Annotated in this window: 58 protein-coding genes and 2 tRNA genes; 39 read left to right on the forward strand and 21 right to left on the reverse strand. The window is 50.0% G+C overall.

All coding sequences use genetic code 11. The features are described from left to right. The coding region (locus H511_RS0109370) for a transposase (protein ID WP_162144609.1) at positions 1–241 on the forward strand (241 nt) is incomplete at its 5' end. Between the two features lie 17 nt (positions 242–258). On the opposite strand, the gene H511_RS23055 is transcribed toward H511_RS0109370, so the two are convergent. The 4 genes from H511_RS23055 to H511_RS0109390 all read right to left on the reverse strand — a co-directional run bounded on the left by H511_RS23055 (position 259) and on the right by H511_RS0109390 (position 5264). Then, positions 259–1173: an iron chelate uptake ABC transporter family permease subunit gene (locus tag H511_RS23055; protein ID WP_051288031.1), complete on the reverse strand. Its 915-nt coding sequence runs from the start codon at positions 1171–1173 to the stop codon at positions 259–261. Beyond that, on the reverse strand, positions 1170–2171 hold the full coding sequence (locus tag H511_RS0109380) for an iron chelate uptake ABC transporter family permease subunit (protein ID WP_027252055.1): 1002 nt from the start codon (positions 2169–2171) through the stop codon (positions 1170–1172). Before H511_RS0109380 ends, H511_RS23055 begins: the two co-directional genes overlap by 4 nt. A 47-nt stretch (positions 2172–2218) precedes the next feature. Next, positions 2219–3070, reverse strand: coding sequence for a Fe(3+) dicitrate ABC transporter substrate-binding protein (locus H511_RS23060; RefSeq protein WP_051288033.1), 852 nt, complete (start codon positions 3068–3070; stop codon positions 2219–2221). A gap of 88 nt (positions 3071–3158) precedes the next feature. Continuing rightward, a complete protein-coding gene (locus H511_RS0109390) occupies positions 3159–5264 on the reverse strand; it encodes a TonB-dependent siderophore receptor (protein ID WP_027252056.1) in 2106 nt (701 codons plus the stop codon). Positions 5265–5566: 302 nt separating this feature from the next. On the opposite strand from H511_RS0109390, the gene H511_RS0109395 reads away from it, so the two are divergent. The 7 genes from H511_RS0109395 to H511_RS23065 all read left to right on the forward strand — a co-directional run bounded on the left by H511_RS0109395 (position 5567) and on the right by H511_RS23065 (position 9988). Beyond that, positions 5567–6634 (forward strand): endonuclease/exonuclease/phosphatase family protein, encoded by a 1068-nt coding sequence (locus H511_RS0109395; protein WP_027252057.1) that lies wholly within the window; start codon positions 5567–5569, stop codon positions 6632–6634. A gap of 95 nt (positions 6635–6729) precedes the next feature. Next, complete coding sequence (locus H511_RS0109400) at positions 6730–7329, forward strand: DJ-1/PfpI family protein (protein ID WP_027252058.1); 600 nt, start codon at positions 6730–6732, stop codon at positions 7327–7329. A gap of 3 nt (positions 7330–7332) precedes the next feature. After that, on the forward strand, positions 7333–8082 hold the full coding sequence (locus H511_RS0109405) for a PhzF family phenazine biosynthesis protein (RefSeq protein ID WP_027252059.1): 750 nt from the start codon (positions 7333–7335) through the stop codon (positions 8080–8082). A gap of 36 nt (positions 8083–8118) precedes the next feature. Continuing rightward, a complete protein-coding gene (locus H511_RS0109410; protein ID WP_027252060.1) occupies positions 8119–8622 on the forward strand; it encodes a P-loop nucleotide/nucleoside kinase family protein in 504 nt (167 codons plus the stop codon). Beyond that, positions 8619–9047 carry a VOC family protein gene (locus tag H511_RS0109415; RefSeq protein ID WP_027252061.1) on the forward strand — a complete coding sequence of 143 codons (429 nt, stop codon included), beginning with the start codon at positions 8619–8621 and terminating at the stop codon, positions 9045–9047. Before H511_RS0109410 ends, H511_RS0109415 begins: the two co-directional genes overlap by 4 nt. Continuing rightward, positions 9047–9463, forward strand: a complete 417-nt coding sequence (locus H511_RS0109420; protein WP_036759415.1) for an NUDIX hydrolase — start codon at positions 9047–9049, stop codon at positions 9461–9463. The genes H511_RS0109415 and H511_RS0109420 overlap by 1 nt, the downstream gene beginning before the upstream one ends. A 36-nt stretch (positions 9464–9499) precedes the next feature. Next, positions 9500–9988, forward strand: coding sequence for a GNAT family N-acetyltransferase (locus H511_RS23065; protein WP_051288035.1), 489 nt, complete (start codon positions 9500–9502; stop codon positions 9986–9988). Here H511_RS23065 and H511_RS0109430 read toward each other — a convergent pair. Further along, positions 9951–10856, reverse strand: coding sequence for a LysR family transcriptional regulator (locus tag H511_RS0109430; protein WP_338091527.1), 906 nt, complete (start codon positions 10854–10856; stop codon positions 9951–9953). The genes H511_RS23065 and H511_RS0109430 overlap by 38 nt on opposite strands. 116 nt (positions 10857–10972) lie before the next feature. Between H511_RS0109430 and kynA the strand changes: the two genes are divergently transcribed. From kynA to H511_RS0109450, 4 genes are all read left to right on the forward strand, one after another. Further along, positions 10973–11851 carry a tryptophan 2,3-dioxygenase gene (kynA, locus tag H511_RS0109435; RefSeq protein ID WP_027252064.1) on the forward strand — a complete coding sequence of 293 codons (879 nt, stop codon included), beginning with the start codon at positions 10973–10975 and terminating at the stop codon, positions 11849–11851. Further along, positions 11844–12473, forward strand: coding sequence for an arylformamidase (gene kynB / locus H511_RS0109440; protein WP_027252065.1), 630 nt, complete (start codon positions 11844–11846; stop codon positions 12471–12473). Before kynA ends, kynB begins: the two co-directional genes overlap by 8 nt. 28 nt (positions 12474–12501) lie before the next feature. Next, positions 12502–13743, forward strand: coding sequence for a kynureninase (gene kynU / locus H511_RS0109445; RefSeq protein WP_027252066.1), 1242 nt, complete (start codon positions 12502–12504; stop codon positions 13741–13743). Between the two features lie 276 nt (positions 13744–14019). Then, a complete protein-coding gene (locus H511_RS0109450) occupies positions 14020–14634 on the forward strand; it encodes an MliC family protein (protein ID WP_027252067.1) in 615 nt (204 codons plus the stop codon). A 74-nt stretch (positions 14635–14708) separates the two neighbouring features. Here the strand turns inward: H511_RS0109450 and H511_RS0109455 are convergent, their stop codons facing one another. Beyond that, a complete protein-coding gene (locus H511_RS0109455; RefSeq protein WP_027252068.1) occupies positions 14709–15080 on the reverse strand; it encodes a hypothetical protein in 372 nt (123 codons plus the stop codon). A gap of 67 nt (positions 15081–15147) precedes the next feature. Next, positions 15148–16845 carry a BCCT family transporter gene (locus tag H511_RS0109460; protein WP_027252069.1) on the reverse strand — a complete coding sequence of 566 codons (1698 nt, stop codon included), beginning with the start codon at positions 16843–16845 and terminating at the stop codon, positions 15148–15150. A gap of 704 nt (positions 16846–17549) precedes the next feature. Between H511_RS0109460 and mglB the strand changes: the two genes are divergently transcribed. The 7 genes from mglB (at position 17550) to galM (ending at position 27958) form a co-directional block, all read left to right on the forward strand. After that, positions 17550–18527: a galactose/glucose ABC transporter substrate-binding protein MglB gene (gene mglB, locus H511_RS0109470; protein WP_027252070.1), complete on the forward strand. Its 978-nt coding sequence runs from the start codon at positions 17550–17552 to the stop codon at positions 18525–18527. Between the two features lie 78 nt (positions 18528–18605). Further along, entirely contained in the window at positions 18606–20114 is a 1509-nt protein-coding gene (gene mglA / locus H511_RS0109475; RefSeq protein WP_027252071.1) for a galactose/methyl galactoside ABC transporter ATP-binding protein MglA, read from the forward strand. Positions 20115–20125: 11 nt separating this feature from the next. Next, positions 20126–21136: a galactose/methyl galactoside ABC transporter permease MglC gene (gene mglC / locus H511_RS0109480; RefSeq protein ID WP_027252072.1), complete on the forward strand. Its 1011-nt coding sequence runs from the start codon at positions 20126–20128 to the stop codon at positions 21134–21136. Positions 21137–21229: 93 nt separating this feature from the next. After that, positions 21230–24376: a beta-galactosidase gene (locus tag H511_RS0109485; protein WP_027252073.1), complete on the forward strand. Its 3147-nt coding sequence runs from the start codon at positions 21230–21232 to the stop codon at positions 24374–24376. Between the two features lie 213 nt (positions 24377–24589). Continuing rightward, entirely contained in the window at positions 24590–25693 is a 1104-nt protein-coding gene (locus H511_RS0109490; RefSeq protein WP_027252074.1) for a UDP-glucose--hexose-1-phosphate uridylyltransferase, read from the forward strand. Further along, positions 25690–26898, forward strand: coding sequence for a galactokinase (gene galK / locus H511_RS0109495; protein ID WP_027252075.1), 1209 nt, complete (start codon positions 25690–25692; stop codon positions 26896–26898). Before H511_RS0109490 ends, galK begins: the two co-directional genes overlap by 4 nt. Then, entirely contained in the window at positions 26888–27958 is a 1071-nt protein-coding gene (gene galM / locus H511_RS0109500; RefSeq protein ID WP_036759418.1) for a galactose-1-epimerase, read from the forward strand. Before galK ends, galM begins: the two co-directional genes overlap by 11 nt. Positions 27959–28109: 151 nt before the next feature. On the opposite strand, the gene H511_RS0109505 is transcribed toward galM, so the two are convergent. The 3 genes from H511_RS0109505 to H511_RS23070 all read right to left on the reverse strand — a co-directional run bounded on the left by H511_RS0109505 (position 28110) and on the right by H511_RS23070 (position 31179). After that, a complete protein-coding gene (locus tag H511_RS0109505) occupies positions 28110–29114 on the reverse strand; it encodes a substrate-binding domain-containing protein (RefSeq protein ID WP_027252077.1) in 1005 nt (334 codons plus the stop codon). A 220-nt stretch (positions 29115–29334) separates the two neighbouring features. Further along, entirely contained in the window at positions 29335–30003 is a 669-nt protein-coding gene (locus H511_RS0109510) for an SDR family NAD(P)-dependent oxidoreductase (RefSeq protein WP_027252078.1), read from the reverse strand. 18 nt (positions 30004–30021) lie between these two features. After that, on the reverse strand, positions 30022–31179 hold the full coding sequence (locus H511_RS23070) for a glycosyltransferase (RefSeq protein ID WP_051288037.1): 1158 nt from the start codon (positions 31177–31179) through the stop codon (positions 30022–30024). Positions 31180–31571: 392 nt separating this feature from the next. On the opposite strand from H511_RS23070, the gene H511_RS0109520 reads away from it, so the two are divergent. From H511_RS0109520 to H511_RS0109540, 4 genes are all read left to right on the forward strand, one after another. Further along, positions 31572–32531, forward strand: coding sequence for a glycoside hydrolase family protein (locus tag H511_RS0109520; protein ID WP_027252079.1), 960 nt, complete (start codon positions 31572–31574; stop codon positions 32529–32531). Between the two features lie 451 nt (positions 32532–32982). After that, positions 32983–33870 (forward strand): putative phage abortive infection protein, encoded by an 888-nt coding sequence (locus H511_RS0109525; RefSeq protein WP_081669237.1) that lies wholly within the window; start codon positions 32983–32985, stop codon positions 33868–33870. 169 nt (positions 33871–34039) lie between these two features. Continuing rightward, positions 34040–34729: a hypothetical protein gene (locus H511_RS0109535; RefSeq protein ID WP_027252081.1), complete on the forward strand. Its 690-nt coding sequence runs from the start codon at positions 34040–34042 to the stop codon at positions 34727–34729. A gap of 120 nt (positions 34730–34849) precedes the next feature. Further along, positions 34850–35296: a hypothetical protein gene (locus H511_RS0109540; RefSeq protein ID WP_027252082.1), complete on the forward strand. Its 447-nt coding sequence runs from the start codon at positions 34850–34852 to the stop codon at positions 35294–35296. A gap of 326 nt (positions 35297–35622) precedes the next feature. On the opposite strand, the gene H511_RS0109545 is transcribed toward H511_RS0109540, so the two are convergent. Further along, positions 35623–36183, reverse strand: coding sequence for a glycoside hydrolase family 108 protein (locus tag H511_RS0109545; RefSeq protein ID WP_027252083.1), 561 nt, complete (start codon positions 36181–36183; stop codon positions 35623–35625). A 626-nt stretch (positions 36184–36809) separates the two neighbouring features. Here H511_RS0109545 and H511_RS0109555 point away from each other — a divergent pair. The 14 genes from H511_RS0109555 to H511_RS0109615 all read left to right on the forward strand — a co-directional run bounded on the left by H511_RS0109555 (position 36810) and on the right by H511_RS0109615 (position 47824). Further along, the gene (locus H511_RS0109555) at positions 36810–37856 is read left to right on the forward strand and encodes a tyrosine-type recombinase/integrase (RefSeq protein ID WP_027252085.1); all 1047 of its coding nucleotides are present in this window, start codon (positions 36810–36812) and stop codon (positions 37854–37856) included. Continuing rightward, the gene (locus tag H511_RS0109560) at positions 37853–38107 is read left to right on the forward strand and encodes a hypothetical protein (protein ID WP_027252086.1); all 255 of its coding nucleotides are present in this window, start codon (positions 37853–37855) and stop codon (positions 38105–38107) included. Before H511_RS0109555 ends, H511_RS0109560 begins: the two co-directional genes overlap by 4 nt. 555 nt (positions 38108–38662) lie before the next feature. Then, positions 38663–39337: a hypothetical protein gene (locus H511_RS0109565; protein ID WP_027252087.1), complete on the forward strand. Its 675-nt coding sequence runs from the start codon at positions 38663–38665 to the stop codon at positions 39335–39337. Between the two features lie 9 nt (positions 39338–39346). Further along, on the forward strand, positions 39347–40324 hold the full coding sequence (locus tag H511_RS25015) for a hypothetical protein (RefSeq protein WP_036759421.1): 978 nt from the start codon (positions 39347–39349) through the stop codon (positions 40322–40324). Continuing rightward, positions 40317–41915 (forward strand): hypothetical protein, encoded by a 1599-nt coding sequence (locus H511_RS0109575; RefSeq protein ID WP_027252089.1) that lies wholly within the window; start codon positions 40317–40319, stop codon positions 41913–41915. The genes H511_RS25015 and H511_RS0109575 overlap by 8 nt, the downstream gene beginning before the upstream one ends. Further along, positions 41912–43279: a hypothetical protein gene (locus tag H511_RS0109580; protein WP_027252090.1), complete on the forward strand. Its 1368-nt coding sequence runs from the start codon at positions 41912–41914 to the stop codon at positions 43277–43279. Before H511_RS0109575 ends, H511_RS0109580 begins: the two co-directional genes overlap by 4 nt. A 5-nt stretch (positions 43280–43284) precedes the next feature. Then, on the forward strand, positions 43285–44373 hold the full coding sequence (locus tag H511_RS0109585; RefSeq protein ID WP_027252091.1) for a hypothetical protein: 1089 nt from the start codon (positions 43285–43287) through the stop codon (positions 44371–44373). 102 nt (positions 44374–44475) lie between these two features. After that, positions 44476–44673, forward strand: coding sequence for a hypothetical protein (locus H511_RS0109590; protein ID WP_027252092.1), 198 nt, complete (start codon positions 44476–44478; stop codon positions 44671–44673). Between the two features lie 368 nt (positions 44674–45041). Then, positions 45042–45272, forward strand: coding sequence for a TA system antitoxin ParD family protein (locus H511_RS24395; RefSeq protein WP_081669238.1), 231 nt, complete (start codon positions 45042–45044; stop codon positions 45270–45272). After that, complete coding sequence (locus H511_RS0109595; RefSeq protein WP_027252093.1) at positions 45247–45570, forward strand: type II toxin-antitoxin system RelE/ParE family toxin; 324 nt, start codon at positions 45247–45249, stop codon at positions 45568–45570. The genes H511_RS24395 and H511_RS0109595 overlap by 26 nt, the downstream gene beginning before the upstream one ends. A 126-nt stretch (positions 45571–45696) precedes the next feature. After that, positions 45697–46290: a hypothetical protein gene (locus H511_RS24110; protein ID WP_051288039.1), complete on the forward strand. Its 594-nt coding sequence runs from the start codon at positions 45697–45699 to the stop codon at positions 46288–46290. Positions 46291–46648: 358 nt separating this feature from the next. Continuing rightward, positions 46649–46861: a hypothetical protein gene (locus H511_RS0109605; RefSeq protein WP_027252094.1), complete on the forward strand. Its 213-nt coding sequence runs from the start codon at positions 46649–46651 to the stop codon at positions 46859–46861. Further along, positions 46858–47088 (forward strand): hypothetical protein, encoded by a 231-nt coding sequence (locus tag H511_RS0109610; RefSeq protein WP_248616584.1) that lies wholly within the window; start codon positions 46858–46860, stop codon positions 47086–47088. The genes H511_RS0109605 and H511_RS0109610 overlap by 4 nt, the downstream gene beginning before the upstream one ends. Before the next feature lie 22 nt (positions 47089–47110). After that, entirely contained in the window at positions 47111–47824 is a 714-nt protein-coding gene (locus H511_RS0109615; protein WP_027252096.1) for a hypothetical protein, read from the forward strand. A gap of 134 nt (positions 47825–47958) precedes the next feature. Here the strand turns inward: H511_RS0109615 and H511_RS0109620 are convergent, their stop codons facing one another. Next, on the reverse strand, positions 47959–48519 hold the full coding sequence (locus H511_RS0109620) for a hypothetical protein (RefSeq protein WP_027252097.1): 561 nt from the start codon (positions 48517–48519) through the stop codon (positions 47959–47961). After that, positions 48519–49523 carry a hypothetical protein gene (locus H511_RS0109625; protein ID WP_027252098.1) on the reverse strand — a complete coding sequence of 335 codons (1005 nt, stop codon included), beginning with the start codon at positions 49521–49523 and terminating at the stop codon, positions 48519–48521. The genes H511_RS0109620 and H511_RS0109625 overlap by 1 nt, the downstream gene beginning before the upstream one ends. Positions 49524–49735: 212 nt before the next feature. Here H511_RS0109625 and H511_RS24400 point away from each other — a divergent pair, with 212 nt between their 5' ends. After that, entirely contained in the window at positions 49736–50338 is a 603-nt protein-coding gene (locus H511_RS24400) for a hypothetical protein (RefSeq protein ID WP_027252099.1), read from the forward strand. Here the strand turns inward: H511_RS24400 and H511_RS0109635 are convergent. The 5 genes from H511_RS0109635 to H511_RS0109655 form a co-directional block, all read right to left on the reverse strand. After that, positions 50327–50403: transfer RNA gene (locus H511_RS0109635), tRNA-Val, on the reverse strand. The genes H511_RS24400 and H511_RS0109635 overlap by 12 nt on opposite strands. A gap of 49 nt (positions 50404–50452) precedes the next feature. Further along, positions 50453–50529 (reverse strand) — tRNA-Val (locus H511_RS0109640). Positions 50530–50691: 162 nt separating this feature from the next. Next, positions 50692–50952: a DUF5062 family protein gene (locus H511_RS0109645; RefSeq protein WP_027252100.1), complete on the reverse strand. Its 261-nt coding sequence runs from the start codon at positions 50950–50952 to the stop codon at positions 50692–50694. Positions 50953–51091: 139 nt separating this feature from the next. Next, positions 51092–52162: a DUF3080 domain-containing protein gene (locus tag H511_RS0109650; protein ID WP_051288041.1), complete on the reverse strand. Its 1071-nt coding sequence runs from the start codon at positions 52160–52162 to the stop codon at positions 51092–51094. Positions 52163–52262: 100 nt separating this feature from the next. Further along, positions 52263–53633, reverse strand: a complete 1371-nt coding sequence (locus H511_RS0109655; RefSeq protein WP_027252102.1) for an MATE family efflux transporter — start codon at positions 53631–53633, stop codon at positions 52263–52265. 299 nt (positions 53634–53932) lie between these two features. Between H511_RS0109655 and H511_RS0109660 the strand changes: the two genes are divergently transcribed. Beyond that, the gene (locus H511_RS0109660) at positions 53933–54541 is read left to right on the forward strand and encodes a riboflavin synthase (RefSeq protein ID WP_027252103.1); all 609 of its coding nucleotides are present in this window, start codon (positions 53933–53935) and stop codon (positions 54539–54541) included. Positions 54542–54604: 63 nt separating this feature from the next. On the opposite strand, the gene H511_RS0109665 is transcribed toward H511_RS0109660, so the two are convergent. The 3 genes from H511_RS0109665 to H511_RS0109685 form a co-directional block, all read right to left on the reverse strand. After that, the gene (locus H511_RS0109665) at positions 54605–54808 is read right to left on the reverse strand and encodes a CPXCG motif-containing cysteine-rich protein (RefSeq protein ID WP_027252104.1); all 204 of its coding nucleotides are present in this window, start codon (positions 54806–54808) and stop codon (positions 54605–54607) included. A gap of 441 nt (positions 54809–55249) precedes the next feature. Continuing rightward, positions 55250–55903, reverse strand: a complete 654-nt coding sequence (gene hxpB, locus H511_RS0109680; protein ID WP_027252105.1) for a hexitol phosphatase HxpB — start codon at positions 55901–55903, stop codon at positions 55250–55252. A gap of 88 nt (positions 55904–55991) precedes the next feature. Then, positions 55992–56864: a fructosamine kinase family protein gene (locus H511_RS0109685; protein ID WP_027252106.1), complete on the reverse strand. Its 873-nt coding sequence runs from the start codon at positions 56862–56864 to the stop codon at positions 55992–55994. Positions 56865–57082: the final 218 nt, after the last annotated feature.

A 57082-nucleotide genomic window follows, 5' to 3' on the forward strand; every position in this document is an offset into this window, starting at 1 on the left:
CGAGCAGATCCGGCGGGCCATCTACACCACCAATGCGGTTGAGGCGGTGCACCGTCAGTTCCGCAAGCTGACCAAAACCAAGGGCGGCTTCGCTAACGAAACCAGCTTGCTGAAGCTGCTCTATGCGGGGATGTTGAAGGCTTCCGAGAAGTGGACGCATCCGGTACAGAACTGGAATCTGACGTTATCCCAATTGAGCCTCCACTTCCCGAACAGGGTCGATCAATATGTGGATCTGTGACTTATGCTGACACAGAACTATGAACACCCTCCGGCGGGAAGCTCCAGCGGTGGATCAATGGTACGTGCCAGTAAATCAGCCACCAGCAGCAGTAATGCTCCCACCAGCATGGCTGTCGGCAGCAGGATCTGATGGCGGCCGCCAACGAGCTGGCGTGCCAGATGCGGTGCCACTAATCCCAGAAAGCTCAGGGGGCCGCATACCGCAACTGCTGCGGAAGTCCAGGCCACCGCCACCAGCAATGCGCCGACCCTGACCCAGAACACCGAAATACCCAGGCTGGTTGCCCGCTCATCACCCAGCGTCAGCAGATTCAGCGCATGGCTCAGCCACAATACAAGCGGTAATAAACACCACCATGGCCAGAGCATCGTCAGTTGTGACCAGCCTCTTCCCCACAAACTGCCGGTCAACCAGAGCAAGGCATTATTGATTTCAAGAGGTTGCGTAAGCATCAGGAAATCAATGGCGCTGCCGTACAATGCTGCCAGTGCTACACCCGTAATAGCTAAGCGTACCGGTGCCATCTTCCTTCCGCACACCAAAGCTAAAATCACGACGGAAAGCAACCCTCCGGCCAGTGCGGCGCCCGGCAGCCAGTATACCGACAGGGTGGGAAACAGTGTCATCAGTGCTACGGCTGCCAGCCCGGCACCATGGCTTACACCAAGAATATCCGGTGATGCAAGGGGATTACGTATCACTCCCTGAATCAGTACACCGGCACTGGCCAGCATTGCACCCACCAGCAATGCAATAAGAATGCGTGGAAAGCGGTATTCGAACACAGTGAAATAGTGCTCGCTGGATGCCACAAAGCCGTGGCTGACCTGAACAAAAGTCAGATTTACGGCGCCCCAAAGTAAGCTGCCCAGTGCTGAAAACATCAGGAGCACTAAAAGAAATGCAATGGGTCGGAGAGGGTGGCTCATGGTTGTTTCCTCACTAAATACAAAAAGTAAGGCGCTCCAATCAGGGCCAGTACCGCACCTGCCGGTGTCTCGGTCGGGAATACGACAGCCCGGCTGAGAATATCGGCGGTCAGTGTCAGGGTTGCGCCCAGAAGCATGGCAACAGGCAACATGATGCGATGATCGTAACCCACCATCAGCCGTGCCATGTGCGGTACTACCAGCCCGACAAATGCAATCGCGCCGACATTGGAAACACTGATACCCACCAGTACCAGCACCGCCAGGCCGATCAGCGCACGCAGCACGGTCAGATTCACGCCGAGGCTCTTCACGCGCTCATCGCCCATTGCCAGCAGATTGATTTTCGGTGCCAGCAGCACACTCAGACTCAAGGCACTGATCAGCCACGGCCAGCTCCACTGCAAGGTTTCCCAGCGGACATTGGCAAATGACCCGGCAAGCCAGGTCATTACGCTGGCTGCCTGATCTTCTACCAGAATGACGCTGGCTTTGGTCAGCGCCCCGCACAGAGCTGAAATTGCGATCCCCGCCAGAACCAGTTGGCCACGTTCAGCGCCCATTTTCCAGGCACCGCCGAGTATCATCACCAGCACCCAGGCACTCAGGCCGCCGAGCATAGCAGCGACCGGGCCGGTTACCGGAGAAGAAACGGCAAACACGGTTGTCACCAGTGCCATGCCTAACGCGGCACCGGCGTTCACACCAAACAAACTGGGTGAGGCCAGCGGGTTTCGGGTGAGTCCCTGCATTAACGCACCGGCGCAGGCCAGGCTGGCCCCGACCAATCCAGCTTCCAGCATCCGTGGTAAACGAATATCCTGCACTATGATATGGGCCACTTTTTGCCAATCCGGCTGGTACAAAGCTTCAATCGCATCACGTCCGGAAACCGGAACCGGGGAAAAGGTAAATAACGACAACCAGGCTACGGTTGCAAAAAGCAACAACAGAGTGAGCATGACACTCGCGAATTGCCGGTGACGCGATCCCTTCATGGCAACTGAACCAGATTTACCAGATCGGCCGCCATGTATTCGGCTGCTCAAATGCCCCGGCAACGTGCCCACATATTGCCATCGACACTGACCACATGCTGGCTACGTACCGCATTCAGCACTTGCCAGAGTGGCTGCTTTTTCCATTGGTCAACTAGGGTATTGGCAGTGTAATCCCCGACAATCAGGTAGTCCGGGTTTAGCGCCAGCAATTGCTCCAGGCTGATTTGGCGAGACGCATTTTCATGTTTCAGCATGGCGGGTGATGCCAGTCCCAGTGCGGCGATTACTCCACCGGCATACGAGTCGGAAGCGTGCGCATAAAAACCATTTTCGCGAGCTACGCCAAATTGCACACTTTGCCCGCGCAGTGAAGTGAGTTGTTGCGCGTAGTGCTGCATCAACTGGTCATGTTGCTTCAAACGTGTTGCCATCTGCTGAGCTTTACCGATTACCTTACCGATAATGGCAGCCGACCTGAGGTTATCCTGATAGGTTTCCCGACGTGAGGGTAATAATAAGGTTGGCGCAATTTTAGTGAGGTCCCGATAGACGGCCGAATGGCGATCCACATCCGCAATAATTAAGTCCGGCTTGAGTGATGCAATCACTTCCAGGCTTGGCTGAGATCGGGTCCCGACAGATTGCCAGGCTGCCAGCTTTTTACGCACGGCCGGCAGTATCCGGCTGGGGTCATTATCGTCTGCAATGCCGACCGGACTGACATCCACCGCCGCCAGGGCGTCAACAAAAGAAAACTCCAGTGCGACAATCCGGCTGGGCACAGTCTCCAGGGTAAATTCCCCCTGACTGTCTGTGACCGTCACCGCCGAAGCAAAAAAACTTATCGTCCCGCCGATCAGCGCTGTGATCCATGCAGCCAAAGAAAACCATTTCATTGTCGATACCTGTAATTATCACTATTCAAGATCAGAAAAACCGCTGCCTAAAACAGCGAAGGTCTGGCATATCGCCAGACCTGTCGTATTAAAAATCGTAACTTGCGGTGAGGTAAAGCCGGCGCGACTCGCCAGGAAAATGCCCGGTCCGGTCAATAAAGCCACTGACGGCGTATTCCTTATCAAACAGATTCTTCACATTGAGCTGGAACTGCCAGTCCTGCCAGTGAGTCTGCCACGAAGCATCGAACACTGTGTATGGCTTTACGATTTGACCACTTTGGTTATATTGCTTGCTGACATAGTCGGCGCCAAAACCAATGGCAGAGTTAAGTACGACAATATCGTAGCGCGTCCAGAGGCCAAGCTGCTGATGTGGCGCATTGGCAAAACGGCCGTCTTCGCCATCTGCCACACCGTCATAGGCTTGTTTCACTGCCACATCGTTGTAGGCGTAGCTGAGGTTTGCAGTCCAGTTTTCGGTCAGATCTGCCAGCACATCTATTTCTGCACCCTGGCTGCGCACTTTGCCGTAAGCCACTGAGCGATCAGTATCTGCCGGATCGGTCTGCAGAATGTTTTCTTTGATGATGCGGTAGAATGCCAGGTTGACGTTGACGGCATTATCAAGCCAGTAACTGCGCAGTCCCGTTTCATACATCAGGCTCTCTTCCGGGTCGAAAGGTCCACCGTTTGAGGCGGCCTGACTGGCGGCATTCTGCGGCACAAAACCGGTCGCGACGACCGCATAAGGGTGCAGCTGTTCACTGATTTGGTAGGTCGATCCCAAACGGTAAGACCAGCCCGTTCCTTTGTATTCGCTGACCGTGTTTTTCACCTGATCAGTGACCTGATCCTTGAAGCCATCCAGACGAAGGCCCGCCAGGACATTCCAGCGCCCGGTGATGTCCCACTGGTCCTGGACGTACACACCGTAGCGTTCCGACTCAGAAGCGGTTTGTTTTGCCAGCGACAGTTGATAGCTGGCCGGATCATTGCCATAGGCTGGATCGTTCAGGCTCAGCCCGGTGACGCCATTTTTTTCTCTGGCCCGGTAGTAAAGATAATCTTCATCAATGCGATAGTAATCACCACCCAGTAACAGCGTGTGATCACCCAGCTCTGCAATCAGGTTAGCTGTGAGCGACCCCGCTTTGTTCTGACGAATCTGATCACGGTATTCACGTTTGCTCCAGTCCGGGATACCGTCACTGTCGGTATCGACCAGACCGGCCGGTTCATGGTATTTCTGCGTTTCGTTATTTTTGTAATAACGCAGGGTCACATTGCCGCTCAGCCAGTCGTTCAAATACTGATCGACACGCACCTGATACACTTGCGCGTCTAAGTCCTGATAATCGGAGGCTTCGTTGGCATTCCAGTCAATGTCGGCCAGGAAGTTACCCTGATCATCTGCCGGCACCCCACGTAAACGGGCTCCGCCATAGTGCTGCTGGATATCAGTCAGCTGTGCCGTTACTGTGGTTTGGTTTGTGATATCCCAGGCATAGCCCAAGTCGATGATTCGGTTACGGACATCGGTATTTTGGCGAGACGGGTTTTCATGATCCTGATAAATACCGACACGGTAACGCTGAGATTGCTCTGCGTTCACTGAACCTGACAGTTCAACGCTGCCGCTGACAAAATCCTGATTTCCCCCCGTGACCGAGACACGTCGCTGCGTGTGGTAGGTCGGTTTTTTGGTGACATAGTTCACCACACCACCGGGTTCACCACTGCCTGTTACTGCTGCTGCAGGCCCTTTGAGAACTTCTACCTGCTCGATATTAAACAACTGGGGGATCGCAAATCCATTAAACGGATCTCCGCGAACCCCATCGTACAAAATCTCGTCCTGACGGAAGCCACGGAACGTCACACCGGAATAAGAGTACTGGCTCACACCACTGATAGAGCGGTACAGGTCAGTCACCTGGCGCGCACCCTGATCCTCAATCAGCTGTTGCGGCAGCACCTGAACGGATTGCGGTGTATCGTCGATTGCTGTTGGGGTTTTGGTGGCAAAGCTGGTTTCCTGCGCCCGGTACATGGACAGTGCCCGACCATATACGGTAATCGTTTCGGTATCTTCCGGCGTCGTGGATTGTGTTGTATCTGCCGCAAAAACCGGCACGGTATAACTGGCTATTGCAGCCAAAAGCAGTGATTGGTATCTGGCATTCGCCTTCATTGTGTTTGCTTATTATAAGTTGTCATTGAAGGTTCGGGAATCTAACTGAGTTTAATTCTCATTACAATATATTTATTGACAAAAGGCATAAATAGAATTCGATTTTGCCATTGGCTGAATGATTGCGGCAACAGAGTGCCTGATAGGGCTATTAACCGGTCAGAGAAAAGTGAACCTGGCGCTCAAGTTGATGCTGAAATATCCCCAGTGTGAAAACACCTTCTAAACTCAATACTTAGGGCAGGAAGCAATACCTTTCTGCATGGGCCGAATGGTGAATGTTGGGTTTCAGAGCAAATGTTATGGTTGATGCGCTAACGATTCTGACGTTGTTACTTGTTATTGTCACGCTGCTGCCCTTATGGCGGCATCCGCACTGGCTGGTGCGCGGCTGGGATTTTCCTCGTCTGCAACTGGCGGTGTTTGCCTTGTTTCTGCTGATTGCTAATGCTTTTGCTCAATCACACTGGCTGGTGATTGTGGTGTGCTTTGTGTGTCTGGGCTGGCAGCTGTGGTGGATTCTGCCTTATACGCGGCTCTGGCGTCAGGAGGTGAAGACGGCGAACGGTGAAAACAGCCATAGGCGGCTGCGAATCATCACAGCCAATGTGCTGACACCGAACCGTCAGGCGAATAAGTTAATCACATTGGTGCATCAGTATCAGGCCGATGTGCTGGTGACGCTGGAATCGGATGACTGGTGGCAGTCTCAGTTGGATACACTTGAAACTCAGCTGCCTTATACCATGAAGTGCCCCCTGGATAATCTCTACGGCATGCATGTTTATGCCCGGTTTCCTTTAGAGGATACCAGTGTTGAATTTTTGATCGAAGACGATGTGCCTTCCATGCATGCGTTGATGATGCTTCCCTGCGGCGAAAAAATCAGAATGCATTTTCTGCATCCAGCCCCGCCAAGCCCGACTGAAAATCCGGCCTCGGCCGAACGAGATGCCGAGCTGATACTGGTGGCACGCAGTGTATCTGACAGCGCACAGCCGATTATTGTGACCGGTGATCTGAACGATGTTGCCTGGTCGTCGACCACGCGGTTATTTCGAAAGATCAGCGGATTACTGGACCCGCGTGTGGGGCGGGGCATGTTTAATACCTTCCATGCCGACTATCCGTTTCTGCGCTGGCCTTTGGATCACATCTTCCACAGCCACCATTTCAGACTTCGCCAGATTCAGCGTCTGCCGTCTATCGGATCGGATCATTTCGCATTATTTACTGAGCTGTATCTTGAACCGTCTGCCGCACAAAAGGAAAACGGCCTGCAAGCTGAGGCGGAAGATGAGGAGTGGGCGGAAGAGATTATTCAGGAGCAGAATGTCAGCGATGAAAATGTGCCGCGTCCGGGACAATGAACCGGGTGAATTCGGGCTGGCAACTGGCTGTTAAATCAGGGTAATCTGTCTTTCGTTAATCTAGCGTATCACTCCGCTTTGCAAAGGATGCTGCAATGAAAATAGCCATACTGACTTTCGAAGGATTCAATGAACTGGATTCGCTGGTTGCTTACTCAATACTGAATCGGGTCAAAAGCGAGAACTGGCAGGTGCAGATCACCAGTCCCACACCGACAGTAACCTCAATGAACGGACTGACCATCTCCGCCCACCAACCTCTGGCCTACGCCAATCAGGCCGATGCAGTCATCATCGGCAGCGGGTCGCTGACCCGACAGATCGTTGCCGACCAATCACTAATGAGCACATTAACGCTGAACCCGCAAAAACAGCTGATTGCCACTCAGTGTTCTGGTGTGCTGCTGTTACCGGCACTGGGCATTTTGGATAACGCATCTGTCTGTACCGACCTGACCACTCAGCCCTGGGCGATGGACGCCGGATTAGTGGTGCTTGAGCAACCTTTTCATGCATCCCAGTCGGTCGCAACAGCAGGAGGCTGTCTGGCATCTCAGTATCTTGCAACCTGGCTCATCGCGAAATTAGCGAGTGTGGAGGCTGCTAAAAACGCAATCCACTATGTGGCTCCGGTCGGAGAGAAAGAAGACACGGTAAATCGTTGTTTGTCTGTTGTTGAACCCTATCTGGACTGAAAGATGCATATTTATAACGTATTTGGTAAGCGCAAGGATGTGGGCGGTAATCTGATGGCGATCTCTGAAGTACCGGAAAACCCGAGGGATTCTGGTATTCCTGTCACTGTTGTGATTTCGTCCAGCGAGCATGCTGATGTCCGGTTTCGTTTCTTTTACCCGGACTCAAAAGAAGCGCCGATTTGCGGTCACGCACTACTGGGTGCGGCAAGCCATATTGCCCAGGCTGCGTTTCGTGTCGAAACCGGGGCGGGCATCAGCGACGTACGAAAATCCGGAGATGTGGTCAGCGTTAGTATGGCCTTGCCGACCGCTGTATCCCCCGATTTTACCGGTCAACCTCAACCTGGCTGGTTTGGCCTGGATGCCAGCCAGATCCTCAAAGCCGGGCTCTACAGTGCCGGTAAACCCAAATGGTGTATCGAACTGAAAGACCTCTCAGCCTTAAATGCCGTCCGTTTTGATCTGGATGCACTGGCGGCATGGAATCAGGGGAAAAACTTCAGTGGCTATGTGTTGTATGTGTCCACGGGCGACGGCTGGCATGCCAGAGCCTCTAACCCCTTATATAACATTCCGGAGGATCCGGCTTGCGCGGTATGTTGTGCGGCGCTGCCTTTGCCTTTGGAACAACCGGCTTTCGTTCACATGGGCTATCCGGAATACCCTAATCTGATCCACCTGGAGGCAACCGAAGGGCAACTATGGGTTGGCGGTAAGGTGTATCGGTTTGAACCGAGCGGAGCAGTCTGAATGCCTGAAGAGCAGGCTAACCACAGGGAGAAGCGAATGACTGCGATTCCTACACTGCATTTTATGTGCGGTAAAATGGCTGCGGGAAAATCCACCTTAGCGGCACAGATTGCCAAAACGCATCAGGCCGTGTTGCTGGTAGAAGATGAGTGGCTCAGCACCTTATACCCGCAAGAGGTTCACAGTCTGGCTGATTACATCCGGTATTCAGAGCGGCTAAAGAAAACCTTACAGCCGCATGTTCAGGATTTGCTCGCTAAAGGGATATCTGTTGTGCTGGATTTCCCGGCCAATACGGTATCGCAGCGTCAGTGGTTTACCGGCTTGATTGCCGCGACAGGTGTTGATCACCGCCTGCATTATGTCGACAAACCGGACGAGGTATGCAAAGCGCAGCTGAAAATTCGCAGTCAGGATTTGCCTGCGGGCAGCCCGTTTACCACGGATGAAGCGTTTGATGCGATTACCCGTTTTTTTGAGCCGCCGCAAAGCAGCGAAGGCTTTATTATTCAGCAGTATAAACAGGATACCTCCATATGAAACAGGCCATAGTGCATATTGCCCTGGTCGTCGATGACTACGATGAAGCGATCGACTTTTACGTCAATAAGCTTAAATTTGACGTGATCGAAGACAGCTATCAACCCGAACAGGATAAGCGCTGGGTGGTGGTGTCGCCACCGGGTTCCAACGGTGTCACTGTGCTGCTGGCGAGAGCGTCAAAACCTGAACAGCGCGATTTTATCGGCAATCAGGCCGGAGGCCGGGTATTTCTGTTTCTGAGCACAGACGATTTCTGGCGCGATTATGAGCGTATGGTGTCTGACGGCATCCGGTTTGTGCGTCCGCCTCAGGAGCAGGACTACGGCACAGTCGCGGTGTTTGAAGACTTGTACGGTAACTTGTGGGATTTGCTGCAATTGCACCCGGAGCATCCCATGGCGAGAAGAGGAAGAGCAGAATAATGCAAAGAGAAGTACATGATTGCGTGTCATTTTTGCTGATACGCGGTGAAGAGGTATTGCTTGAAAAGCGCAAGCTGAGCAAAGTAGTTGATCCTGGCCTGATGGCCATTCCCGGTGGGCATGTCGAAGCAGGAGAAAGCCTGGAGCAGGCGCTGCACCGTGAAGTTGCCGAAGAGCTGACGGTGACGCCGATGGCCTATTTTCCGCTGTGTACGCTGTATCATCCCACCACAGAGTTACAACGGCTGCATTATTATGTAGTGACTGACTGGACGGGTGAGCTGTCGGCACAGGAAGCGGAAGCGGTGATCTGGACATCACTCCATGAACCAGACGCTGCCACCGTAGCGGCGGATAACATTGCGCTGGCGGAGTACAGACGTGTGATTTTACCTATGTTGAAAGAGCGGCAGTAAGCATATTGATTGGATTTTGGCAGCAAGGGGAAGCGCATGGCAATCAGAGTGATGACGGCAGACGATGCTGAAGAGGTCGAGGCATTAGTGAAAAGTGCGTTTCTGGCAAGTGCGGCAAAGCAACTCGCCCCGGCCGGTATCCATACTTTCTTTAAAGTGGCCTCAAAAGAAGCACTGTTGCTTCGCCTGCAGGAAGACAACCTGATGCTGGTGTATGAGCAACAGGGCAAAATTCTTGGTATGGCAGAACTCAAACAAGGGGCGCATCTGGCGATGTTATTTGTGCTGCCGGATTGGCAGGGAAACGGCATTGCGACTCAGTTGCTGCAGGTTTTACTTCAACAGGTGCGTCATGCTGAGCTCACCGTGCGTGCTTCACTGAATTCAGTCTCTTTTTATCAGGCGCAGGGATTTCAGAAAACGGGTGCGGCGGCAGAGCTTGCCGGCCTGCGATACCAGCCCATGTCACTGACAATGGCCTCCACAGTTACAGCGCCGGCAGATCCGTCCGCTTCAGTGCTTTAGCAAACGTCACTATGGGCGAATCTGAGCGTTCATCCTTCCGAATCAGGGCTTGCCAGTTCAGGTAGAGCCCTTGCTCTGTGACTCGGGCTGTCCGCAGCTCGCCGCTTTTCAGGTACGGCTTTATCACCCAGCCTGGCATGATCGTAATCCCCATACCTGCTCTGACAAATTCCACGACCGCTTCGGTCACACCAGCCCTGATGACTTTCGGCGGCAACAGGTGATTAGGGCTGAACAGTTGTTCGTATTCGCGCCCGGGACCGGGTGTGGTGTGATAAGTAATGTAAGTATCGGCGGCGATTTCCTGTGGCGTCAGCCAGGCTTTGCCGGCATTCGGATGGTCTTTATGCATCACAGCGATCATTTCATCCCGAAACAGTTTCAGCACCCGGAAGCCAGTCTGGGTCACCGTGCCGGAGACAATAGAAATGTCTATCGTACCGTTGCGTAAAGCCGTAAACGGATCGAGAGAGACATCGGGAATGATTTCGACCGAATAGCTGGGAAAGTCCTGATTAAACAGCTTAATAAAGGGCGGCAGCCAATGGTAACCGCCGTAGGCTTCATTACCCACCCGAATCACGTGCTCTATCCCCACCGACAGCTTGTCGATGTCATTTTCAGCCCGTTCCAGCTCACTGAGGACCACAGTGGCAGATAACAGCAGCCGTTTCCCTGCGCTGGTCGGAATGAGCTTCTTATGCTGGCGGTAAAACAGCTCGGTATTTAACAAGCGTTCTGCTTCACGAATGCGGTGGCTGAGCGCAGATTGCGTCAGGCCAATCTGACTGGCTGCTTCAGACACACTGCCTGCCTTTGCCACAGCCATTATCATTTGCAAGTGTCTTGTACTGATTTTTGTAGCCATGATGTATGAAAAAAGTTAATGAGTTTTGAATATTTTATGAAATTTACAGTTAAAAAGGCGTCTCGTAAACTAATAAATGAATGGTCAATAGCCTCTGACAGGCAAGGAAATAGTTGATGAACAAAATGGATAAAAATCAGACTGCGCCCACGCTGAAAGTGGACCTGGACAATGAAAAAGTGCATTGGGATCAGGACATGAGCTACGGGCAGTATCTCGCCCTGGGACCATTACTCTCCTGCCAGCACCCGGTTACTCAACAACACGACGAAATGTTATTTGTGGTCATTCATCAGGTGTCTGAATTATGGATGAAGCTTTGTCTGCACGAAGCCTATGGGGCGGTGGAGAATATTCGCCAGGACAAGCTGCGCCCGGCCTTTAAAATGATGAGCCGCATGGCACGCATTCAGTCTCAGATGCTGAATGCCTGGGAAGTGCTGGCCACCATGACGCCGGCCGATTATGCCAGCTTCCGCGATGAACTGGGTCAGAGCTCTGGCTTTCAGTCTTATCAGTACCGCGAACTGGAATTTCTGCTCGGTAACAAAAATGAGGCCATGATTCAGGCCCACCGCGCGCACCCGAAATATTACGATCACCTGAAATCTGTGCTTCATGCGCCCAGCATTTATGACATCACGCTGCAGTTGCTCAAAGCCCGCGGATTCGATGTGCCTGAGTCTCACCTCGACCGCGACTTCTCCCAGCCGTATCAGGCAAGCGAAGCCATTGAACGCATCTGGGCGGAAATCTACAACAACAGCAACGAATACTGGGATCTCTATGAGCTGGCCGAAAAGCTGGTCGACATGGAGTTCAATTTCCAGAAATGGCGTTTCAGCCACATGAAAACGGTTGAGCGCATCATTGGCTATCGTCGCGGCACGGGCGGCACCTCGGGGGTGAAATACCTCAACAAAGCATTGGAACTGCAATTTTTCCCGGAATTGTGGTCGGTGCGTACCTCTATTGAAGGACCGAAGCATGGCTAAAATCTGGGATATTTCGCAAACGCTGCGACAGGGTTTACCGGTCTGGCCGGGCGATACGGCATTTTCTTCGCATTTCCACTGGGAAATGAGCGAGGAGTGCCCGGTCAACGTCGGTCAGTTTTCTCTGTCGTGTCACTCAGGCACCCATGCCGATGCGCCTGCGCATTACGATGCACAGGGTAAAACCATGGAAGCGGTCAGCCTGGATTATTACATCGGCCCGTGTGTGGTGATTGATGCCACCCGGTCAGTCGGCTGGGTAAAACCGCAGGACATCATTGATCAGCTGCCGGATCAGGTCGAGCGGGTGATTTTCAAAACCTACCTGCAGTTTCCTCACCATGAGTGGCGGTCTGATTTTACGGCGGTAGCCTCAGAGACAATCGATCTACTCGCAGAGCGCGGTGCCTGTCTGATAGGTATCGACAGTCCGTCGTTGGATCCCCAAACCTCGAAAACCATGAGTGCCCACAATGCGGTGAAGCGCCATCGCATGGCGATATTGGAAGGTCTGGTATTGGATGACGTGCCTGCCGGAGAGTATGAGCTGATAGCACCGCCGTTAAAACTGGATTCGCTGGATGCTTCCCCCGTACGGGCACTGTTGCGCAGTGTTGTCTAGCCATCGGATAAATCAGGAGTCATTGAACATGCAAACACTGGACAGAGCCTATTTTGAAGAGCTGGATCGCGTCGATCCCCTTGCCGATTATCGGGATCAGTTTGATGTGCCCGCCGGGCACATCTATCTCAACGGTAATTCCCTGGGAATGTTACCAAAGGCGGCAAAAGAAAAAGCCCGGCAAGTGGTGGAAGAGCAGTGGGGTCAGGGCTTGATCCGCAGCTGGAACACCCACGACTGGATCCGCATACCACACCGGGTGGGAGATAAAATAGCCGGTCTGATTGGGGCAGACGACGGCGAAGTGATCGTGGCGGACTCCACCTCTGTCAACCTGTTCAAGATGGCGGCAGCGGCGGTGAAGCTGAACGCAGGGCGCCGTAAAATACTGTCTGAACCGGGCAACTTCCCGACGGATCTTTATATCTTGCAAGGACTGGAACAGTTTCTGGACGGCAAAGTGAACCTGGTGACTGCGCATCGCGATAACATTCTGGATGCCATCGATGAAGACACGGCTGTCGTGGTGCTGACCCATGTGCATTACAAGAGTGGTGCCATGTTTGATATGGCGGCCATTACAGCCCGTGCGCACGAAAAAGGCGCCCTGGTGATCTGGGATCTCAGCCACAGCACAGGCGCTGTGCCTGTGCAGTTAAATCAGGTGGGCGCCGACTTTGCCATTGGTTGCGGCTACAAATATCTCAATGGTGGTCCGGGCGCACCGGGTTTCCTGTTTGTTGCCAAGCGCCATCAGGCACAGTTGCAACAACCACTGAGCGGCTGGTTTGGTCACGCCAATCCCTTTGCGATGCGGGATGACTATGAAGCGGCACCGGGTATTGCGCGCACTTTGTGTGGTACCACGCCTGTTGTTGGTGCCAGCCTGCTGGAAGTGGGGGTGGATATCATGGCCTCGGCTGACATGCACCAGATCCGTGAAAAGTCCCTTCGCATGGGCCAGTTGTTTATTGAGCTGATTGAACAGCGCTGCAGTCAGTACGGCTTCGGGCTGGCATCGTCAAAAGATCCGGCGGTGCGGGGCAGTCAGGTTTCCCTGACACACGAGCAGGGCTTCGCCATCATGCAGGCCTTGATTGCACGCAATATCATCGGCGATTTCCGTGCACCGGATATCCTTCGTTTCGGCTTCACGCCGCTGTATGTTCGCTATGTCGATCTCTGGGATTGTGTGGATGCGCTGGTTGATATCATGGCGAACGATTGCTGGGATCAGGCGGCATTCAAAAAGCTCACCGCAGTGACCTGATGTTCAGATCTGTGCGAGGTGCAGAATGATAATTATCAAAGTAAAAGGGCGAACTGAGATGCAAAGAATGCGACCGCATCAATCAATACAGCGGCTAACGCAGGTGGCCTGCCTGCGGCAGGCCGACTGAACGGGTCAACCCGAATTCTGTCACGTGGCGATAAAGCCGGGCGCAGCATATGTCCCGGCTTTTTTGCTTCTGGTCGTTATACCTGACGGACAGCCTCTGATTGCCTATAGTTGATGGGGAGCAGGCTGATCCGTTCAGGAGTCCGGATGAAAATCAGAAAATTCAGAGTTGGCTGGGTGGTTTTCAGTCTCAGTGCTGCAGCTGTTCTGGTATATCATCAGGTTAAAGCAGCACAGCCATCGTTTGACTGCACCGGTGTGGCAGATGGCAGTATTGAGGCGATGATTTGTCAGGACCAAGAATTAGCGGCGTTAGATACCAAGCTGTCTGAGGTCTATAAGCAGGCTGCTGACAAAGCCACTAATGAGCATCCCCCCACCTTGAAAGCAGAGCAGAGAGGCTGGGTGAAAGGCCGCAATGAATGCTGGAAAGCCGATGATAAAAAGTCATGTGCTAAGTCTGAATATCAGCGGCGTATTGCTGAGTTGCAGGCCAGGTATGGCTTAATTGAGGTAACAGCAAGCGTCACCTATCTGTGTACGGATCAACCGGGCAGTGAAGTGACTGCGACTTACTATCCGACGGATCCGCCAACCCTGATTGCCGAACGGGGTGACAGTGTCTCACTGATGTATCAGCAGCAAAGCGCCAGCGGCACTAAATATGTCGGACGCAATGAAAGCCTGTGGGAGCATCAGGGCGAAGCAACCGTCATCTGGGGATACGGTGCGCCAGAGCTCAACTGCAAAGTGAAGCCCTAGCACGATGATGCATGAGCGCGATGAAGCCGTAGCTTGATAAAACATGCTTCCTGCAGTCAATATCGGGTTCACGTTTACAAAATGATATACACCATAAAAGCACCGAACAGTGCTGCAAATATGCCTGCCAGTCGTCCCTGAATGTCGTTAAGATCAACGGCCCAGCTGATGAGTTTTTTAAAGTTCCCTCTGCCAAGAATTAACAGAAAAATCGCCGCAATAATGGATATCCAGCCGATAGCGGCGACCACCAAGGGCATATCGGTACTATCAGCATACTCAATTAACAGATAGCCAATCAGCAGTCGCACGGCAACCGCCACAAAATGCAGCCAGAGCTGTTTTTTGTGTCTGTCGATAAAGTCCAGAATCAGTCTGGGCTCTGCGGCAATAACCAAACCTGAAAACGCGACGGCTACGCCTATCAGGCCAATCAGCAATCTCATATCCGCTCTCCTGTCATGGGAGAAAAGTCAACAGGGGTCTGTACCTGGCCGGTACAGAGAATAGGTCTTACAACCTTGACGGATGGCTGTCCGGATCCCCCTCAATATGAGGTTTGTCATCATGTGATACACCGTGCTCTTCCGGCCCTTCCTGATCCCAGGAACCCTCTTCGGTCCATGGGTCGTCATCCGGCAATTCTTCGATATAGATTTCTTTGTCCTCATAATCGGGTTGATAGCGAAGATCAAAGTGCGCTGCGCGAATAATGGAAATGCACAACAGCAAAGCAACAATAAGCAATGGTACGCCCCCGATCACACTGGCTGTCTGCAGGGTATCCAGCCCCCCGATGAACATCAGGGTAATGGGCATGACAGACAGAGCAAATGCCCAGAACAGACGGTTCCAGCGCGCCGGCTCTTCATCTATCTCTTTTTGCACCACAGCAGCCAGAATATAGGAAATAGAATCAAAGGTGGTGGCGGTGAAGATCACCGCCAGTATGGTAAAGGCGAGAACCACCAGTTTACTGAGGGCCAGGGTGTGCAGCATGGCGAAAATCGCGGCAGTGGCGCCCTGATTGTTCAGTATGGAAATAACATCTAACTGCCCGGAAAGTTGCAGATAAATACCGTAATTACCCATGATCATGAAAAACAGGAAACAGCCCAGGGTGCCGAAAAAAATCGAGCCGACAACCATGGCTTTTATGGTTCGTCCCTTGGATATACGGGCGATAAACAGCCCCACGCTGGGTGCGAAAACCAGCCACCAGGCCCAGTAGAAAATGGTCCAGTCCTGCGGGAAATGGGTGTCCGGGAACTGCTGAAACTGGGCAAATGGCTCTGTCCAGGTCGCCATTTCGAACAGGTTGCCGATCATTCGGCCCAGTGAATCCAGCCCGGTGTTCAGCATGAAGAGAGTGGGTCCGGTAATAAATATGAACAGCAAGATGCCGACGGCCAGCCACATGTTGATATTAGACAGTAACTGGATGCCTTTTTTCAGACCGGCATAAGCGCTGTAACCGAAAATGGCAGTACAGACAATTAACACGCCAATGCGTGTATAGAGATTGTTCGGTACACCGAGAAGTTCATGGGCGCCCTGATTAATTAGCGGAGCGGCAAGGCCGAGGGTGGTTGCACCGCCTCCCAGCATACCGAAGATAAAAAACACATCGATGAGCTTACCCAGCCATCCGCGTGCCCGCTCTTCACCCAGTACCGGCATTAAGGCTTCACTGATTTTCAGGACGCTGTGGTTACGGACATAATAGAAATAGGCAATCGGCAGCGCAGGGATCAGATAAATAGACCAGGCCAGCGGCCCCCAGTGGAAAATGCCGTAGGTGACTGCCCATTTGGCGGCTTCGTGCGTACCGCCGGGAATGTCGAAAGGCGGGGTCTGATAATAGTAAGCCCACTCAATCATCGACCAGTAAAGAATCGACGCGCCAATACCAGAGCAAAACAGCATTGCAGCCCAGGAGAAGGTCGAAAACTCCGGGTTTTCCTCTGGCGTACCCAGTTTGATCTGGCCGATATCACTGAAGGTGATATACACCATAAAGAGAAACGCACCCAGGCCGAGAATCAGATAGAGCACGCCAAGCTTATCGGTCACAAAATCCTTGGCGCTCAGCACCCAGGCCGCACCAGCCTCAGGAAAGAAAACTAAAGGCAAGGTCACGGCCAATAACAGAAAGAGGGAACCGAAAAAAGTAGGTTTATCTATGATGTCATTGAATTTGGTGGACGACATCGCGGCCTCCGCACAAAAATGGGTGTGTGATTCGTCCGTGAGCTGGGTTGTATATGAGTCGTATTGTTAATTCACAGAGCATAACGTCCGGAAAACCAATGCCGATCCATAGTGCCGATTACGAGCTTAGTATAGCCGAGCTGTCAAACCGCGTTGATTCAAAGCCGATTCTCGCCGGCTGTGTTTGACCGTGATTGGCCGGATATAGTGATAGCAATATTTTGGTATCGTTTACACATTCAGTTTGAATTCCCGCGCATTTCTTTTATCCGCTCGATCAGTCCTCGCTGGGCTAACCTTAGGCTGTCATGATGTTTCTGCACATTTTGTGAGGCTCATCTGGGTGGTTTTTGTTACAAAAATGGAGTGGAAAGGGCTGCAGTGGTCCGTTTCAACCCTTTGTAATTCTCTGTATTCGATGCTTAATTTGTTTAAATTGCTGATTTTAAATACTTTGTTTTTATTGCTGTCCATGTGTCCTGCCAATCATTCCATTATGCTGTTTTGATACCTGCCAGAGAGGTTTGTTACATAACGGAGGTTTTATCTGTGCTGGGGAAACGTTTACATTTTTGCTGCTGATCACTTTTTATTAACCTTTGTCAGGTTAGACTCGCCGCTGTTAGGTCGGATAAGCGAAGTGAATCGCATGGCCTCAACCCTACACCCAGTCGTATACCAATAATGAATACAGGACGAGTTTGATGAAAAAATTAACCTTGCTAGCAACCCTTTGCGCGGGCGTTACACTCGCTTCATCAGCTACAGCAGGCACCACAGTCGGCGTGACTGTGTATAAATATGACGACAACTTTATGTCGGTTGTGCGCCAGGCGATTGAAAAAGAAGCCAATCAGGACGGTGATACCCGCGTCATGATGAATGACTCACAAAACAGTCAGTCAATGCAGAACGATCAGATCGACATCATGCTGGCAAGGGGCGTTCAGGCGCTGGCGATTAATCTGGTTGACCCGGCGGCAGCACCGGTTGTGATCAGTAAAGCGAAAATGGATGATGTGCCGGTTGTGTTCTACAACAAAGAACCGAGTGCCGCCGTTCTGGCAAGCTATGACAAAGCGTATTATGTAGGTACAGATTCAAAAGAGTCGGGTGTCATTCAGGGCAACCTGATTGCTAAGCAATGGAAAGCGCATCCGGAATGGGACCTGAACAAAGACGGCAAGCTGCAGTTTGTGATGCTGAAAGGCGAACCGGGCCATCCTGATGCAGAAGCCCGTACCACTTATTCGGTGAAGACCATCAACGACAACGGTATCGAAACCCAGCAACTGCACATGGATACAGGTATGTGGGATACCGCGATGGCCAAAGATAAAATGGACGCCTGGATCTCGGGTCCGAACGGCAACAAGATCGAAGTTGTGATTGCAAATAATGACGGTATGGCGATGGGCGCTGTGGAATCTCTTAAAGCCGTAGGTAAAAGCCAGCTCCCTGTATTTGGTGTCGACGCACTGGATGAAGCACTGAGTATGATCAAAAAAGGTGAACTGGCCGGTACGGTACTCAATGATGCCCAGAATCAGGCCAAAGCGACGTTTGAGCTGGCACGTAACCTTGCCAACGGCCGTTCGGCAACGGAAGGCACCCACTGGAAAGTGGTGAACAAAGTGGTTCGCGTTCCTTACGTCGGTGTTGATGCCAGCACCTTGAAATAACCACGCCTTGTTCCATCCGGGCCTGGAGGGGCATGCTACCGCCTCTCCGGGCTTCCAGCCGCACATTGGTAAGACTGTATGACAATACAAAATGATGAATTCCTGCTGGAGATGTCAGGGATCAGCAAGGAATTTCCCGGCGTAAAAGCCCTGGATAATGTCAATCTCAACGTCCGTCCTCATTCTATTCATGCCTTAATGGGGGAGAACGGGGCCGGGAAATCGACCTTATTGAAGTGCCTGTTTGGTATTTACGAGAAAGATGAAGGTGAGATTGTCTTTCTGGGTAAACCGGTCAATTTCCAGTCATCGAAAGAAGCGCTGGAATCTGGCGTTTCTATGGTTCATCAGGAATTAAACCAGGTCCTGCAACGCACAGTGATGGATAATATATGGTTAGGCAGGTACCCCAAAAAAGGACTGTTTGTTGACCAGAATAAAATGTATGAAGAAACCAAGCGTGTTTTTGAAGAATTAGATATTGATATCGATCCGAAAGTAAAAGTCTCGACACTTTCCGTCTCTCAAATGCAAATGGTCGAGATTGCCAAAGCGTTTTCATATAATGCCAAAATCGTGATTATGGATGAACCGACTTCTTCTCTGACTGAAAAAGAAGTAAACCATCTGTTTACGATTATTAATAAGCTGAAAGACAAAGGCTGCGGCATTATTTATATTTCGCACAAAATGGAAGAGATCTTTTCGATTTGTGACGAAATTACGATATTGCGAGACGGTCAATGGATTGCTACCCGACCGCTGGAAGGCCTGAACATGGATGACATTATCAGCATGATGGTCGGCCGTGAACTGACGCAGCGCTTTCCTGAAAAAGATAACACACCGAAAGAACCCATTCTGGCAGTGAAGAACCTGACCGCACTGAATCAGCCTTCGATCAAAGATGTCAGTTTTGAGTTACGCAAAGGCGAAGTGCTTGGCATAGCTGGTCTTGTGGGGTCCAAGCGGACAGATGTGGTTGAAACCTTGTTTGGTATTCGTGAGCGCAGTGACGGCGAAATCCTGCTGCACGGCAGGTCTGTGGCTAACCGTGACGCGCATGAAGCCATTAAAAACGGCTTTGCCCTGGTGACAGAAGAGCGTCGCTCAACCGGGATATACGCCAACCTCGATATCCGATTTAATGCTTTGATTGCCAACCTGGACGATTATAAGCAAAGCACAGGTTTACTCAGCAATAAAAAAATGTCGAGTGATACTCAGTGGGTCATTGACTCGATGCGGGTAAAAACGCCTTCACATAAAACCACCATAGGTTCTTTATCAGGAGGCAATCAGCAAAAAGTTATTATCGGGCGCTGGTTATTAACCGGACCTGAAATACTGATGCTGGATGAACCCACTCGCGGCATTGATGTTGGCGCCAAGTTTGAAATTTATCAGCTGATATTAGAACTGGCGAAAAAAGATAAAGGCATCATTATTATTTCGTCTGAAATGCCTGAGTTGTTAGGAATAACAGATCGTATTCTGGTGATGAGTAATGGCCGTGCAGCAGGTATTGTCGAGACCAGAAATACGACACAAAGTGAAATTCTCAGCCTTGCTTCCCGCTATCTGTAAGGGTTATTAACATGGAAACATTAAAAAAATTAAGCATGATGCGCTACCTTAAAGCCGGCGGTATTTATGCAGTGCTTTTTATTCTGCTCGCTATCATAGTGATTCAGGAACCGTCTTTTTTAAGTTTGAGAAACTTAAGTAATATTCTTACCCAGTCGTCCGTTCGTATCATCATCGCACTGGGTGTGGCTGGCCTGATTATTACTCAGGGCACAGACTTGTCAGCCGGCCGCCAGGTGGGACTGGCAGCGGTGCTGTCTGCGACTTTGCTGCAGGCATCAGATAACGTCAACAAAGTTTTCCCGGATCTGGGTCAGATCCCAATCGTTGCTGTCATTATTGCGGTTTGTGCCGTCGGCGCCCTGATAGGTTTGGTGAACGGCTTCATCGTGGCCTACATGCGGGTAACGCCGTTTATTGCCACGCTGGGTACTATGATCATCGTCTACGGGGTGAACTCGCTGTATTTTGACTCAGTGGGTGCCTCGCCAATCGCCGGTTTTGACCCGCGCTTCTCAGAGTTTGCACAGGGGTTCATCAGGCTGGGCAGCTTCAGGCTCTCTTACCTGACCTTCTACGCCATTATTGCCATTGGCCTGGTGTGGGTGCTGTGGAACAAGACGGTGTTCGGCAAGAATATTTTCGCCATTGGCGGCAACCCGGAAGCGGCGAAAGTCTCGGGTGTGAATGTGCCGGTAACGCTGCTGAAGATTTACGCGCTGTCTGGTGTGTTTTACGCCTTCGGCGGCATGCTGGAAGCAGGGCGTATCGGCTCTGCAACCAACAACCTGGGCTTCATGTATGAGCTGGATGCCATCGCGGCCTGTGTGGTTGGCGGAGTGTCCTTCGCCGGTGGCGTCGGCAGTGTGATCGGTGTGGTAACCGGGGTGCTGATTTTTACCATCATCAATTACGGTATGACCTATATTGGTGTCAGCCCTTACTGGCAGTACATCATTAAAGGCGGCATCATCATCTTTGCGGTCGCCCTCGACTCAATGAAGTACGCCAACAAGAAATAATCGAACCCTATGCAGACAGCGCATCAGTCTTTTTATCCTGGTGTCGCTGTCTGCGTGCATTGTTAACGAATCGGAAAATGCCGAGGACACTCCATGCTGTCTTTTTCTGAGATTCTGGCGCGCCGCGACTGGGAAAACCCGCATTCGGTTCAGAGAAACCGTATCCAGGCGCACAGCCCATTATTCAGCTATGCGTCTGAAACCGACGCTTTGCACCAGGGCGACAGTAATCGCCGCACTCTCAATGGTGACTGGGCGTTCTGCCTGTATGATAAACCCGAGTCAGTCCCTGCTGATTTTCCCGGCTCCGCTTTCGATCTGTCTGGCTGGACGACGATTCCTGTGCCGTCCAACTGGCAGCTGGAAGGGCATGACAGACCCATCTACACCAATATCAAATACCCTTTTGCGCTGAATCCACCTTTTGTCCCGTCAGATAATCCGACGGGCTGTTATCGCCGTCAGTTTCACATTAATGATGTCCAGTTATCCCAGCGTACCCGGATTGTTTTTGATGGGGTCAATTCCGCTTTCCATCTGTGGTGTAACGGCCATTGGGTCGGTTACTCCCAGGACAGTCGATTACCTGCTGAATTTGATCTGAGCCCGTACCTGCAGCAAGGCGATAATGTCCTTGCGGTAATGGTGATGCGCTGGAGTGACGGCAGTTATCTGGAAGATCAGGATATGTGGTGGCTGAGCGGGATCTTTCGCGATGTTTACCTGCTGACCAAACCGGCACTGGCTATTGAAGATGTTTTCATTACACCCACTCTGGATGCCTGTTACCGGGACGGTCGGCTGGATATCGTCACCCGGCTGTCAAAGCCGGGGGACTATCAGGTCGCGGCGCAGCTGTTTTACCGTGGTGAGCCTGTCACAGACCGTGTCTTCGCCAGGCCGAACGATCGCGTGATCGATGAAAAAGGTAGCTGGTACGACAGGGTCTACCATCAGTTAAGCGTGACAGCACCGCAGCAGTGGAGTGCGGAATCACCGAGTCTGTACCGCTGTGTGATTACGCTGCTCGATAACCATGGGCAGGTAGTGGATGTTGAAGCTTATCATGTCGGATTCCGGCAGGTTGAAATCCGGCACGGACAACTTTGCCTGAACGGTCAACCCTTGCTGATCCGCGGAGTGAACCGCCATGAGCACCATCCGGAACGCGGACATGCCGTGACCGAGGCTGACATGATTGAAGATATCCGCCTGCTCAAACAGGGGAATTTCAATGCGGTCCGCACGGCGCACTATCCCAATCACCCTCGCTGGTATGAATTGTGCGACGAATACGGACTGTACGTGTGCGATGAAGCCAATATCGAAACGCACGGCATGTTTCCTATGGGGCGGCTGGCGAATGACACTGACTGGCAGTCTGCACTGATGGCGCGCTATACGGGCATGGTTGAGCGGGACAAAAATCACCCTTGCATTATTGTGTGGTCCCTGGGCAATGAGTCCGGATACGGCAGCAGCCATAGTGCTATGTATGCCTGGTCAAAAGACAGGGATCCCTCTCGTCCGGTTCAGTATGAAGGGGGCGGGGCTGATACGGCCGCGACCGATATTATTTGTCCTATGTACGCCAGGGTCGATGAGGATCAGCCGTTCGAGGCCGTACCCAAATGGGCGATAAAAAAATGGCTGTCGTTACCGGGTGAGCAACGTCCGTTAATCCTGTGTGAATACGCCCATGCCATGGGAAACAGCCTCGGAGGCTTCGCCGATTACTGGCAGGCGTTCCGTCAGTACCCGCGTCTTCAGGGCGGTTTTGTCTGGGACTGGGTTGATCAGGGCATCAGCCAGTTTGATGACAATGACCGTCATTTCTGGGCATATGGCGGCGATTTCGGTGATCAGCCCAATGATCGCCAGTTCTGTATCAATGGGCTGATGTTTCCGGACCGGACACCGCATCCGGCTTATTATGAAGCCAGATACTGCCAGCAGTATATTCAGGTACAGCTCACTGACACAGAACACAGCGAGCGTGGCATTCGCTGTCAGGTGTCAATCACCAGCGAATGGCTGTTTCGTGCCACAGACAACGAAACCTGTTTGTGGACGCTGAAAGAAGACGGAAAGCCTGTGGCAAGCCAGAAGCAGGCTTTGCTGCTGGGGCCGGGTGAGACGGCCACTTTTGATGTGCATTTTGACGTCAGTTGTCAGGCTGGCAAACTGTATCATCTCGATCTGGATCTGGTGCTGACACAAGATTGCCGCTGGGCGGAATCAGGGACAGTCATCGCGACCGGGCAGTTCTGTGTGGCCAATCCGCTTGCGCAGTTATCCGCGATCCCTGCCGAACGCTCACTCGGCACATTCCGATCGGTTCTCCAGTCTGACAACGCCATTTCAGTCTCCGGACAGGACTTCAGCCTGAACTGGGATCGCCGGACAGGTTTGCTCACCCACTGGTTAGCAAAGGGCAGGGCAAAACTATCCGCACCGATGACAGACAACTTTTTCCGCGCCCCGCTAGACAACGATATTGGTACCAGCGAAGCCGATAACATTGATCCCCGGGCCTATGTCAGCCGCTGGGCCAGCGCAGGGATTGGCCATTGGGAAAGGCGCTGTGTTCGCTGCGAGGCCAGCCAGGTATTTCCCCTTAACAGCCAGACCCCCGCGACCATCAAAGTCGAATCGGATTTTGAATACTTTTACGGCGAAAAGCGGGTGGCCGTAACGCACTGGCAATACACCCTGGATACCGAAGGTAAAGTGTCGGTTGATATTCATGTCAAACCGGCGCCTCATTTGCCCCCGTTACCCCGGGTGGGCATGGCATTCACTCTGGATGGTTTTATGGTTGAGCAGACCGGTCTGACTGCCGGCATTGTCTGGCAAGGTCTGGGGCCGTTTGAAAATTATCCGGACAGATCTGAAGCGGCGCGCTTTGGCGAATATGAGGCTGGAATCGACGATCTGCATACGCCTTATATCTTTCCGTCAGAAAATGGTCTGCGCTGCCAGACGCGTATGTTGTCGGTAGGAGAGTTAGTCATCCGTGGCGATTTTCACTTCAGCGTCAGCCGTTATCCGGCTCATATGCTGGCTCATGCTAAGCATGATCACCACCTCAAAGCCGATGGTCAGTGGTATGTACAGCTTGATCATCAGCACATGGGCGTGGGGGGCGACGACTCCTGGAGCCCGAGTGTGAAGGCGGATTATCTGCTCACACAGCCAGAATACCGCTACCAGCTTCGTTTTTCTTCTCAGGGAGAATAGTCCTGTTAGGGTAACTTTTTGATGGACGTTTACATAGAGTTCATTTCGTCTATTACACGTCTTTATAAGCTTTAATCTGAACATGAGCTGTGATTTTTAATTAATTTTGTAAACGTTTCCACCGTGTGAGAAAGGTAACAGTCTCCCTGAGCAGCGGATTGCTACACTGCTGCTCATTGTAGGTAATCACGATAAGTAAGGCATTCAGTCACTATGTTTACAGACGTATTTGATGCAAGCGAACATCCTCACCGGCGTTTGAACCCGCTGACCGGTCAGTGGGTACTGGTGTCGCCCCACCGGGCGAAAAGGCCCTGGCAGGGCGCAGATGAATCGCCAGCGGCGGCACCGGAGCAGCCTTACGACAGCGAGTGCTTCTTGTGTGCAGGCAATACCCGGGTGTCGGGCGATGTGAACCCGGCCTATACCGGGACTTATGTCTTCAACAATGATCATGCTGCGTTAATGCCAGACACGCCGTCTGCCAGCAGCGAAGGAACCAGCAGCAAAGGAAGCAACCTGTTTCAGTTTGAATCCGTTCAGGGCTTGAGCCGGGTGGTGTGTTTCTCGCCGGATCACAGTAAAACGCTGCCTGAATTGCCCCTGTCGGCCATTACCGAGGTCGTTAATACCTGGGACCGTCAGATCGAAGAGCTAGGTCAGCGCTTTCTCTGGGTACAGGCTTTTGAAAACAAGGGCGCCATCATGGGCTGTTCTCAGCCTCACCCGCACGGGCAAATCTGGGCCAACAGCTTTCTGCCCAACGAAGTGGCGGTGAAAGATCAGTATCAGCGTGACTATTTCCAGCGGCACGGCAGGCCGTTGCTGGTGGATTACGTCCGCTCGGAACTGGCAGACGGCAGCAGAACTGTGGTGGAGACTGAGCACTGGTTGGCGGTCGTCCCTTATTGGGCCGCCTGGCCGTTTGAAACCCTGCTGCTGCCGAAAACTCACATTCGTCGCATGAGTGAACTTTCTGCTGAACAGCGCGAGGATCTGGCACTGGCGCTGAAAAAGCTCACCAGCCGCTATGACAACCTGTTTCAGTGTCCATTCCCATATTCGATGGGATGGCATTTCGCCCCTTTCTTTGAGCACAGCGACACTGACAGTAATGATCTGGACCACTGGCAATTGCACGCCTTGTTTTACCCGCCATTGTTACGCTCAGCGAGTGTCAGGAAATTCATGGTTGGCTACGAAATGCTGGCCGAAAGCCAGCGCGACTTAACACCCGAACAGGCCGCAGAAAGACTGCGGGCTGTCAGCGATGTGCACTATCGCGAACAAAACACCAGTAAGGAAAAGCAGTCATGACGACAAACAGCCGGGAAGAACAGCTAGCCAGCAGCCTTGTCACCGCCTTTGCTGAGGGGTTTGGTTATGGGCCGTCACACCTGATCCAGGCGCCGGGACGCGTGAACCTGATCGGGGAGCACACAGATTACAACGATGGCTTTGTCCTGCCGTGTGCCATTGATTATCAGACCATGGTGGCTGCCGCCCGTCGCGACGATCAGTGTGTCAGGGTGATGGCCATCGATTATCAGGGCGAGCTCAATACGTTCGATCTTTCCCAGCCACTGGCGTTTGATAAAGACTGCCTGTGGGTCAATTACATTCGTGGCGTGATTGATTGCTTGCAGTCACGAGGCTGTCAACTGGGCGGTATTGATATTGCGGTCAGCGGTAATGTCCCTCAAGGGGCAGGGCTGAGTTCATCCGCGGCGCTGGAAGTGGTCATAGGGCAAACTTTTAACACCTTGTTCGGTTTGTCACTGACACAGCAGGAGATTGCGTTAATCGGTCAGCAAGCTGAGAACCAGTTTGTCGGGTGCAATTGCGGCATCATGGATCAGCTGATTTCTGCCGAAGGTGAAGCGGGACATGCACTGCTAATCGACTGCCGTTCTTTAGACACCAAAGCCGTTTCTCTGCCGCCTGAATTGTCTGTGGTGATCATCAACAGCAACAAAAAGCGCGGCTTAGTCGGCAGTGAATACAATACCCGTCGTCAGCAATGCGAAGCGGCTGCCCATGCCTTTGGCGTTAAAGCATTACGGGATGTGGATTTAGCCAGCTTTCTCAGCAAAGCGGATCAGCTCGATCTGGTGGTTGCTCGCCGGGCCAGACATATCATCACTGAAAATGCACGTACCCTGCAGGCGGCCCAAGCTTTAGCGCAGGGCGATCTGGCAAAACTCGGCCAGCTGATGGCGGCCTCTCATCAGTCTATGCGGGATGATTTTGAAATCACAGTACCGGAAATCGACACCCTGGTGGACATTGTGAAAGCGGCAATCGGCGAGCGGGGCGGTGTACGCATGACAGGCGGCGGTTTTGGCGGATGCGTGGTCGCGCTGGTGCCTGCGGAACTGGTCGCCTCAGTACAGCAGGCGGTTGAGAGCCAGTACCAAAACGCAACCGGTCTGAAGGCCAGCATCTATGTCTGCCAGCCGATGGCAGGTGCTGGTGTGCTGAAAAGTGCCTCGCTGCAGCAGGATGTACTCAATGCTCAGTGATGACTATCTACCGCAACTGACTGCCAGCCTGACCTCAGATGCCGCCTGCGACGGGCAACCGGCTCGGGTGTTCACCTTATCCAATGGCAATGGTATGACAGCGACTTTCATGGACATAGGAGCAACCTGGCTAAGTTGCACCTTGCCGCTGCGTTGCGGTCGGCGTGAAGTGCTGCTGGGCTGCCGCACTCTGGCCGATTACCAGCGTCAGACAGCGTATCTCGGCGCTACGGTGGGACGCTTTGCTAACCGGATCGGCAACAGCCGGTTCAGCCGTAATGGCAAAGTATTCAGTCTGTCGGCGAATGAAACAACGCACTGCCTGCACGGCGGCCCGCACGGATTTGATAAGCAGCGCTGGCAGGCGGAGCAATGTTCTGATTCTTCGATCCGGTTTAGTTTGTCATCACCGGCTGGCGATCAGGGCTTCCCCGGTCATTTGACGCTATCCGTGACGGTGTCACTTAGTGAATCTAATCAGGTGATCTTTGACTACCTGGCACAAGCGGATGAAGACACGCCGGTGAATCTCACCAATCATGCTTATTTCAATCTGTCCGGGGCCGAGTCCGGTTCCGATTGCCTGGATCATCGTCTTACCGTCAGTGCGCAGCGCTATGCCGTGACAGATTCGGATAGGATTCCGACCGGTGAACTGCGCGCGGTCGCCGGAACCGGATTTGATTTTGGCAAGGGGAAGCCTGTTCGCCAGGATTTGCTGCTGGATGCGGATCAGCAACTGGCAGGCGGTTATGACCATGCCTTTGTGCTCAATGAGGAAGCCATCGGCTCGGGCACAGCCGTTGAACTGGTATCAGAAGACGAGCAGGTCTCAATGACAGTGATGACCACTAAGCCCGCGGTTCAGATTTATACCGGTAATGCGCTGGCAGGCACACCCGGACGTGATGGCTGTTATCAACCGCATCAGGGCATTGCGATTGAAACCCAATATTTGCCGGACTCTCCCAATCACCCGGAATGGCACTTCAGTGATGCCTGGCTGATTGCGGGGGACAGTTATCAGCACACGACCTGTTATCAGTTTGATTTTGAGTAGAGGTATGTCCGGCTTTACCGCCGGTTGGTGATTTCTCCGGGGGTAGATGAAATCACATCAGCGAGTGGCGGATTGCCACTCGCTTTTTTCAGTCTGTTGCTTTGTTCATTCCGTCCTTGTTTCGTCCGTACCTGTTCATTCCGTTCTTTTTTCAGTCCGACAATGCGCGTACGGATAAGCGACGCACCAGGGTGGGGGCATATAAACGGCTGTCAGGGCTGATGGCTTCATTTTTGGCTAATTTCATCGACAAAATGGCAGCTTGTTCGGCCATGATCTGAATGGGGTAGCGGACGGTGGTTAATTTCGGATGCAGGTATCTTGCCAGCGCGCCATCGTCAAAACCAACGAGCGACATCTCCTCAGGTGTGCGGATGCCATTTTCATCCAGCACGGAGAGCACGCCCGCGGCCATGAAGTCGTTATAGGTGACAATCGCTGTAATTGGCAGGTTTTTCGCGAGCAGGTTAATGGCTGCGCTTTCACCGCCTTCACCATCCGGTGAACCAAACTCAATATAACTTTCACGAAGTGGAATGCCGTGTTCTTCCAGTGCTTTTTCGTATCCGTTTCTGCGCTGCTCTTTGTCTTCAATATCATGGTTTGAACTGACATAACCAATATGCTGGTGGCCGTGCGAAATAAGAAACTTGGTGGCCAGATAGGTGCCGCGTTCGTTATCAAGGGCGATGCAACGGTTGGCAATCTCAGGAATAAATCGGTTGATCAGCACCATGCTGGGAACTTCACGCGCAAATTCGATTAATTCGTCATTGCTGAGTGCTTTACTGTGGATGACGTAGGATTCACACCGGCTGTTGAGCAGCAGTTCTATGGCTTCGCGCTCCTGTTCGGCATTGTGGTATCCGTTACCGATCAGCAGATGTTTCTTTTGCTGTCGGGCAATACCATCGATCGCTTTGACCATAGCACCAAAGAAGGGATCCGAGACATCACCCGCAAGGACGCCCAAAGTGTTGGTGCTTTGGTTCACCAGCGCTCTGGCGTTGGCGTTGGGCCGGTAACCCAGAGTCCGCATGGCCTGAGTGACAGCATCAACCGCCGTCTGACTGGCTTTGGGCGATTTATTGATAACGCGGGAAACGGTCGCAACAGACACACCCGCGTGCTTTGCGACATCTTTGATCGTTGCCATGGTGACCTCATTCAATATTCCAGCCTATTAAACAACGCGGGTGTAATGGTTTCAATCAAAGAATGCCAACCAATTGTGACCATGGCATAACTTAATGAATAAAAGAATATTTATTTAGTGTAACCGTTTACTTAATTGCCGGGATAAGCGCCGGAATCTATCGCAAGCCGCCAGTCCGGTCAGCCTGCGAAAGAGAGTGGGGGGAAGAGTGCGGGCGGGATCAATAACGATTGATAGTAATATCAGAAACATAGCCGTGCTCTGCATGTTGCAGCGCTTTCTTTAGCATGATGGCGGTTTCTTCAGGTGTCATGAAACTGCTGAGATCCATCTCTTTACCACTGCTGGCCCAGAATTCGGTTGCCATGCCGCCAGGATACACGCCGACCAGTTTCATTGGTTTGCCTGTTAATTCCAGCCGGGTTGATTCCACCAGTCCCTTTACGCCCCATTTGGCCGCGCAATAGGTTGACTCGCCGGCTTTTGCCACCTGAGCCGCCGTCGACATAACAACAGCGCAGGTCAGCGGAGTATTGCGGTAGCGTTTAACCGCTTCGCGAAGAAAATAGGTCGCAGACAGCAGGTTATTGCTGATCAACTGCGCAATGGCGTCGGGCTCTTGTTTCTCCAGCGAGCCGAAATAGCCACTGCCGGCACAGAAAATAATGGTTTCAGGTGCGGATGGCAGTTTATCGAACAGAGATGACACCGAGCTGGCATCTGAAAGATCGGCAGTCAGGGTACAGATATTGGCCGGCTGACATTGACGGGCGATGTTATGTAAGCGCTCGTCGTTTCGGCCTGTCAGTGTCAGCGTGTGGCCATCGGCGGCATAAGCGGCAGCCAGCGCCGCGCCCAGTCCACTGCTGGCGCCTGTGATCAGAATCATTGTTATCCTCTGCTTTTCTCAGGGTTTATTCGGCAAAGTATAGCGACATTTTGGCTGTCGGACAGAGTTGGCAGCATGCAGACGGTTATCAATATAGGGTGGATGTCCCTGATAACACAGCGCATCGTAAGCCTCGGCCATAGTGCGAACATCATGGTGCTGCAAAATGTGACGGCGAGGGCTGATGCCGGGTTTCTTAAGCAGCGCAGTATGGATTTGGTAAATAAGCGTCCGCTCATCGTCAGTATTGAGCGGGATACCATTTAACGGACAAAGGACATCGCTGCAGGCTCCCATATCGGTTAATGCCGCGGGTATTTCGCAGGCCTGTGCTTCAAGGGGGGAAACAGGGTAGTCCTCCTGTTCAGAGGTAATGCAGAACAGATCCAGCGCCTGATAAAACTCAGGCATGTTCTCGACGTGGCCCATGAAATGGACACGGTGGCTCAGCGACAGCTTTATTGCCAGCATATGCAGCGCTCGCGCCAGACCGCCTTCACCTGCCAGGGCCAGATGCACATTTTCCGGTAAATGACTCAGGGCATGTATCAATAAATGATGCCGCTTTTCCGGGATCAGTCTGCCTGCTGTGCCTATGATTTTCACTCCTGTGGGTAAGCCCAGCCGGAGCCGGGCCATACTCTGGTTGCCAGGCTGGAATCGCTGAGTATCAACACCGTACGGAATCGTGGTGATATCCCGGCGGCTAAGAGACGTTTGTAACCTGTCATTCAGTCTGTCGCCGCTGGTAACCACCACAGGGTGAATACAACTCAGGGCCATTTTCAGCAAACGCGGATGTTTGGGTTCTTCCGGCAGCCAGTTGTCGTGCTCGCTGTGTATGAAGGTTTTGACGCCGGCCAGTCTGGCTGCAATACCAGCCCGATATAAAGCAGTGCTTTGATGGGTATGCACAACGTCTGCGTTGTAAGCACGAAACAGTTTTACCAGTGTACGGATCACGCTTGCGGCTGTTTCAGATTCCGCATCAAGGAAGATCAGTTTATCAACGACATGTTTCAGGTAAGGCCACCTGTCTAGTGATTCACTCATCGTCCCTTCCAGGCAGACGATAAAACGTCTTTGCTGCAAGGCAGAGAATTGCTGAATATTCACTGCTGTAATGCCCACCATTCCCGGTGTTAAGTGCTTTACAACCTGGATAACAGCATTCATAGCGACCACCTTACAACATCTGCCTGTACAGGCCGAAGCAAGAGTTATACCAGCAATAATGGGGGTTGGTGGCATCTGTTAGCGTTTGAAGCTGGCAGTTAATCGGGTGGCATTTGCATTTTGCAAATCAAGTTGCGAATAGTTACTGAGCTTGAAATCAATATGCAATTTATCAATGAAGGGATGACTTCAACCGCATGTCTGCACTTCTTGTCTTTTTAGTATGCCTTTCTGGTCTAAGCTGGACATTGCTTTCCAGGCTCAGGGTGTCTGCTTAGTGGTAAAGCTGTTTGGCAATGTATCGAGCAAGGGCTATGGAACAAGCGCCATGAAACTAGACAGGCAGTGATATCGGTCTGCCGCATTCATCCCAGTTCAGGAGAAAATTACGTATGACTACCATCAGTGTAAATACATCGAATCAAACAGAAATCACGCTCGAGAATGATGCAGAGTCCAACAGCAAGGTCGCGCTTGCGGCTTTTAATGGCAGGGTATACATGGCTTACCGTGGCTGGGGCAGCTCCAAAAGCCTGTATATATGCTCTACTGCCGACGGGGTGAGCTGGTCTCAGCAAACGGATATTACCGACGATAATGGCGCGAAAACCCAGAACAGCCCTGCGTTGGCGGCATTCAATGGCAGGTTGTATCTGGCTTATCAGGGTTCAGGCTCTGATAGCATTTATATCTGCTCAAGTTCAGATGGGGTCAATTTTGGTGATCAAACAAAAATCACCTCACAGAATGATGCCGAAACCGATTCTCCGCCGGCACTTGCCGCGTTTAACGGTCGGCTTTATATGGCATACCGGGGTGAAGATTTATCGAGCAACCTTTATGTTTGTTCATCGGCAAACGGTACCGACTGGGATTCACAAGTCAATGTCAGCGACCAGAATGGCGCATCAAGCACAACAACAGCCGGACCCTCGTTAGCCGCTTTCAACGGGAAACTGTTTTTAGGCTGGGAAGGGGCGGGCGGAACCGCCATTAATGGCTCTGCCATTTATGTGTGCTCTTCTTCTGACGGGCTAGAGTGGGGGCCGCAAACCAATCTGGAAGATGCAAATGGGGCAGAAGGCTATGACGGTGTGTCGCTGGCGGCAACCAGCGATACTTTATTCGCGCTCTATCACGGTGCCCACACCGCACAGTTATACGGCTGCGCATTTAATGGCACCACCTGGAGTACCAATCAGATCAATTTTTCAGGAATCAATGAAGCGGGATCTCAGTGCGGCCCTGCCTTAGCCGCATTAAACAATACGTTTTATGCCGCCTATCCCGGCATAGGGGCTTCGAATGATCTGTGGGATTTCACCTTTACAGTGAACTGGAACAACGCGTAAAACTAATCTCCAGACAAACAAAAAGCCCGTTCTTTCGAACGGGCTTCTCTGTATGGTGCGTCTGAGTGGACTCGAACCAATATAGTGACACAGTGAATTTGGCCAGTTGATTAGAGCTGCTATGATAAGATGGCTTTTGAATACCGCACATCAACTCCCTCAGTCCTACTCAGTGAAACCCATTGTGAATGAAGTTGTCTGCGAATGAGGCCACAGTATCTGCGATAGCGAAGGCGTGATCCGATCCCGTTGCGTGAAAATCGGCGAAGGCATTGCCCTGTGTCGGTGTAAGCTGTGGGTGAGTGTGCCTGTTGTTAACGGCTAAACGTCTCCATTAAAAGCCTTGCATATATCAAAATGAGGTATGCATTTCATATCAAATGAGTTGACTAATTTTATATGATTCAAGAATATACCCTTACATGGATTAGTTAGGGTACAAAGGTTTTATATGAATTCTGAAAAGAAAAGTGGTTTTATGGGTTATTTATTGATTCCCATGTTACTTGCAATAATTTCTATCACTTGGTTTTTTTATCCATCATGGATGGGATATGTATTCACCCCTAAAGATTCAGTATTACAAGGTAATTTAGGTACGCTGGGTGATTCATTTGGTGCTTTGAATACATTATTCTCTGGATTGGCATTTGCAGGGATTATTGTATCAATATATCTACAATCTAAAGAGTTAAAGGAAACGAGAGAAGAAATTAAAGCACAAGGTGATCAGTTTAAATTACAAACGCAAGCTCTTGATAAACAAAATTTTGAAAATACATTTTTCAAACTTTTGAGTTTATACAATGAATGTTTACAATCCATCAAGGTAAAGAGTCTTGAGGGGTACAATCGTGAATCTGTGCTTTTTGAATCCAGAGAAGCGATACAGCATATATATCTTAATAAATTTATTGGTGATGATTATATATTTGAGTTTTCTGATGGTAAAGAATACCACGGTAGTGCTAGTGTAGAAAAGTTTGAAAATTTAATGAAATATATGAGCGGTACAGTAGGTCATTATTTTAGGACTATATATCAAATATTGAAGTTTGTGGATGAATCTAATGTTGTAAATAAGAAGTTCTATACTAATTTGCTTAGAGCACAGCTGTCTAATTATGAGTTAGCGCTGATTTTTTACAATTGCTTAAGCCATCATGGAAGTGAGAAGTTTAAGCCGCTCACAGAAAGATATCAAATGTTTGAGCATTTGATAGAGGTTCCAGACATTAGTCGTGATCTGGTTGTTAAATATGATATGTCCGCTTTTGGAGTTAGCAATAACTCGATGTTAGAGATGTATGATTTAGTACCGTTAGAAGAGGGATGTTAAAGTTTTCCCTAAAAATGCATGGTACAGAATTTCAGGAAATAAGATCGTTAGGATGATGAAGAATGCTGCAAAAACAACTGAAGGAAGGCAGTTAATCTCTGAAGCTGCTAAAAAGTTTCTTCTGGGTGGGTGATATTTAAATATCTGAATTTTGAAAGGTTATGGTTATATGTCGGATGAAGCATTAAAAATAGTAAAATACAATTATTTAAAAAATACAACTTCTACTATAATTGGCACTTTTGTTGGTGCTGGCATTACATGGCTTTTTCTTAGCAACTTATACGGTGAGAAAATATCATTAAAAGATGAGAATATAAATTATTATAAATCAATTGTTAATGATCAGAAAAGCACAATAGGACAACTTAACAAGAATTTTGAGTTGTTAAGTAAAAGTTATGATATTAAATCGGGAAGAGATAAAGGGTATTATGGTGATAGGATTTCTTCTCTTGAAGCTGATTTGCGGGATGCGAAGTCAGAAAATGAATCTTTAATTTCAAAATATAAATCTTTGAAGTCTCAAAATGATGTCCTCTATGAGGAATATAAGATAACAGTGAGCAATAAAGAATTGCAAGAGTATTTGCAAAAAGATAAGGTTAGCGTGGAAAACAGAATTAGTCTTTATGAATTTCACTTAAAAGAAGCTTTAAAAACCAAAGGTAAACATCAACAGTCATGCTTTGAATATAAAAATGGGATTAATTGGAGTTGGAACAACATAAGTAATTGTGAAGCTTATGATGATGCTGTTTCAAAAGTTGGTCACTATAATGAGCTGATTAAAAATGAAAGGGATATGTTAAATGAAATATATCAAGGCCTTGCTAACTTTTCAAAAGATAGTAATTAGAAAATATATAAAATAAGTTATCCCTCCCTTAATTTACATCCCTCTGTTACTCTTCCCACATTGATGGCGACCGAGCCCCTGAGTTAACCCTCAGGGGCTTTTCCGTTTTAGGGCAGAGACATGAGTAAACAATCCTTTCTTTCCGCCAGTGTTGTGCTGGCACTCAGTGCAGCACCGGCCAGCGGGGCCATTCATCTCCTGTCGGATGCTGTGAAGGTGGATACCCACAGCAGCAGTAAACGCAGTGTTGTCACCATTACCCGAACCGACAAATTTTACGATCCGCGTTATGGCGAATTCGAACTGACCCAGCAAATGTTCGATGACTTGGTCAAAAACTTCACCGAGAACGTCTATGGCCAGGAAATCAACATCGACATTGCGCACCAACCTGAAAACGGTGCCGGGGCGGTGGTGCGTCGCCTGTTTACCGACCGCGGTCGATTACGTGCAGAGGTGGAGTGGCACGAACTCGGCATCAGCAAAGTCACCAAAGAAGGCTTTAAATACCTGAGCGCCGAAATTCATCCCAATGACGTCAGTAACGAACAGGGGCAGAACGGCTAGTATCAGGAATTTGATCCAATTAACTGTTATGAACTACTGGCGAATAAAATCTTTGGGGGAACGGAAACCATGTGGGGACACATATGGGGAACAAAAGATAGTAGACAAACAAAAAGCCCGTTCTTTCGAACGGGCTTCTCTGTATGGTGCGTCTGAGTGGACTCGAACCACCGACCCCCGCCATGTCAAGGCCAGTTAACAATTGACATAATATTATGATTTATAAGAAAAAGGCATGATTTCCATGCCTTTTTAACGTGCGTTTTAAGCCATTGGGAATGCTTAAAAATCAATGGGTTACGAGGGGGTTTTGGAACCACTTTTCGTTATGAAATTCGGTTCTTCATCCAACCATAGATGAACTTTTCATTCTTTTCACGCGCCTCACTGATATCTAAATATCGAGCACCCTGACTGCAGTTTAACGAACGCCACATTATCAGTTCGCCTTCAGTACCCCGGCGTAATAAATAAGCTTCTAAGGCCGATAGCGTTGCCGGGCCGATATGGCCATCAACGATCAGGTCTTTATAGTATGCCTGGCTGTTGTTGTACGCATTCAGCCAGCGCTGAAGAAACTTTGCTGCGATACCTATGCCCATGTTGATGCCAGTATCAATCACTTCCTCACCAATGAGGGCACTGATGGCATGAATATCGTTGAAGCGTGGGGCTTTGATATAGCGGTTAAAGTAAATGTCGCATGCGATGGCTTGTGTCATGGCTGACATGGGTCCGGTATATCCGTTTTTCCTGGCTACAGCTTCAGTGATTCCCCAGGTTGTACTGCCACCAAGATCATCAGCATCGTTGGAATGATGACCTTCTTTTACCAGAACCTCGTTGATGATTTGCTCCAGAGAGCGTGTTGCCGGCTGATTACGCATAGTCGCCTCCTTAGGTCTACGCGCATTCTCATCCCGCTGGCGATGTTATCAGAGGGCGTTCTGCCCGGGTTTCTGCGTGGGTTCTCCGTACTCTTACAGAACGCCCATCATAAGAAGGCGCTTCTTCACCCCATTTGATTCTTCCCCCGCACCCCCTGAAGGTATAGGGGCGCCCGGGTTGGAGGCGTGAGCGTGAAAAACAGGATGGCGCGGCGTCTGCGTTCTGGCAAGTCCGGGGGCACAGGATATTGTTCTAACTTGTGGACCTGTGGGTGGTGTTCCTTAACTTGTTGATTTTTATGGTTTTGTTACTTTCTTTCATCCACAGGTTAGCCGTTTTTTTCCATGGGTTAGCCTGTTTTCTCCATGGGTTCGATTTTGGGCCGATTTCGCCGCCTTTCTTCTTTCTTTTCTTTTTTTATTTAAAAAAGAAAGAGATAGAGAGACAGGGAACAAAGAAAAGGCAAACTTGGGCATCCACAGGTTGAGGGGAGTGGTTGATTTTTAATCCATGAGTTTTTCTGGTATCCATGAGTTAATCCATGGATTATTTAAAGCCCTCCGATAGCTGGCAGGCCGCATGAATACTGGGTTCTACGAGTTCTAAGGTAAGGATCCATGAATCCATGAGTTTTTCTGCCCCTGGGGAAGAAATTGTCGAAGAGCAGGTTGATCTGTCACTGGTTGATCAGTTCTTGAATTGGAAGCGAGAGAATGAAAACTGCAGTACGAAGACAGTCGCTAAATACCGCCAGCTACTGGAACGTCTCGGGCAATTTCTGAATGGTGAATACCTGGCGGCGACTTTGGGGAAACTTGAGCAGTTCGCCGGTGGCCAGCTTCACCGGTTTGGCTATTCAGCAGCTTCACGCAAGGTAGCCGTGGCTGCAATTCGGGGATTTTACAAATACCTTTATCAGCGCCGGCACATTCAGGATAACCCGGCAGTCCATCTGGTGTATCCGAAGTCCGGCAGGCGTTTACCCAGAGCTATGGGATTGCACAGTGCTGAAGCCATTTTGCTTCAGCCCGATTTGTCGGAGTTCTCAGGCATACGAGATAGTGCGATTCTGGCTTTGCTGCTGGGGTGTGGCTTTCGTGTTTCCGGGGTGTGTAATCTGAATGAATCGAATCTGGTTTGGTATAAACACCAGGATGCCGATCGCCTGGCAATATTGTTGAAAGAGAAAGGCGAAAAAGAACGAATGGTGCCCGTGCCTTCCGAAGCCATGCTGCTTGTTCAGGCATACTTAGGTCATCCCACTTTGGCTGACATTGACCGTTTGTTGGAAGACGGTGATCAGGTGTTGTTCGTGAACATGCGAAATCGTTACATTCCGGAATGGGAAAACCGTGGCGAACTTCGGCGGCTGTCGTCCCGGGCCGTCGACAGAATGATTAAACGCTACGCCATAGCAGCCGGCGTTCCTGAAGACCAGGCACATCCGCACGCGCTACGCCATTTGTTCGATACAGAACTGGCAGAATCAGATGCATCCATACTGCAGATTCAATCCCTGATGGGGCATGCAGATCCAAAGACTTCTGCCATTTACACACACATTGCTATGCGCAAGATGACAGCAGTGCTCGATCAGGGTAATCCACTGGGGAAAATCAACACGCCAGTGTCAGAGCTGCTGCGTGAGATGCAGAAGGGTAGAAAAGTATGAAATTACGGCCGTTGCATGATTGGGTGGTGGTTGAGCGAGATCTTGTTCATACACAAGAAAAAGCTTTCATCCTTCCAAGCACTTCATTGAGCTTGGGAAGGGTGATAGCTGTAGGGCCATTGGTGAAGGGAATCGAACTCGGTGATAGAGTTCGATTCAACCTATATGCTGGTTTGGTGGTAACGGGGGAGGTGAGTGTTACCTTTGTCCATGAAGATGATATAACAGGTTTAATGCAGTGTTATGACTAATTTAAATTGCCTCACGGTTTTGTAAGTCCGCAATTATTTAATACCCAATGGTTGCAATTATCTTCTGTATCTGGCCCAAAAACCTTTGAAAATATTGCAGGGTAGACTCGGTCAGAAGGTATTACGCTGCATTGCTCTAATTTATCCCCTTTAGATGCTGTTAGGGCAATAACAATAAAACGAATGGATTCATTTCCCATGGTATAAGCCTATTTCTAATGAATGAGTAATAAGTATAGTTAAGCAGTCGTTGACGTATTTGTTTCTTTCAGCCTATCTCAAGCGTGGTACACCATAACTTTTGGCCTCCCCCCAGAGTCTTAGAACTTACATAACCCGTCTTTAACTTTTCCAGGGATGTCAGATATACTGGACGTTGACGGACGATTTTACAGACCTTGAGAACTCGCTTTCGAAACGGCCAAAACCGTCCAAAGTCTTAGAACTTTTTATCAGACCCAGTTGCGCATAAGGGTAGAATGCGCAACTCACAATCTTACTGCGGTGTCCGAGCCCTGATGATGACTGGCTTCAGTTTTCAGAAGGAATCAGGAAATGCGCAGCTTAATTCTCAATATCTCACCTGTTCTTCATCACCACACCATCACCGACCAAGGGGTGGGGGCTCGGCATAGGAAAACGCGCGTCGCCACAGGGGGAGGTGGGTACCTGGATAACTGCACCCAATTAGAACTTTCCCTGAGTGCCTCCGAACTGCAGAAAGCCGTCGACAGCTTGCCGCTTCCGCCACATTGGAAAACCATTGCGGATCACCTTGGCCCTGAGCTGTTCCTTACGGTCTGGCGAAAGCTGGAAACCCTGCGTACTGAACGGCGCCTGCGCATTCCTGTGCTGCTGTACTCGTATACCCATGAAGCGATGACTGCAGACGAATTCGAAGACTGGCTGGACGCCCAGCGACTTGCGGCCGCGTGGTTCGAAATTTATGTGGCGGTGGATGCAGAACAGTATCGCTTCATCTGGCGGGAGCTGTTCAAAGCGGCCTATCAACCAAACCGAAAGAAGCTGCGCGTGTACGTGCCGGTGTTCCGGGTGTGGAACAACCATCTGCGCGATATCCTGATCGTCGAATTGCTGCGGGCCGATGTGCCGTTCGACAGGATTCGCCAGCAGCTGTACAAATGGCTGGGTGATGACATCTCGCTCAGCCATCTGGGCAGAGTGAAGAAACAGCTTGAATCCCTCCAGTCTCCGGCGCTGGCTCATTAACGTATCGCCATGAGTGAGAAGAAGCCGAACCCGCCGCGTGAAACCGTCACCTTCAAATGTGGTGACTGCAGTTTCACCTTCAGAGCGGCGCCAGTCCGTATTGAGGATGAGCCCAAGCGTGCGCATCCTTACCGCTATTTTGGAACCTGCAGCAATTGCCAGCGCGAAGTACAGCAAGTGCCGTGGGAAGTGGGGCAGTTCTGCGCTGTGCTGGCCTCCACCGGTCCGAAAACGGCGGAAGGCAAAGCGCGATCCGCATCAAATCTGGCCGGGCATCCGACCGTCGCAGAGCAGGCCATCACGCGATTCAACGCCCTGAAGCATGGCGCTAATGCGAAAACGGCTCTGTTTTTCCCAGCCCGGCCCGGCAAATACCCGCAATGTGCCACTTGCGATGTCGACCATGCTTACTGCGCCACGCAGCCCGCCTGCATCAAGCGCACCGAGCTGATGATGCAGCACCTGATCGCCTTTCAGTCGGCCGACCCGTCAAAGCTCACCGAGCTGCACGCGATTAGCCAGGCAAACCTTGCCGCCATTTTTCAGGACATGATGCAAACCATCGTGGCGGACGGCGTCTCGCTGCGAAACCCGGTGTATGACTTCGACAAAGAAGGCGGATTCCACATCGGCCGCTATAAAGCTGCCAACGGCGAAACAGTCACAATTGAAGAAATCAAAGCGCACCCGTTGCTCAAGCCCATGATGGAGCTGCTGAGTAAGAACAACCTGTCCCTGGCGGATCTGAACATGACGCCGAAAGTGCAGGTCGACCACGGCATCGAAATGGGTCGGACGATTGATCAGGAAGAAGAACGAGAATCGGCACTCGACTACCAGCGCAAGATGACCGAGCAAATGTCAGGTTTGAAAGAAATGATCGCCCGTTCTCAGAACCGGGTACGGCGGGATGATATTCTGATTGAGCACAATCAGGACAGCAGTGCCGAAGAAGGCGACTTCAGCGAGGTGAACCCGAATGGCTGAACGTCTCAGCGCCGCGCAGCGGATTGAAATCCAGAGCCTGGCTGAAAAGGAAATTCAGCGTTATGCTGGAAACCACGGCATGTGGCACAAGCACGTCCACAACGTCGAGCTGGACCCGATGCAGCTGCTGAAAATGGAAGAGATGGACATGCATCCGAACACCGTCGATTTCAGTTGCCGGCGGACCGGGAAAACAGCCGTCAAAGAGATGTATTTTCTGGAGTGGAACGCCATTCATGCCGATCAGGAAGACGGCATTGTCGCCCCGCGTGAAGCGCAGTCTCTGGTCAACCTCGGCTACCACCTCGACGCCATTCGGCGATCGGATATTCTCAGCGGTTACTTGGCCTACAAATCGGGCCGCAGGCAACTGGCCGACACCTATTACGAATTCGCCAACCGCTCGAAAGCCCGGGCATACGGCATCATGGCCAACGTCGATGGCGGCGACTTAACCTGGGCCTCGCTGGAAGAGGTCGATGACCTTGATGCCGATCGCCTGTATGGCCGTTTCCTGCTGATGATGGGCTCCAGTCGCCGTCTCGGTGCCAGCAAAGCGTCAATTAACAAACCGCAAATTCGCATCACGGGTGTATTCAAAGGCGCCGATACCCTCAGCGGCCTGATTGATTCCGGCGAGTACACCTGCCTGCCGACGGTTGACTGTTACCTCGGCATCGAGCTGGGCATTCTGAACGAAGACTTCATCATGAGTATGCGCAAGCAGCTGCCCGAGGATGAATACATTCGTCAGTTGCTCTGTATTAACGTTGCCGCCAAAAACCTGATCTGGGAAAAGTACATCCGTAATGCCATTCAGGTTGGTGCCCGCATCGGGCTGGAACCCAGCGCCCCGGCACCATACACCGTGTACAAAAAGCGCGGTGTGATTGCATTTGGCTACGACCACACAGGCCACGGTGAAAACCCGGCTTCGTCGCGTTCCTCCATCGTGGTGGAAGAGCAGGTCGGCAACTTCTCGGTTGTCATCTTCTGCAAAACATGGCATCCGGGCACAGACGAAGGCATCATCCGGCGGGATTTGGTGGGATTCTGGCGCTACTTCCGGCCCGATTACGCCATCGGCGATGCCTTCGGTATCGGCTTACTGACTCAGGTGAATGATGATCTCTTTGCCGAAGGCCTGACCCAAATCGACCGACGCGCCATCGGGGGCGGTGAAAGTACCGCATCAACATGGCCGGAGTGGGCCTTTTCACCGTTGCGCTTTGAAGGGTACGCCAAACACCAGATGGCTCAGTCGCTGCGCAGTGCTTATCACAACCGCCAGATGGTGCTGCCGTACGTCGACGACCGCGAGAACGATCCGGAACTGGAAGACTACGCCAAACTGCCAAGGCAGCTTCGCAATATCAAACCTACACCCGTGAAAGCCGGCAGTTATTCCAGCTACAAAATGGTGAAAGCGTCTATCGGTGATGACCTGTTCGATGCCCACATGGCCTCGCACTGGGCGCTGGTCACGCAGGGCGCTGCGCCTGTCCCCAGTATCATCACCATCAACCACAGAACACGCGACCAGCTGTTGGGCTGCCCAAGCAGCCTGAACCTGTTAAGGAACCTTTCATGAGCATGATTTCCCGCATCTGGGCGGCTGTGAAAAACAAGCCACTGGCTTCCGCGCGCAATACCCCGGGCAACCAGAGCGGCCAGCAACATTCCGATAAAAGCCACATCGCCGACCCCGAACGCTCGGTGCAGTACCTGTATGACATGATGCAGTGCGATCCCAACCTGCGCGCGGCCATTATTACCCTGCGTCACATGGATAAAATCGATCCGAGGGTGAAGAAAATTCACCGCCGTATCGCCAGAGACGCCACCAAAGGCGGGTTGAAACTGCACTGGATTGGCAAAGAAAACCAGCGGGTGAATAAGCTGTGGCAGCAATTCATTACCCGCTTGCAGCTTAATAACCGCGCCAAGCTGATGAGCGACGCGGGCGGGCTGGCCAAAGAAGGCAACCTGCCGCTGCAGTGGGTAGTCAACGAAGCCATGCAGGTCACCAATGCCATTCGCATGCCGACCGAAACCATCATTCCAATTGTCGACACCACAGGCCGCTTCAAAGATCCGAAACGCGCTTTCCGCCAAATCGACCCGATTACCTGGCAGGAACTCTGCACCTTTCCGTTATGGCAGCTCACCGTCAGTCGGCTTGACCCGGATAACTTCGATGACATGGGCTGCATGGGCAGGCCGTATCTGGATGCAAACCGGACCATCTGGCAGAAACTGGTGATGACGGAAGAAGATTTGGTGATTCGCCGCCGCACCCGGGCGCCGCAAAAACTGGCGCACTCGCTCGACGGTGCCGACAAAGCCGCGCTGGATGAATACCGTGAACGGGTGGAAGGCCAGAGCGGAGAAATCGCTACCGATTTTTACGGTAACAAGCTGTCAGTCACGGCCGTCAGTGGCGATGCCAACATGGACCAGATTGCCGACATCAGCCTGCTGGTTGATGCCTTTTTCTCGGGCGCTCCGGCACCCAAAGGACTGTTCGGTTATGTCGACGGCATGGCGCGGGACATTCTGGACGATCTCAAGCAGGACTACTACGAAGAAATCGACGCCCTGCAGGATGCGCTGGCCTACGCCTATCAGGACGGTTTTAAACTGCAATTGCTGCTTGCCGGGCTGAATCCGGATTCGTACCAGTTTCAGGTTCAGTTCGCTGAACGTATGACCGACACCAAGAACCAGCGCGCAGACCTGGCCCTGAAATATCAGGCGCTGGGCATGCCGCGCAAATTAGCATGGGAGTCGGCGGGCGTCGATGTACAACGGGCCGAAAGCATGCGCGAAGAGGAAGCCAACAGCCGGGATCCGTATCCCGACCCGCACCTGCCACAAAGCGGTAAACCGGACGTCAGTATTACCCCGGGCAACCGGCCGAAAGGCGAGAGTGCCACCTCAATCACGAACGGGTGATGGCCATGACAGACAATACCCGCACTCAGGTGAAGGCCACCATTCGCCGGGCGATGAAAGCCGCAGAACGCGCCACCAATGCACTCGATGCCACAGCCATGAATGAACTGGGGCTGTTGTATCAGTCGGTGCTGTCGGAAATTCAGTTTTTGGTCATGAATGCGGCTGACGAGCTGGGTGAGGTTCGCCTTTCCCAGCTGCAAACCTTAACCCGCGAGATTGAAAGCCTGCTGGACCAGCTGGCGCAAGCGCAGGCCAGCATGGTGGATGGCTACATCGTTCAGGCCGCGCAGCATGGCGGGACCACATTCAGCACCACAGTTGCGGCCGCGACTGTCAGTAAATCCATTGATGAAGCTGTGCTGGCTGTGCGCACCATGACCCACAAAGACGGTCTGCAACTGAGCGACCGGCTCTGGCGGGTCGACCGCCATGCGCGGGAAGTGGTCACACAGGCGGTTGAACGGGCCGTGATTCTCGGGCAGTCGGCCAGTGAAGCTGCTCAGGCGTTCCGGCAGCGCAGCCAGCCGGTGCCTGCCGATATTGCCCGCAACGAAGGGCTGCCGAATGCCACGGGTATGAGCCGCACGGTTGCGCAGGAACTCATGGTGAACGATGGTGCACCTTACTCGCAAATCAAGCGCGTGATGCGTACTGAAATCAACCGGGCGCATGGCATGGCTTTTCAGAACGCCGCCTTTGAAGATGAGTTCGTGGCTGGCACACAATTCAAACTCAGCCCCAACCACCCGAAACCAGACATCTGCGATATGCACGCCCGGGCCAATCTTTTTGGCCTGGGCAAAGGCGTGTACCCGAAAGGCAAAAGCCCGTGGCCGGCACACCCCAATACGTTGAGTTATGAGCAGGTGGTGTTTATAGATGAAGTGACAGAGGAAGACAGAACCAGCCAGACCGACTGTATCAGCTGGCTGAAAGGTCAGAGTAGGGAAGGGCAGAAAGCCGTGCTGGGCCACGACAAAAAAGTTGCAGCCCTGCAACAGGGCCACCTGAAAGAGAACATGATCGCCACGCCCTGGAAGCACCTGGACCCCTTGCTGAAGCGCAATGGCATTGATACTGAGACCCTCTGATGCTGCTGAAAAATTGGGCAATTTTGCCCATGTAACTTAGATATAATGAGCTACATCAGTACAAGCCAGCGCAGACGAACGGCAGAAAGCTAGGAGCAAATCATGAATACCGCACAACAACTCCCTCAGTTCCACTCAGTCAAACCCATTGTGAATGAAGTTGTCTGCGATTGCGGTCACCGCATCTGCGACAGCGAAGGCGTGATCCGATCCCGCTGCGTCAAAATCGGCGAGGGCATTGCCCTGTGCCGGTGTAAGCGGTGGGTGAGTGTGCCTGTGTATCATTCGGATTTCGAATAATGGTCATCAAATCAAGTCCTTTTGGCAAAACACAATTAAGTGGTGTTGATGCTGCTCGCTTCGTGGAGCTGGTTCGGAAAAAGCCTGAGTGAGAACTCAGGCTTTTTGTTTCACTTAGCAACAAAATGGTTGCAGGCGCGACAAATTGTTGCTATTGTGCTTCTGACGAACACATTTAAAGCTATAAAACTCAATCAAATTTAAACTAAATTTATATCAATCAAAGCTGAAATTAAATCAATCAAATAGAAAAAATATTTAAATTAATCAATTAAAACTGAAATTAAATCAATCAAATAGCAAACAATATTTAACTCAATTATAGAAAATTAACATATACCTAATGTCAGATATTAGAGAGGCGAAATATGGCTACTAGCGTTCGCTTAGATGATGAGTTCGTCACTCACGTTAAAATTCACGCTGAAGCGGAGAGCCGCTCAGTGCCAAAACAGATTGAATATTGGGCGAAGATTGGTCAGATGATGGTTGATAACCCAGATTTATCTTATGGATTCGTCCATGAGGCACTGTTGGCTACCGAAGAGGCAAAACAAGGAGTTGTCAAACGGTATGTCAGAAGAACAAAAAGAAGTTGATGTATATCAAACTAGTCGATTTGAGAAGGCATTTAATAAATTGCCAGAGGAACATCAAACTGCTGTTGATGATGAGATCGATAAGGTCATTGATGATCCTGAACTCGGTGAACAAAAGAAGGGAGACTTGTCTCACCTCTGGGTGCACAAGTTTAAGCTGGATGGCCAAGAGGTTCTCTTGGGGTACAGCTGGGTTGAGAACAAACTTGAGCTTTATCTTTTGAATCTCGGCCCGCATGAAAACTACTATCAGCAGATGAAGAAAAGGCGAAAAGCGGATCTGAAGCTGATTGGGTAGAACTATGAAGCCTGAGCAATGCTCAGGCTTTTTTTCTCTAAACCCTCATACGACTTTAGTTGTATTTTGTTGTGGGTGTTGTTGCACTGTGCTAGGTTGGTTATAAACTGTTCAGTAGGAGCTGTTATGCCAAGCATTTTCGTAAAAGAATTTTCAGCGATTGCAACCCAAGGCGGGACTAAGAAGCTAACTCTGATCAAAAGGCAAAAGAATAAAGGGTCATATCATCCAAGTTCCGATTATTACAAAAGCTTTCGAGAAAAAATCGTTGATATCATTAAGAATCAAAAGCAGTTGAGTGAGCTGACAAAGTTACCGAAAACGTTAAATGATAAGAGAAAAACAAGTAATTATAGCCATTTAGCAAAGAAATTTGTTGCTTGGGCTAAAGGTAAAAACATTCGTTGGCATGACCCAGTTAGGAATTCTTACCACTCAAATGTCACAGAGATTGTTTGTAATCCGGAGCTTAATGTTGTTATTGACGGGGTAGAGCATATTATCAAGCTGTACTTTAGTGTAAATGAACCAATGACTAAAGAGCGAGCAAACTATATTTGCTACCTTATGCAATCTTGTATTGATATCAATACAGCAGTTTATGCTGTGTTGGATATCAATACGAGAAAGATGTACACATTTAGTGGTGATCCGATTGTTTTCTCGATTGCTGTTGAATCAGAAATAGCTGCGTTTGAAAGAGCTTGGCAGCAATTATAGGAAATGATTTCTTGCCGGCGTAGCTACGTCGGTATTTCTTTTAAATCCAATCCAGACTCCTTGACACCCCCAAAATGCGCAGTTAAGCTCATATCCATAACAGCAAAATCTGTTATCTGGATTGGCGTCCAGTAATTACTCAACGAGCCCACATAAGACGCGCTCAGCGTCTTTTTTGTTAGGCGGCGCTCGCGCACACCTAAGAAAAGCAGTACTCTATGGTAGCTCGGGCAGGGGCGACTTCGGTCGCGCCGGTATCGTTGAGACCGGTTACGCCAACCCTGTTCGAGTTGCCACCATCGTGAGTATTGGCGTCTCCGAGTGGCAATGTAAATTTGCTTCTCAACGGAGACATGCTATGTCTATAAATTCAGCTTCTGCTTTCCAGGCAATCAACAAAGATCCGCACACCTTAGTCCTCGAAGCCCGGGAAATGATTGGCGGGTTAGCCGCAATCTCCGGCGCAACTTCAGGCCCGGTTGATACCCTCACCGCTGAACAACTCTTTTATCTGTTTGCATCTATCGGCGACAAGCTCGACATCGCCTTACTCAAGATGGAGGCAGAATGATGGTACAGGCCAACGTCACCGAACTTGAACCAAAACGACTCGATGCCATGTACCAGGAACTGGCGGGGCCATACCCCGCCGTCGTCTGCGAATGCGGCCACTGCATCTTCACCCACCAAGGCGTCATCCGATCCCGCTGCGTCAAAGTCGCAGAGGGTGTGGCGCTGTGCAGGTGTAAAAGGTGGGTGAGTGTATCCATTAACTATCAACAAGATTATTTTAATTAACATGAATTAAAAGGAGTATATTATGGAAAATAAATGGTGGGAGTTTTATTTTATTCGCTATTTTGTTGGAAGTGTTTTTGGGGCATTGATCTTTACAGCAATAATTTTTCACCCTGATTCAGGCTTGTCTTCAACTATAGGTGAGTTGCTTAATGTCAAGTCATTGTCTTTATCAACTTTAACGAATGGATTTTTATGGGTTGCATTGATTGTTGGAGTATCATTTTGCTACATCTCTAGTGCGCCAATTCTGCTGCTTCATACTTATAGGTGTAAGTTTAATTTCACATCGAATAAGGTTAGTCGTGGCTTTTGGATTTATATTCTTATTATTATGTCCGTATATGCCTTCTTGTATTACATGTACAGTGATGACTGGAATCTTGTCCAAGCAATGTTTATGGCACCGCTTGTGTTTGTTTTGGCCACTCAAGCGGCAATGAGTCTATCAGTTTATAGAACCTCCACCCCAGTTATTTTTGATTTCTATAAAGATTTAGTTAAGAATCGAGGTAAGGATTGCGAACGCCGACGACAGTACACTGAATCGTATAAGCACTTAAGAGAGCATGGTAATGCGTTTTTGATTTTATTTTGTGAAAGTGTTCTTGGTATGGCGTTATTTTCAGCTTCTACATTAAATCAAGTTATTTTGGTTTTATTTTTATGGCTTGTTCCTGTGTTGCCTGTTTGGTTCGTCGGAACATACTTAGAGTCTAAATTGCAGGATATTTAGTCGCTCTTATCGTCTGTTCCCTTAAAATCTTACTTACATTGAAAAAACGAGCCCCTGATATTACTATCAGGGGATTTCGTATTTATGCCCTAAATAGCAAAAATTAACTAAGAGTTTTATAACGGTGACATCTTCTACTTAGGCTGGTTATTGTTAATGTTTGCCTTTTTACGTCGTTCTTCAATTTCTTTGTCGACTCTTTTTTCCTGAACTTGAAATAACTTTGATGGAAGCATAAAAGAGTAAAAGAATGCAATATAGGATAGAAACAATATAAAGCGTTCAGTTAATAACTTAATATCAATTAAGTTGTTTTTGATATCAGTTTCTAAGTTGAATTTTGTATATATACTTAGTACGCCATCGATTGTAAATAGCTTGTAGGAAAAAATAAAAAACAAAGTTAAAAGGTAAATGTATAGTAGGTTCCTCGTTCCTTTTAAGTTGCGACGTGTATTAATTCTTGCTTTTTCTGCAACTCGCCAAGAACCAGAAGGAAGCGATAACGGGTCTCCAATGAGAGCAATAATTCCCACTAAGAAACCCGCTAATATAGAGTATATGTTTACAAGGGTATCTAACGCTTTTTCATTAATTAATGGCTGAGATAAATATGATAAAAACAAGCTAACAAGAATAGCAACAATTAGCTGGACTGTTTTTTTCCAATATTTTTTAGCGTTAGCGAAACTCATTATTGCTCCAAGACGCCACTTTTCTCGTACTGTTGCAGAGTATACACTAATTGCCCCCACATTGCGTCACGATTTACTGACTTTCCATGCTCTGGGACATCAACTTTACTTTTCACTATTATTTTGTCATGTGTGAATGTCTTGCCTTTCTTGGTGGTTATTCTGTAGCCATTCAGGTCGCTTTCTATTAATTGGAATGCTGCGTTGCTCAATTGATCACCTTCTTCTTCAGCTTGTTCTCCTTTAACTCGACTATCGTGAGAAATCACAATGTTGGCATTTAGACTATCTACGTTGTTGAAATCTGCCACATCGTCATCTTCATATAAGCAGTCAAGTACACTCTCTGCCATTCCCTTGAGCTTTCTTAAAATTGGTGTCGTATTGAAATTATTATTTCTGGAAAGATAATCAAATGTGGATACATATACACTGGAATTTATTGAAATGTTTTTTATTCCTTCATTGTGAATGGTTTTTAATGTGTCAATATCAGCTATTTGATGAATATTTAAAGTGTTTGCCTCTTTTCCATAGCCACCTGCATTTAATAAAGATTCGAAATACTGTAATGCAGTCGCTGCTCTAAGTAGATCAGTAGGACTTAGAATAATATGGTTTCCATATAGGCACATGAATGCTTCACCATCCAGATACTCTTTATCTACTGGTGCTGAATATGTGTCGGCTGAAGTTTCAATGTGAGAGTTTGATGGGCGAGAAATAGTGTTTGCATCAGCACCTTCTTCATAAATCCCTAAGCAAATGGTAGTGCAGTCTCTATTACCTTTTGATAAAGTCGCTCGCATCGGGGAAATCTTCATCCCAACAATTTGCCTTCCTTTGCTAGAAAAAAAGCTTCTTTCAGAGGTGCTGTTTAATTTGGACCATGAATTAATGACCATTTCTTCTAATGTTTCATTTATAACGAGGCCATCAAATTGTTTGAACTCAGCTCGGTAATAGTAAATTGTTCTACTTCTATTGTTCTTTTTATTTGCCATTTAAGATCTCATCTCTACTTCTTCCATGAAAACCCAATGATGATACAAATTGCATACACTTGCTGTGATTGTGATCAAATGAATACAAATGATACAAGTACTAACTTTCACTGCCCCTCCTTATGAATCTTTTATTCTCTAACACTGCAATAATTGATGGCGACCGAGCCCCTGAGTAACCCTCAGGGGCTTTTCCGTTTTAGGGCAGAGACATGAACAAACAATCCTTTCTTTCCGCCAGTGTTGTGCTGGCACTCAGTGCAGCACCGGCCAGCGGGGCCATTCATCTCCTGTCGGATGCTGTGAAGGTGGACACCCACAGCAGCAGTAAACGCAGTGTTGTCACCATTACCCGAACCGGCAAATTTTACGATCCGCGTTACGGCGAATTCGAACTGACCCAGCAAATGTTCGATGCCCTGGTCAAAAACTTCAACGAGAACGTCTATGGCCAGGAAATCAACATCGACATTGCGCACCAGCCTGAAAACGGTGCCGGGGCGGTGGTGCGTCGCCTGTTTACCGACCGCGGTCGATTACGTGCAGAGGTGGAGTGGTACGAACTCGGCATCAGCAAAGTCACCAAAGAAGGCTTTAAATACCTGAGCGCCGAAATTCATCCCAATTACGTCAGTAACGAACAGGGGCAGAACGGCCAGTATCAGGAATTTGATCCAATTAACTGTTATAAACTACTGGCGAATAAAATCTTTGGTGGAACGGAAACCATGTGGGGACACATATGGGGAACAAAAGATAGCAGACAAAGAAAAAGCCCGTTCTTTCGAACGGGCTTCTCTGTATGGTGCGTCTGAGTGGACTCGAACCACCGACCCCCGCCATGTCAAGGCGATACTCTAACCAGCTGAGCTACAGACGCAAATGCTATGTTTTGATTGTTTAGCAACAATGTTTTCTAATGCAGGATTTGGTACGACCGAGTGGACTCGAACCACCGACCCCCACCATGTCAAGGTGGTGCTCTAACCAGCTGAGCTACGGTCGTATCACTAAATCGTCCTGCTTGAGAACGGGGTGAATATTAGCGACTCAGACCCACAGGCGCAAGTGTTTGAGTTGGCTTTTTTTATTTTTCGTGACTGTTTGATTGTTACTTGTACTGCCTGACGCTGAATCAGGCACTGAGTTGTTGTTTTCAGGGTAAAAATTATTGCAAAAGCTCATGATCCGGCGGCAGTAAGCGGGAGATCCAGATAGCCAGTTTATGCTTCATATTGGGGCCGTCTTCCTGATCGGGAGAAAGCGGGGTGATCTGCTTCACATCAACCAGTAACCGGTAGATACATTCCACTTTTTCTTTATCTGAAATGCCTTTGTCGAAGTCTTCATAACCCTGTTTTTTGGCAAAGGCAATGCCTATTTCCATGGCTTTCTTAATCAGTTTTTGCTCGTTTTTGATTTTTTTCATTCTATCTCGTTCCCTGATTGTGGCCTGTATGTAAAGCATAGTAGGGGTGTTGATTTTTTGAGCCTATGGTCATTCATTTGTAAGGCAGTTAACGGTGTTTCGGCAAGGCGATGAAAATGAACGGCAAAGACCAGCTACCCTATGGCTGTCCGACGTTTATCCCACAACGCTTGAACAAGGTCTGCCAGTATGAGACGTGGTTGAGAGTAGCGTCACGAAATTGGCGGTGTATGTCACCGTCTATATAGAAGCTGTGATAATCGGCGAGCGCAGCAGGGCGGTTGGGGATAGCAAACAGGGCTTGCAGATCCGGCTGAATGTCCTGGTAGCGGGCATCAAGGTTGGCAAGGTATGGCTGAATATCCGTAACGAAAAATTTATAGAATACGTTCTCTAGAAAGTTGGCTTTCTGCTGGTTTCGGTTGGGTCCGCACACGACTGTGGCATCGTTTTGGCTCAGTAGGGCGGTTGTGGTGTTCAGCCAGTCAGTGGCACGGGCCATTGAGTAAAAAAGCTGACCAAGATAACGCGAGGTGTGGATGTTTTCTTCATAGCTGAGCAGGCGTTCAGCGGACTGAGCGGAGACGCTGTGCCGCGCAGAAATCTGGCTGGCAATGTGCGCTAATCCGCTCATCGCCTGCAGGGTGGCGGTGGCATCTGGAATCGTGCCCAGCGAAAAGGCGGCGTGTGAGGGCTTAAACTGTTTTTGCCACTCTTCACCAGTGAGCAGCATGTTCCACAGGTATTTAGACAGGTCATCTTGTTTCGTGGTCTGAACTTCTATCAGTTGCGCTCTGACATTATCGTCCTCGGGCAATGTCGCGATACAGTGGCCGATACCGTCTAATAACAGCAGCTCGTAGCGTAACTGGCGGGTTCTGTCCTGCACTTTTCCCAGCACAGAATTGCGCTCTGCGATGAGATGAAACAAGCCGCATTTTCTGAGTTCATAGGCGTCAAACAGTCCCATTCTGACATCTTCGGTGCGCTGCAGCATATCACCGACCTCGGGAAGAGGCGGGAGCCGGGTATCCGGCTCTTTCGGCGAACTGACTGCCAGCACAGAAGCAAGACGATCAGCATAGTCTGCAAACTGATTATCTGAGGACTGACGGTCACAACCGGCCAATAGAATAAGCAGGCCGCTCAATGCGAGCCGAATCAGCAGCTTGTTTATGTTAAGCGGATTTGAAAGAAAGCGTCGGCGCATGATCGTTATTCTGGGATTTTTATAACAGTATAAGCTAACAGATTGAGTTTTCAGATAGAGAAAAGGCAGCGTTTGCTGCCTTAGGAAGAGGGGAATCCGGTTATTGTACCGACATTGCCAGCTGGAAATCATGGTCTTGGCGTTGCAGCCAAAGCAGTCGCACCGTCAGCATCAATGCTGCAGCGGTTAAGCCAACAATCGTACCAATCCAGAAGCCGTGTGGCCCCATTGGTGCGGTGAACAGGTTTGTCATACCCAGTACATACCCGATTGGCAGACCAAAAACCCAATAGGCAATAAAGGTGCGGATAAAAATGGCCCGCATGTCTTTGTAACCACGTAGTGCCCCGGCCGCAACCACTTGAACGGCATCACTGCACTGATAAACCGCCGCAAGGAACAAGAGCTGAGTTGCCAGCATAATAACGTCTGTGTTGTCGGTATATAGCAAGCCAATCTGTTCGCGGAAAATGATCGTCAACACAGCTGTTGCCACAGAAATGGCCACGCCAACCCAGACACCGCAGTGGCTGGAAATTTTTGCGCCATCAAAGTTTTGCTCACCTAACTGATGCCCGACCCGGATGCTGACCGCGGCACCTAAGCTCATAGGTAACATGAAGACCAGCGAAGAGAAGTTGATCGCAATCTGGTGGGCGGCGACAACAATTGAGCCCAGTGGTGCAATCAGCAGTGCGATTGCCGCAAAGATCGAGACTTCAAAAAATAATGCCGCTGCAATCGGAAAGCCAAGCTTGAACTGACGCAGAATGGCTTTCAGCTCTGGGCGATACCAGGTGTGGAATAGCCCGACGCGGCTGAGTTTCCGGTTCACCAGTACATAAACCAGCATCGAGAAGTACATCAGCCAGTACACAATGGCAGTGGCAACACCGCAGCCGATGCCGCCAAGCGCCGGTGCGCCGAATTTACCGTAAACAAAGATCCAGTTAAGCGGAATGTTGGCTAACAAGCCGATGAAACCAATCACCATACCGGGAACGGTCAGTGACAGGCCTTCAGAAAAGCTGCGTAATGCCTGAAACAGCAGCAGGGCCGGAACAGCATAAAGAACGGCGTGTAAGTAACCAATGGTTTTTTCTGCCAGTACGGGTTCGACGGCCATGTAATCAATTAAGATGCCCGCATTATAGAGCACCAGTATGATTGGGACTGACAAGAGTAAAGACAAGACAAAGCTTTGCTGAACCTGAAACGGAATTTTGTCTTTCTGGCCGGAGCCGTTGAGCTGGGCGACAATGGGCACCATAGCGAACAGCACACCAATGCCAAACAGAATGGCAGGCATCCAGACGCTGGAGGCGACCGAGACAGCGGCCATATCGGTGGCACTGACACCGCCAGCCATCACGGTATCAATAAAGCTCATTGCCGTCTGCGCAACAGAGGCGATCAGAACGGGAATAGCGAGTTTCAACAATCGCTTAGTTTCTAGACGATAAAGATGCACGAAATGCTCCAGAGGGCAGGTAATCTATTATTGGAATAATCTTCACAGTGGATTATATCGGCTTCACTGATACTGACAATGATTTATTCAATCTGTATCACAATTCAGCATTTTTCTGCTTTTTTCTGTGTCGCCGTACTGTTTGAGGATATCACAATGCAGCGGGACTGCAGGACTGGCTAAGTAAAACGGGTCAATGATAGGATGCTGGGCAGAGATTCATTATGTAGCACAGTATTGCTTTGCTATCCGATTAGGCGAGTGTCCATCGCTTTCAGGTTCAGTTCTCTGGAGGAGAAATGTTTACAGGTATTATTCAGTGTACGGCTGAAATCATTGAAATTAACAAGAAAAAAGATTTTCAGACTCACGTTATTCAATTGCCGGATGAACTGCTGCCAGGATTGGAAGTTGGCGCCTCTGTGGCCCATAACGGCTGTTGTCTGACGGTAACACACATCAACGGAAATCAAGTTTCGTTCGATCTGATGCAGGAAACACTGCGTGTCACCAATCTGGGTTTGCTCAGTCCCGGTGACCGCGTGAATATTGAACGAGCGGCTAAGTTTGGTGATGAGATAGGCGGTCATAGTATGTCGGGCCATATCATGGCCACTGCGGTGGTGGATGAGGTCATTGAAACAGAAAACAATCATCAGATTTGGTTTTCTTTGCCTGCCGCCCTGATGAAATATGTGTTCACTAAAGGCTATATCGGTATCGACGGGGCCAGCCTGACTATTGGGGATGTGGAAGGCCAGAGATTTAACGTCAACCTGATCCCGGAAACCCTGAACAGGACAAATCTGTCTGCGCGCCAAAAAGGTGATGTGATCAATATAGAAATTGATCCTCAGACGCAGGCTGTGGTGGATACGGTGGAAAGGGTGATGGCAGCGAGAGGCTAATAAAGGAAAGCGTTTGTCTCAATCAACACGCCCTCTTGTGCGAGGAGCGTGTTGATTCGGACATTAAAAAATTTGCTCGTCGTCAGCATCGACAAACAGGTGAATGGTTTTGTGTAATTCATCAACCTGCATGTTTAAGTGAATCGCATGGCAACACGCGGGGCAATCATCGTAAAACTCCTGACTGCCGGCACTGCTGTCCAGGGTAATTCGGATATGGTGGCCACAATGCGGACAAGTCACACTCTGCTCACTATAGTTCTTCATTTTCTACTCCTTACAATATGTACCTGATACTGATTGGCACATTCATACCGCGACCAGTGTCCCTACTGGAGAGTCTTGACTCTTTCGCCTCGGAAGCCACTGGCTGGTTGAAACACAGACGTCGTTTCTTACCTGACAATCGCAACAAAAACGATGGGTATAGGTTTGCTAACCGTTAAGTTAATCCTAGCGATACGGATTAGTTTTTGCCGTGAATTAACTGCAAACTTTGAATTGCTGAGAAGTTTTAACTATGAGGACTTTGTTGCCTGGAAAGTTGATAAGAACAGAGTAGACAAGCTGGCGGTAATGTGAAATTGATTGATCGGAAATGGGCCTATAGTGACGCTTTTGATATCGATATAGATGAGTATTTTGCGAAACAGGATGATCAGCCTGTTTGTGTGTTGCGACAAACAGGCTAACCATTCTTGAGCCTGATTAAAGGCTGGCGATTAATGCTTTATTTACTTCGAGCAGCGAGTTAAGTTTTTTGTCCGCGATTGACCAACGCAGATCGGCACTGTGTTGCTGCTCCGGCACGACGATACTCTTCATACGGGCTGCCTTGACGGCCAGCAAGCCGTTCAGGGAGTCTTCAAAAGCAACACAGTGGAGCGGATCGACACCCAGATCATGGGCCGCATTCAGGTACACTTCCGGGTGAGGTTTGCCATAGCGCAGGTGCTCGGCTGAGAACAGGGCACTGAAATGCTCTGTCAGTGACAGGGCATCTAAGGTAGCATTGATAAGGCTCATTGGTGATGATGACGCCAGAGCAATTGTCAAACCCATATCCTGACATGTCTGTATCGCTTCACGCACACCAGGCAGCATAGGTTTGTGTTCCTGAACCAGTTCTTCCACACGTTTAGTGATCATGGTGTTGACGTCCTGGCACGACGGGCCTTGCCATGGCTGACGCTCGAACCAGAGATCAACAATGTGATCGATCCGCAACCCCATGGTTTCCAGCGTTTCCTGCTGTGAAATTGTGACACCCAGTGAAGAGAATACCTCAACCTGAGCACGTTGCCAGAAAGGTTCTGAGTCGACCAGAAGGCCATCCATATCGAAGATTGCGGCTTTTAACATACTGTTCCTGTCTTGAGCTGAAAGGATAAAGAATGTGAACTTTATCACTTCAACTGTGCAGACGGTAGCCTGGATTACCGTTTAATTGCTACTCAGAGTCTGTCAGATTAAGTCTGCGAATACAGCGTTCTGCCTGATCCAGATATTCTCCGCCAAAGAGATTGCAGTGGTTCAGCAGGTGGTAAAGGTTGTAGAGGTCGCGACGTTCTTTGTAACCGTCATCCAGCGGAAACACAGACTGATAGCCATTGTAGAAACTGTCGGGAAATCCGCCGAACAACTCTGTCATGGCAATGTCGCACTCCCTGTCGCCCCAGTAGCAGGCGGGATCATAAATCACCGGGCCATCGACACTGAGCGCCGTATTTCCATGCCATAAGTCGCCATGCAGCAGGGAAGGTTTGGGCTGATGTGTCGATAAAATATCAATCACTCTGCCTGTGATGATATCAATGCTGCCAAAGTCGATGCCTTTCTCTTCACAGAGCTGCAGTTGCCAGGCAATCCGCTGTTCAGCGAAAAAGCGGCACCATTTACGGCGCCATTGATTGGGCTGAGGTGTCAGGCCAATAAAGTTATCCATGTCAAAGCCGTATTCCGGCTGTTCACCCCATTTATGAAGATGCGCCAGTTGCTGGCCAAGGGTGTGAGCCGATTCTGTATCCAGGCTTTTCATGGGCATGAAATCAAGGATAAGAAAGGCTTTATCCCGGCTTATGCCCATATGCCGGCTGGTGGGCACTGTCACTGAGTTCGTTTCCTGCAGGACCCGCAGACTTTCCGCTTCTGCTTCAAAAACGGGAAGCTGCTCTTTCTCATTAAGCTTGATGAAGTACCTTTGATCACCATCACTGATGCAATAGCATTCGTTAACGTCCCCGCCAGGGAGGGTATCCCGCTCGCGGATGGTAAAGGGTTGATCAAGTACGTCTGAAAGCTGATGGGAAATCGCTTGCCACATAGCATCCTCCGGGCACAAACCAGTTTGGGTACAAATCATGATAAACAATAATACAGCGCCTGGGCTGGATTATATAAAGACAGTGACGCCAAATCTGTTGGGGCAATTGTGTTGGGTGCAAGTCGATTCTGGTTCTGCGAACCTGAACGAGCCGTGCTCATCGCTACCCCTGACTGACGTTATTATGGTGTTTTTTGTCAGTCGCCCCGTGCTTTACC

This window comes from Photobacterium halotolerans DSM 18316, assembly GCF_000425165.1.
Lineage (GTDB): Bacteria > Pseudomonadota > Gammaproteobacteria > Enterobacterales > Vibrionaceae > Photobacterium > Photobacterium halotolerans.

Bases quoted from the DNA above. Each gene is read 5' to 3' on its own strand.
- galK (WP_027252075.1), top strand. From the start codon at position 25,690: ATGACGACAAACAGCCGGGAAGAACAGCTAGCCAGCAGCCTTGTCACC.
- H511_RS0109565 (WP_027252087.1), top strand. From the start codon at position 38,663: ATGCGCAGCTTAATTCTCAATATCTCACCTGTTCTTCATCACCACACC.
- H511_RS23065 (WP_051288035.1), top strand. From the start codon at position 9,500: ATGGCAATCAGAGTGATGACGGCAGACGATGCTGAAGAGGTCGAGGCA.
- H511_RS0109505 (WP_027252077.1), bottom strand. From the start codon at position 29,114: ATGGCAACGATCAAAGATGTCGCAAAGCACGCGGGTGTGTCTGTTGCG.
- kynU (WP_027252066.1), top strand. From the start codon at position 12,502: ATGCAAACACTGGACAGAGCCTATTTTGAAGAGCTGGATCGCGTCGAT.
- H511_RS0109665 (WP_027252104.1), bottom strand. From the start codon at position 54,808: ATGAAGAACTATAGTGAGCAGAGTGTGACTTGTCCGCATTGTGGCCAC.
- mglC (WP_027252072.1), top strand. From the start codon at position 20,126: ATGGAAACATTAAAAAAATTAAGCATGATGCGCTACCTTAAAGCCGGC.
- H511_RS0109390 (WP_027252056.1), bottom strand. From the start codon at position 5,264: ATGAAGGCGAATGCCAGATACCAATCACTGCTTTTGGCTGCAATAGCC.
- H511_RS0109645 (WP_027252100.1), bottom strand. From the start codon at position 50,952: ATGAAAAAAATCAAAAACGAGCAAAAACTGATTAAGAAAGCCATGGAA.
- H511_RS0109415 (WP_027252061.1), top strand. From the start codon at position 8,619: ATGAAACAGGCCATAGTGCATATTGCCCTGGTCGTCGATGACTACGAT.
- H511_RS0109615 (WP_027252096.1), top strand. From the start codon at position 47,111: ATGGAAAATAAATGGTGGGAGTTTTATTTTATTCGCTATTTTGTTGGA.
- H511_RS0109545 (WP_027252083.1), bottom strand. From the start codon at position 36,183: ATGCGTAATCAGCCGGCAACACGCTCTCTGGAGCAAATCATCAACGAG.
- H511_RS0109590 (WP_027252092.1), top strand. From the start codon at position 44,476: ATGAATACCGCACAACAACTCCCTCAGTTCCACTCAGTCAAACCCATT.
- H511_RS0109520 (WP_027252079.1), top strand. From the start codon at position 31,572: ATGACTACCATCAGTGTAAATACATCGAATCAAACAGAAATCACGCTC.
- H511_RS0109585 (WP_027252091.1), top strand. From the start codon at position 43,285: ATGACAGACAATACCCGCACTCAGGTGAAGGCCACCATTCGCCGGGCG.
- H511_RS0109510 (WP_027252078.1), bottom strand. From the start codon at position 30,003: ATGATTCTGATCACAGGCGCCAGCAGTGGACTGGGCGCGGCGCTGGCT.
- H511_RS0109485 (WP_027252073.1), top strand. From the start codon at position 21,230: ATGCTGTCTTTTTCTGAGATTCTGGCGCGCCGCGACTGGGAAAACCCG.
- H511_RS23070 (WP_051288037.1), bottom strand. From the start codon at position 31,179: ATGAATGCTGTTATCCAGGTTGTAAAGCACTTAACACCGGGAATGGTG.
- H511_RS0109575 (WP_027252089.1), top strand. From the start codon at position 40,317: ATGGCTGAACGTCTCAGCGCCGCGCAGCGGATTGAAATCCAGAGCCTG.
- H511_RS0109580 (WP_027252090.1), top strand. From the start codon at position 41,912: ATGAGCATGATTTCCCGCATCTGGGCGGCTGTGAAAAACAAGCCACTG.
- H511_RS0109610 (WP_248616584.1), top strand. From the start codon at position 46,858: ATGATGGTACAGGCCAACGTCACCGAACTTGAACCAAAACGACTCGAT.
- mglB (WP_027252070.1), top strand. From the start codon at position 17,550: ATGAAAAAATTAACCTTGCTAGCAACCCTTTGCGCGGGCGTTACACTC.
- kynA (WP_027252064.1), top strand. From the start codon at position 10,973: ATGAACAAAATGGATAAAAATCAGACTGCGCCCACGCTGAAAGTGGAC.
- H511_RS0109685 (WP_027252106.1), bottom strand. From the start codon at position 56,864: ATGTGGCAAGCGATTTCCCATCAGCTTTCAGACGTACTTGATCAACCC.
- H511_RS0109535 (WP_027252081.1), top strand. From the start codon at position 34,040: ATGTCGGATGAAGCATTAAAAATAGTAAAATACAATTATTTAAAAAAT.
- H511_RS0109400 (WP_027252058.1), top strand. From the start codon at position 6,730: ATGAAAATAGCCATACTGACTTTCGAAGGATTCAATGAACTGGATTCG.
- H511_RS0109410 (WP_027252060.1), top strand. From the start codon at position 8,119: ATGACTGCGATTCCTACACTGCATTTTATGTGCGGTAAAATGGCTGCG.
- H511_RS0109555 (WP_027252085.1), top strand. From the start codon at position 36,810: ATGAGTTTTTCTGCCCCTGGGGAAGAAATTGTCGAAGAGCAGGTTGAT.
- H511_RS0109405 (WP_027252059.1), top strand. From the start codon at position 7,333: ATGCATATTTATAACGTATTTGGTAAGCGCAAGGATGTGGGCGGTAAT.
- H511_RS0109490 (WP_027252074.1), top strand. From the start codon at position 24,590: ATGTTTACAGACGTATTTGATGCAAGCGAACATCCTCACCGGCGTTTG.
- H511_RS0109450 (WP_027252067.1), top strand. From the start codon at position 14,020: ATGAAAATCAGAAAATTCAGAGTTGGCTGGGTGGTTTTCAGTCTCAGT.
- H511_RS0109650 (WP_051288041.1), bottom strand. From the start codon at position 52,162: ATGCGCCGACGCTTTCTTTCAAATCCGCTTAACATAAACAAGCTGCTG.
- H511_RS0109625 (WP_027252098.1), bottom strand. From the start codon at position 49,523: ATGGCAAATAAAAAGAACAATAGAAGTAGAACAATTTACTATTACCGA.
- kynB (WP_027252065.1), top strand. From the start codon at position 11,844: ATGGCTAAAATCTGGGATATTTCGCAAACGCTGCGACAGGGTTTACCG.
- H511_RS24400 (WP_027252099.1), top strand. From the start codon at position 49,736: ATGAACAAACAATCCTTTCTTTCCGCCAGTGTTGTGCTGGCACTCAGT.
- H511_RS0109455 (WP_027252068.1), bottom strand. From the start codon at position 15,080: ATGAGATTGCTGATTGGCCTGATAGGCGTAGCCGTCGCGTTTTCAGGT.
- H511_RS0109540 (WP_027252082.1), top strand. From the start codon at position 34,850: ATGAGTAAACAATCCTTTCTTTCCGCCAGTGTTGTGCTGGCACTCAGT.
- H511_RS0109380 (WP_027252055.1), bottom strand. From the start codon at position 2,171: ATGAAGGGATCGCGTCACCGGCAATTCGCGAGTGTCATGCTCACTCTG.
- H511_RS0109395 (WP_027252057.1), top strand. From the start codon at position 5,567: ATGGTTGATGCGCTAACGATTCTGACGTTGTTACTTGTTATTGTCACG.
- H511_RS23060 (WP_051288033.1), bottom strand. From the start codon at position 3,070: ATGAAATGGTTTTCTTTGGCTGCATGGATCACAGCGCTGATCGGCGGG.
- H511_RS0109560 (WP_027252086.1), top strand. From the start codon at position 37,853: ATGAAATTACGGCCGTTGCATGATTGGGTGGTGGTTGAGCGAGATCTT.
- H511_RS25015 (WP_036759421.1), top strand. From the start codon at position 39,347: ATGAGTGAGAAGAAGCCGAACCCGCCGCGTGAAACCGTCACCTTCAAA.
- H511_RS0109420 (WP_036759415.1), top strand. From the start codon at position 9,047: ATGCAAAGAGAAGTACATGATTGCGTGTCATTTTTGCTGATACGCGGT.
- H511_RS0109660 (WP_027252103.1), top strand. From the start codon at position 53,933: ATGTTTACAGGTATTATTCAGTGTACGGCTGAAATCATTGAAATTAAC.
- H511_RS0109525 (WP_081669237.1), top strand. From the start codon at position 32,983: ATGAATTCTGAAAAGAAAAGTGGTTTTATGGGTTATTTATTGATTCCC.
- H511_RS23055 (WP_051288031.1), bottom strand. From the start codon at position 1,173: ATGAGCCACCCTCTCCGACCCATTGCATTTCTTTTAGTGCTCCTGATG.
- galM (WP_036759418.1), top strand. From the start codon at position 26,888: ATGCTCAGTGATGACTATCTACCGCAACTGACTGCCAGCCTGACCTCA.
- H511_RS0109430 (WP_338091527.1), bottom strand. From the start codon at position 10,856: ATGGCTACAAAAATCAGTACAAGACACTTGCAAATGATAATGGCTGTG.
- H511_RS24395 (WP_081669238.1), top strand. From the start codon at position 45,042: ATGGCTACTAGCGTTCGCTTAGATGATGAGTTCGTCACTCACGTTAAA.
- H511_RS0109605 (WP_027252094.1), top strand. From the start codon at position 46,649: ATGTCTATAAATTCAGCTTCTGCTTTCCAGGCAATCAACAAAGATCCG.
- H511_RS0109595 (WP_027252093.1), top strand. From the start codon at position 45,247: ATGTCAGAAGAACAAAAAGAAGTTGATGTATATCAAACTAGTCGATTT.
- mglA (WP_027252071.1), top strand. From the start codon at position 18,606: ATGACAATACAAAATGATGAATTCCTGCTGGAGATGTCAGGGATCAGC.
- H511_RS24110 (WP_051288039.1), top strand. From the start codon at position 45,697: ATGCCAAGCATTTTCGTAAAAGAATTTTCAGCGATTGCAACCCAAGGC.
- H511_RS0109460 (WP_027252069.1), bottom strand. From the start codon at position 16,845: ATGTCGTCCACCAAATTCAATGACATCATAGATAAACCTACTTTTTTC.
- H511_RS0109620 (WP_027252097.1), bottom strand. From the start codon at position 48,519: ATGAGTTTCGCTAACGCTAAAAAATATTGGAAAAAAACAGTCCAGCTA.
- hxpB (WP_027252105.1), bottom strand. From the start codon at position 55,903: ATGTTAAAAGCCGCAATCTTCGATATGGATGGCCTTCTGGTCGACTCA.